We start from the raw sequence: 55,089 nt of genomic DNA, 5'->3' as shown, positions 1-55,089 counted from the left end.
CGACAACGTCGCCTTTCACCGCGTCATCGACGGCTTCATGGCGCAGACCGGCGACGTCAAGTTCGGCAACATGAAGAGCGGCTTCAATGCCGACGCTGTCGGCACCGGCGGCTCCGATCTTCCTGACCTGCCGGCCGAATTCTCCAGCACCGAGCACTACCAGCGCGGCGTGGTCGGCATGGCCCGCTCCGACGATCCGAATTCCGCCAATTCGCAATTCTTCATCATATTCGCGCCGGCACCGCCGCTCGATGGCCAGTACACCATCGTTGGCAATGTCGTCAGCGGCATGGAGTTGGTGGACCACATCAAGAAAGGCGACGAGGCGCAGAACGGGACGGTGACCGACCCCGATCGCATGATCAAGGTGCGCATCGCCGCGGACGGCAAGTAACCCCAATTGTTCAAAAGGATATTTCTGACATGGCCGAAATCAAGGACCGCGAGAACGCGCTTATCATGGACACGACCAAGGGCAAGGTCGTCATCGAATTGTTTCCAGATCTGGCGCCCGGCCATGTCGGCCGTATCAAGGAGCTGGCGCGCGAAGGCGCCTATGACGGCGTGGTCTTCCACCGCGTCATCGACGGCTTCATGGCGCAGACCGGCGACGTGAAGTTCGGCAATTCCAACAAGCCGTCTTTCGCGCCATCGCGCGCCGGCACTGGCGGTTCCGACAAACCCGATCTGAAGGCCGAGTTCTCCAACGCCAACCACGGCCGCGGCACCTGCTCGATGGCGCGCTCGCAGAACCCGAACTCGGCCAATTCGCAGTTCTTCATCTGCTTCGACGATGCCGCCTTCCTCAACCGCCAGTACACGGTATGGGGCCAGGTCATCGAAGGCATGGACAACGTCGACAAGATCAAGCGCGGCGAACCGGTGCAGGATCCTGACAAGATCGTATCGCTCAAGGTCGCGGCCGACGTGAAATGACCAGCCGGGCTGTCGCGGCCATCGCAATTATGCTCGCCGCGGCGGCCACTCCGGCGCTGGCAACGGAATCGATCGTCTGCAGCGCCGACGGCGGCGCGGCATCGATTGATGTTTTGATGGGACACACGGCCGTCATTGCGGTCGCGCGTGTGTGGCTGGATGCCGGCGGCAAGACATGGACCACGGATGGACAGCCAGGCTCAACGAAAGTCATCGTTGGACAGGCATTCGAAGACGACGAGCGCATGCTGATCGACCTCACCGACGAAGGCATCAGCTCGATCGTCGCCAAATTGCGGCTGGTCAAGGCCAGCGAGCAGTCCAGCTTCTCGATGGGCGGCACATTGAGCATAGACGGTGTCGGCGCCTGGGCGGTGACCTGCCCGGAACCTTGAGGCGGGGATCTCTTGCGCGTCGACCTTTTCGACTTCGATCTGCCGGAGGAGCGCATCGCGCTTCGCCCAGCCGAGCCGCGCGACAGTGCCAGGATGCTGGTGGTCAGGCCGGGTGAGGGGCTCGAAGACCGGACGGTGCGCGACCTGCCGGCCCTGCTCAAGGCCGGTGATGTGCTGGTCTTCAACGACACCAAGGTCATTCCGGCACAGCTGAAAGGCATCAGGCGGCGCGGCGAGGCGGCGGCGCAGGTCGAAGCCACGCTGCATATGCGGATGGCGCCCGACCGCTGGCTCGCCTTCATGCGTCCGGGCAAGCGCATCGCCGCCGGCGATCGTATCCATTTCGGTCATGACGCCAATTCCTGCCTTCTCGGCCAGCTCGACGCGACCGTGATCGAGAAGGGAGAAGGCGGCGAGGTGCTGCTCGGCTTCGACCTGTCAGGTCCGTTCCTCGACGAGGCGCTGCGTGCAGTCGGCCACATCCCGCTGCCGCCCTACATCGCCTCCAAGCGTGACGACGACGAACGCGACCGCAGCGACTATCAGACCATTTATGCGAGGGAGGAGGGCGCGGTCGCCGCGCCGACGGCAGGGCTGCATTTCACGCCGGAGCTGTTTGCGACGCTCGACGCCAAGGGCATAGAGCGCCGTTTCGTCACGCTGCATGTCGGCGCCGGCACGTTCCTGCCGGTGAAGGCGGACGACACCGCCGACCACAAGATGCACGCCGAAACCGGTTCGGTCAGCCCGGAAACCGCCGAGGCGCTGAATGCGGCGAAAGCAAAAGGAGGGCGCATTATCGCCGTCGGCACGACATCGCTGCGCTTATTGGAGAGCGCGGCTGGCGAGGACGGCAGGCTGGCCGCATGGTCAGGCCCGACAGACATCTTCATCACGCCCGGCTATCGTTTCAAGACCGCAGACTTGCTGATGACCAATTTCCATCTGCCGCGTTCGACGCTGTTCATGCTGGTTTCGGCCTTCTGCGGTTTGCAGACGATGCGGGCGGCCTATGCGCATGCCATCGAGAATCGCTACAGGTTTTATTCCTATGGAGACGCAAGTCTTCTGTTCAGGGAGGATACCGATGGACGATGACCTGGAAACCTTCGACCGGGAAGCCTTGATCGCCGAGGTCAGGAAACTGCGCGCCGGCATCCGCCAACACCGCGACGCCACCGGCCATGATCTGTGCTGGCACCATCCCGACCTCTGGTCACTTTTGCCCGAAAAGACCGACCCGGCGATTGCCGTGCCGCCGTGGCCGAAATTCATGCGCGGCTGCATCCGCTACCGGCAATCACTCGACAAGCAGGCCCCGGACGCGCCGGTATTCGACAAGGAGTTCGATGGCTAGGGAATTCAATGACTGACGCATTCACCTTCAAGGTGCTGGCGACCGACGGCAGGGCGCGGCGTGGTGCAATCACCATGCCGCGCGGGGAAATCCGCACGCCTGCCTTCATGCCGGTCGGTACCGGCGGCACGGTGAAGGCCATGTATATGGATCAGGTGCGCGGCGTCGGCTCGGACATTATCCTCGGCAACACCTACCACCTGATGCTAAGACCCGGCGCCGAGCGCGTGGCGCGGCTCGGCGGCCTGCATGAATTCGCCCGCTGGCCGCATCCAATCCTGACCGACAGCGGCGGCTTCCAGGTGATGTCGCTGTCGAAGCTGCGGAAACTGACCGAGAACGGCGTTACCTTCCGTTCGCATATCGACGGCGGCGCCTACGAGATGTCGCCAGAGCGTTCGATAGAGATCCAGGGGCTGCTCGATTCCGACATCCAGATGCAGCTCGACGAATGCACGGCTCTGCCGGCCAAGCAGAACGAGATCGAGCGTGCCATGGAGTTGTCGTTGCGCTGGGCCGAGCGTTGCAAGACGGCATTCGGCGAGCAGCCCGGCAAGGCGATGTTCGGCATTGTGCAAGGCGGCGACGTGCCGGATCTGCGGCTGCGCTCGGCGCAGGCGCTGAAGGCAATGGAGCTGAAGGGTTACGCGATCGGCGGGCTGGCTGTCGGCGAGCCGCAAGCGGTGATGCTGGAGATGCTCGACATCACTTGCCCGGAGCTGCCGGCTGACCGGCCGCGCTACCTGATGGGCGTCGGCACCCCGGACGACATTTTGAAGTCGGTTGCGCGCGGCATCGACATGTTCGACTGCGTGATGCCGACGCGGGCAGGGCGCCACGGCCTTGCCTACACACGGCGCGGCAAGGTCAATCTGCGCAACGCCCGCCATGCCGACGATCCGCGTCCGCTCGATGAGGAAAGCGACTGCCCGGCCGCACGCGACTATTCGCGGGCCTACTTGCACCATCTGGTGCGCTCGCAAGAGGCGCTTGGGGCGATGCTCCTGACCTGGAACAATCTGTCCTACTATCAAAAGCTGATGCAGGACATCCGCGCTGCAATCGAGGCCGGCACGTCCGAAGCGCGCGGCGCAGACATTGCCGACGGCTGGGCGAGGGGCGATATTCCTGCTCTTTGAATGAGCCACCGTCTGCGTGATAACGATTGACTGGTCGATTGTCCGGACGCAGAGTCCCGTCGGGGTCAAGCCATGACCGTGACGTACGACTTTGGCGGCAAGACCGCGATCGTGACAGGCGGCTCAAGGGGTATCGGCAAAGCCGTTGCCGCGCAGCTGATACAGTCCGGTGCCGATGTCTGGATATGGGATGCGGATCCCTTGCCTCTCGATGGCGCCTATTGCCAGAGTGTCGATGTGACCAAGGCACACCAGATAAAGGACGCATTGGCCGGGGTCACAGCCGATGACAGGCGGATCGATATCCTCATCAACAATGCAGGCTACCTTGGCAGCTATCGTGGATTCGAGGCCTTCGATCCGATCGAATGGCAACGGATCATCGGCGTCAACCTGATGGGTGTTTTCGAAGTCACGCACCAAGTTCTGCCGATCATGCGCAAGGCCGGGAGTGGTCGTATCGTCAATATGGGTTCGCTGGCGGGCAAGGAAGGACTGCCGAACCTCGCAGCCTATTCTGCGGCAAGTGCGGGTGTCATTGCTTTCACGAAAGCATTGTCGCGGGAGGTCAGCGACACCGACATCCGCGTCAATTGCGTCGCGCCGGGGCCGATCGATACCGAGCTCATCAGGCGCCTTGGCAACGATGTCGTGAACGACATGATCAACGCCAGTCCGCTCAGGCGCCTCGGCTCTGTGGATGAAGTCGCGGCATTGGTGCTTTGGCTATGCTCCGATGCCAGCGCGTTCAACACTGGGGCGGTGTTCGATATGTCGGGCGGCAGGGCGCGCTATTGAATGTTTTCTACTCAGGTGCTGAACGAATTCGACGCGCGCAGGCTGCAGCCTGTGATCCGGAACGTACCGTCGGGCTGCTGCTGCAGCATGTAGACCGCTTCATAATCCTTGCCGTCGGGTCCAACGATCAGCACCTGCTGGACGATCGAACCCGGAGCGGTCTCCTCGGCCTTGCCGAAGGAATAGGTCCGCGGCTTGCGCACCGGCGGGTAACCGTTGGTCACCATATTCATGAAGGTATCGACGGTCGGGAAAATCCGCTTCACGTTCGGAGCCGCGAAACTGTAAGCGATGGCGCCGTCATTGGCGATGAAGGCCCTCAACTGCCCATCGATGACCGTCTGCGCCGCTTTGACTTCGGCGTCGCCAGCAAAGGCCTGGGATGCGAAAATGAATGGAACGACTGCGAATGCGAAAAACGCGCGGCGCATGGCCTGTCTCCGTTGTCCCTGAGAAATCGCTGACTGAAGGTACATGATACCATACGCTTTGCAGTGCTTCAGGGTTTCAGCCGAGCGCAAACACTCGGCGTGGCAGTCCGTGTCCGAGCCGAGAAAGCATTGTCGGGGCGAGACAGCCTGAGCGATTGCCGATGCTTGAAAGGCGAGCGGCAGTCTGCCACAAGGGCCGCTCGATTATACCTAGAGCGTGCGATGTGAGCAGGACCAGGCAATGAAGGCATTTTTCGTGCAGATAAAATGCGATCTGGGCAAGGCCTACGACGTTGCCAGCGCCCTGGCCGATGCCGAGATCGCTTCGGAAATCTACTCGACAGCCGGAAACTACGACCTGCTCGCCAAATTCTATGTCGACGACGAGGAAGACATCGGCCACTTTGTCAACGAGAAAGTGCAGATTCTTCCCGGCATCAAGGACACGTTCACGGTAGTCACCTTTCGCGCGTTTTGATCCGCATCCGGCATCTGCCCGGACACCAGGCAAAGCCTGATCAAGGCCCTATTGGTGCTGCCTTAATTTTAGGCAAGTGCGACATACTGATCGCCGGCGCCCAACAAATCACCGATTGCGCTTGATTTTCTCCAGCCAGGCCAGTGAAATGGCGCCACAGGGGAGTATGCGATTGGCAGCGTTCGATGAAATGCTTCCGGAAGTTTCCGGGCTGAGAAAACCGTATTCGGCTTACGATCGCTGGCTGAAGGAACAGGACCCGGCCAGACTTACCGAGAAGATGCAGGACGCCGAACGCGTCTTTCGCAAGACAGGCATCACTTTCGCCGTCTACGGCGAGCAGGAAGCATCGGAGCGGCTGATACCCTTCGATATCGTTCCGCGCATCATTTCGGGCAATGAATGGCGACGGCTGACGCAAGGCATCGAGCAGCGCGTCCAGGCGCTGAACGCCTTTCTCGACGACATCTACCATCGCCAGGAGATCTTACGCGCCGGCCGGGTGCCGAAGGAGTTGATCGCCAAGAACGAGGCGTTCCTGCCCGAGATGATCGGGGTGCGGCCGCCGGCCGGCGTCTATACCCACATCATCGGCGTCGACATCGTACGCATCAGCGAGAACGAGTTCTACGTGCTGGAGGACAATGCGCGCACGCCGTCCGGCGTCTCCTACATGCTGGAGAATCGCGAGACGATGATGCAGCTCTTCCCTGAGCTGTTCCAGCAGATCAAGGTGCGGCCGGTTGAGAATTACCCGCAGCTCTTGCGCCAGTCGCTGGCGGCAGTGCGGCCGCAAAGCACCAAGGGCGCGCCGACCATTGCCGTGCTGACGCCGGGCAGCTTCAACTCGGCCTATTTCGAACATGCTTTCCTTGCCGACCAGATGGGCGTGCAGCTTGTCGAGGGGCAGGATCTGCGCGTCGTCGATGGCCATGTCGCGATGCGCACCACCGAGGGCTACAAGCAGATCGACGTGCTTTACCGTCGTGTCGACGACTCGTTCCTCGATCCGCTGACCTTCCGCCCCGACTCGGCACTTGGCGTGCCGGGCATTATGGACGTCTACCGCGCCGGCAACATCACGATCGCCAATGCGCCGGGAACCGGCATCGCCGACGACAAGGCGATCTATTCGTACATGCCCGAGATCGTCGAATTCTACACCGGCCGCAAGGCGATGCTCGGCAACATCCCGACCTGGCGCTGCTCGGAGCCGGACAGCCTGAAATACGTGCTCGAGCACATCGATGAATTGGTTATCAAGGAGGTCCACGGTTCAGGCGGTTACGGCATGCTGGTCGGTCCGGCGGCGACCAAGAAGGAATGCGAGGAGTTTTCCAAAAAGCTCGCGGCAAAACCGTCGAACTACATTGCTCAGCCGACGCTGGCGCTGTCGACCTGTCCGATCCTGACGGACAAGGGGCTGGCGCCGCGCCATGTCGATCTGCGCCCCTATGTGCTGGTTTCCGACCGTATCCAGATCGTGCCCGGCGGGCTGACCCGAGTAGCGCTCAAGGAAGGCTCGCTGGTCGTCAATTCCTCGCAAGGCGGGGGCACGAAGGATACGTGGGTGTTGGATGATTAGAGTGGAAGTAGCGAGTAGGGCATAGTGAATAGTGAATAGTGAATAGTGAATAGTGAATAGTGAATAGTGAATAGTGAATAGTGAATAGTGAATAGGTAAGGATATGGGTCGTTGATGTTGGTGAAATGCCCGAAAGTGAAGCGCGCGGCATCGTGCCCTGGAATCCGGATAGTCACCATTCACCATTCACTATTCACTATTCACCACAGGACCGCCTGACATGCTTCTCGGCCGCACCGCCAACGGGCTTTACTGGATGAACCGCTATATCGAGCGGGCGGAAAACATGGCGCGGCTGGTGGATGCCGGCTTGCGCATGGCGCTGACTCGTACCCAGAACGCTTCGGAGGAATGGAATTCGGTGCTGCTCAGCGCCGGTTCGGACGCCAGCTTCACGCAGAAATATTCCGACTACACCGCCGCCAATGTCGCCGACTATCTGCTGCGCGACACATCGAACCCGTCGAGCACGATGTCGTCTATCGAAACGGCCCGTAACAATGCCCGCATGGTGCGTACCGCTCTGACGCGTGAAACCTGGGAAAGCATCAACGAAGCCTGGATGTCGCTGAAGCGGATGCTGGCCAAGCCGATCGACGAGCGCGACCTGCCCAACGCGCTCGACGCAATCAAGCGCGAGACGGCGCTGATCCGCGGCTCGTTCTACGGCACGATGCTGCGCAACGAGATTTTCGATTTCTCGCAGCTCGGCACTTATGTCGAACGCGCCGACAACACCGCGCGTATCCTGGATGTGAAATACTACGTGCTGTTGCCGTCGATCTCCTGGGTCGGCTCGACGCTCGACAACTACCAATGGGAATCGATCCTGCGCTCGGTGTCGGCGCACCGTTCCTATCGCTGGGTCTATGATGCCGACTACAAGCCGAGCAACATCGCCGATTATCTGATCCTCAACGTCCGCATGCCGCGCTCGCTGACCTTTTGCTACCGCTTCCTGACGGAGCATCTCAAATTCCTGGGTGACGACTATGGGGAGCGCCACGCCTGCCATGCGACGGCTGCCAAGACCCAGGCCATGCTGACGGCCGGGTCGATCAAGGATATTTTCGACGCCGGCCTGCACGAATTCCTGGCCAATTTCATCCGCGACAACACCAGGCTCGGCGACGAGATCGCGCAGGATTACAGGTTCTATTGAGCATGACCCCAAAAAGCGGAGACCGGTTTTCGGAAAAGCTCATGCTCCAGGGACGAGTGCGATGCGGCTGAAGATCACCCACCTGACGGAATACCGCTACGATGCGCCGGTGCATTATCTGTTGCAGCGTTTGCGGCTGCTCCCGGTGAACGGGCGCACCCAGACGGTGCTGTCCTGGGCGCTGAGGATCGAAGGCGCACGCGAGGAAGTGCGCTTCACCGACCATTTCGGCAATGATACCCGGCTGTTGAGCGTCGAGGGCGAGCGCGACTTCATCACCGTCGAAGCAGCCGGCGAAGTGGTGACGCGCGACACCGCTGGCGTCTGCGGACCGCACCAGGGTTTCGCGCCGCTCTGGCTGTTCGGCCAGGAAACGCCGCTGACGACGATCGGAAGCGGCATTCGCGAGCTTGCTGCCTCGGTCGGCAAGGGTACCGACATCGAAAGGCTGCACCGGTTGATGGCGGTGATCGGCGAGCGCGTCGCTTATACGCCGGACACCACCAACGTGACGACGCCGGCCGAAGAGGCCTTGGCGCTCAAGACCGGCGTTTGCCAGGACCACAGCCACATCTTCGTTGCCGCGGCGCGTGCCATGGATTTTCCGGCCCGCTATATCAGCGGCTACCTGATGATGGATGCGGCCATCGAGCAGGCGGCAAGCCACGCCTGGGCCGAGGCGCATATCTCGGGCCTCGGCTGGGTCGCCTTCGATGTCGCCAACGGCATTTCTCCGGACGAGCGTTATGTGAAGGTGGCGACCGGCCGCGATTATCGCGACGCCACGCCGGTATCTGGAATTCGGCTGGGACAGGCGGAAGAACAGCTTGCGGTCACCGTCACCGTGGAGCAGTAATCCCCGGCAAGATTGTTGCCAAAGAGATTCGATGACCTATTGCGTCGGCCTGAAGATCGATCGCGGGCTCGTGTTCATGTCGGACACGCGCACCAACGCCGGCATGGATTCGATCTCGACCTTCAGGAAGATGCATGTCTGGGAAGAGCCGGGCGAGCGCGTCATCGTTTTGATGTCGGCCGGCAATCTGGCGACGACGCAGGCCGTGGTCAGCCTGCTCGACGAACGCACCAAGGCAGTGGCGGAGCGCCGTGCCACACTGCTCGAAACGCCCTCCATGTACCAGACAGTCCGGTTGGTCGGAGACACCGTCAAGGAGGTCATCGCCAGTTCGTCGCCGGCGGGCGAAAAGGCGGATTCCTACTTCAACGCCTCCTTCATCCTCGGCGGTCAGATCAAGGGCAGCGCGCCGCGCCTGTTCATGATCTATCCGGAAGGCAATTTCATCGAATCCACCGACGACACGCCGTTCTTCCAGATCGGTGAGACCAAATACGGCAAGCCGATCATTATCCGTGCGTATGAAAGGACCATGAGTTTCGCCGAGACGGTGAAGTTGCTGCTGGTGTCGTTCGACTCGACGCTGAAGTCGAACCTGTCGGTCGGCCTGCCGCTCGACCTGCTGTTCTATGAAAAGGACACTTTCAAGGTCGGCCTCAAAAAGCGAATAACCCAGGACGATCAATATTATCGTACGATCTCGGATAGCTGGTCGAACGCGCTGAAGACCGCCTTTGCCAGTCTGCCTGATTTTCCCGAATGAAAACCTTCGTTTTTCGTGCTCTTTGATCGCGGCTCGATTAGGCGCTACGGAGGCGAAGATGAATAGCAACGAATTCCGCGAATGGTCGCTGCGAGCGGCTGAATGGGGCGTCGACTACAGAAACGGCCTTCGCGAAACACCGGTGCGGCCGCTTGTCGAGCCGGGCGAAATCTTCAAAAGCATCGATGCCGCGCCGCCGGAAGACAGCGAAACGATGCAGGCAATCTTCGCCGATTTCGAACAAAAGATCTTGCCGGGCATGACGCACTGGCAGCATCCGCGTTTCTTCGCCTATTTCCCGGCTAACGCGGCACCGGTCTCCGTGGTGGCCGAGTATCTGGTTTCCGCGATGGCCGCGCAATGCATGCTCTGGCAGACCTCGCCGGCGGCAACCGAGCTCGAGACGCGTGTCGTCGACTGGATGCGGCAGGCGCTTGGTTTGCCGGAGGGATTTTCCGGCGTCATGCAGGATTCGGCTTCATCGGCGACGCTTGCCGCCGTGCTGACAATGCGCGAGCGCGCGCTCGACTGGCAAGGCAACAAGAACGGCTTGCAAGGGCAGCCGGTCGTGCGGATCTATTCTTCCGACCAGGTCCATACTTCTATCGACCGGGCGATCTGGGTGTCGGGCATCGGCGAGGCGAACCTCGTGCGCATTCCGGTCGCCGGACGCTTCCGCGCCATGCAGACGGCGGCTCTGGAAGCCGCGATCGTTACCGACCGCGAAAACGGCATGCTGCCGGCGGGCATCATCGCCAGCGTCGGCGGCACAAGTACCGGCGGCACCGACAATGTGGCGGCTGTTGCCGAGGTGGCGAAGCGGCACGGGCTCTACCTGCATGTCGATGCCGCATGGGCCGGCTCCGCCATGATCTGCCACGAGTTCCGGCATTTCTGGACCGGCGCCGAAAATGCCGATTCCATCGTCTTCAACCCGCATAAATGGTTGGGGGCACAGTTCGATTGCTCGATGCAGTTCATCCGCCAGCCGGAAGACCTGGTCCGCACGCTGGCGATCAAGCCCGAATTCCTGAAAACGCATGGCCGCGACGGGGTCATCAACTACTCCGAATGGTCGGTGCCGCTCGGACGGAGGTTCCGCGCTCTGAAACTTTGGTTCCTGCTGCGTGCGCATGGCTTGGAAAATCTGCGGAACATGATCCGCAACCATGTTGCCTGGAGCGAGAGCCTCGCCGCGCGGCTGGCTCGGGAACCGGATTTCGAGATCGTCACGGAACCGATGCTGTCGCTATTCTCATTCCGCCATCTCGCGGCTGCGGCCATCGACTCTGACGAGCACAATTTGCGGTTGGTCAGCGCGATCAACGATGACGGCCGCATTTACCTGACGCAGACCCGGGTGGACGGGCAGGTGGCGATCCGCTTTCAGGTCGGGCAGTTCGAAACGACTGCGGCGGACGTCGATACTGCTTTCTCGGTCATCACTGAGATCGCGCGGGGGCTGAGTTGATAGCCTCGTCGAGATTGCGCCGGAGCTTTTCTCGCTGCAGTCGCCCGATTTTTATTAGCCGGCCCATACCTGTTCATGGCTTTCGTTTTCAGCTATAGACGAGAAAAACGAAAATGAGAGGTTGCTAGATGTATCTGTCGCCGCGTCATTCCGAAATCATCCAGATGGCCAAGGACCATGGCCGCGTACTGGTCGAGGAGCTGGCGACGCATTTCAACGTGACGCCGCAGACGATCCGCAAGGATCTCAACGATCTCTGCGACCAGCGGCTTTTGTCCCGCATCCATGGCGGGGCATTGTTCCCCTCCGGCATCGAGAACATGGAATATGAGGCTCGGCGCAAGATCGCCGCCGAGGAGAAGGAGGCGATCGGCCGCGCAGCAGCCCGGCTGATCCCCGATAACGCGTCTCTATTCATCAATATCGGGACAACGACGGAAGCTGTCAGCAAGTCGCTGCTCGATCACAGCGGCCTGATGGTCATCACCAATAACATCAATGTTGCCAACAGGATGCGTATATATCCTTCGATCGAGGTGGTGATCGCCGGCGGTGTCGTGCGCGGTTCCGACGGCGGTGTGGTCGGCGAGGCCGCGGTCGATTTCATCAGGCAGTTCAAGGTCGATTTTGCGGTGATCGGCGCCTCGGCCATCGACCATGACGGCGCACTGCTCGACTTCGATTTTCGCGAGGTGAAGGTGGCTCAGGCGATCATCGCCAACGCCCGACATGTGATCCTGGTGTCGGACCAGACCAAATTCGAGCGCACCGCGCCCGTCCGCATCGGCCATCTGTCGCAGGTCAACACCTTTATCACCGATCGTTGCGACATCCCGTCGGTGCGTAAGATCTGCCAGGAGGCAGAAGTTCAGCTGATCGAAACGTCGCTATCCTAGAGATGCCCGTCGCGGCATCTTCCGCCTATCACATTTCGTTTGACATTCGTTATCATTTCGAAATAATTCCCGTACGGTTTCGCAAGAACCCAAAAATGCTGCAATGCGAAATCGAGGGAGGATTCTTTGAGCGCATCACCGATTCATGACATTTTCGTCATCGGTGGCGGCATCAATGGCTGCGGCATCGCCCGCGATGCCGTTGGACGTGGCTTTTCGGTTTTTCTTGCCGAGATGAACGATCTGGCCAGCGGGACCTCTTCCGGCTCGACCAAACTGATCCACGGCGGCTTGCGCTATCTCGAATTCTACGAATTCCGTCTGGTGCGCGAAGCGCTGATGGAACGCGAGGTCCTGTGGAGGAACGCGCCGCACATCATCTGGCCGATGCGCTTCGTGCTGCCATACGCCAAGGGACTGCGTCCGGCCTGGCTGATCCGGCTCGGGCTTTTCCTCTACGACCATATTGGCGGGCGCAAATTGCTGCCGCCGACGAAAACGCTGGACATGGCCAAGGATCCGGCCGGCAAGCCGCTGAAGCCGCTGTTTCGAAAGGCGTTCGAATATTCGGACGGTTGGGTCAACGATGCCCGGCTGGTTGTGTTGAACGCCCGCGACGCTGCCGAGCGCGGCGCAACCATTCGAACCCGAACAAAGGTCGTCAGCGCACGCCGCGAAGGCAATCTCTGGACGGTCAGGCTTGAAAATGTGCGGACCGGCGATACCGAGGAGGTCAAGGCGCGGCTGCTGGTCAATGCCGCCGGCCCGTGGGTCGATCAGGTGCTGTCGGCCACCGTCGGCTTGAACGACGTGCACAATGTCCGCCTCGTACAAGGCAGCCACATCGTCGTGGGCACGAAATTCGACGACCCACGCGCCTATTTCTTTCAGAACAAGGACGGGCGCATCATTTTCGCCATCCCTTACGAGGACGAGTTCACGCTCATCGGCACCACCGACCGTGACTATCCCGGCGATCCGCACAACGTCAGGATCAGTGACGCCGAGATCGGCTATCTCTGCGCTGCGGCAAGCGAATATTTCGCGCAGCCGGTCAAGCCGTCGGATATCGTCTGGACCTATTCCGCGGTGCGACCGCTCTACGACGATGGCGCCTCAAAGGCGCAGGAAGCCACCCGAGACTATGTGCTGAAGGCCGATGGAGGCGAGGGTGCCGCCCCGATCGTCAACGCCTTTGGCGGCAAGATCACGACCTACCGCCGATTGTCGGAATCGATGCTCGAGAAGATCGAGGGTTTTCTCGGCAAGCGCGGCAAACCATGGACGGCAAACGCGCCGCTGCCCGGCGGTGACTTTCCCGTCACCGGCTTCGATGCCGAGGTGGCGAAATTGAAAACGGCGTACCCCTTCCTCGACGCCCGGCTGGCCCGCCGGTTGACCCGGCTCTACGGCACCCGCGCAAGGAAGCTGCTGGGCCTCGCCAAGTCGAACGTCGATCTTGGCCGCAACTTCGGCGCCGATCTCTACGAAGCCGAGGTGCGCTACCTCGTCGAAAACGAATGGGCGATGACTGCCGAGGATGTATTGTGGCGCCGGACCAAGCGCGGCCTGCGTCTCAGCCGTGAGCAGGCGGCAGTGCTCGACGAGTTCATGCGCGGAATAAGCCGGCAGCACGTAGCGGCTGCCGAATAGGAACGGCCGACTGATGCAGAAAGCCTGGGAGGAGGCATCATGCTTGAACTGAGAAACGTGACGAAGACGGTGGGTGCGGCGGAACATATCCGCGACGTCTCGCTGACGCTTCAGCACGGCTCGCTCAACGTCCTGCTCGGGCCGACGCTCTCCGGCAAGACCAGCCTGATGCGGCTGATGGCGGGCCTCGACGTGCCGACCTCGGGCTCGGTCTGGTTCGATGGCAAGGATGTCACCGGCATGCCGGTGCAAAAGCGCAACGTCGCCATGGTCTACCAGCAATTCATCAATTATCCGGCGATGACGGTCTACGAAAACATCGCCTCACCGCTGCGGGTGGCCGGCACGGATCAGGCAACGATCGACAGGGAGGTGCGCAATGCCGCCGCCCTTCTCAAACTAACGCCCTATCTCGACCGGACGCCTCTCAGTCTGTCGGGCGGCCAGCAGCAGCGCACCGCGCTGGCCCGCGCGATCGTCAAGAATGCCAGCCTCGTGCTGCTCGACGAGCCGCTCGCCAATCTCGACTACAAGCTGCGCGAAGAATTACGCGCGGAACTGCCGAAAGTCTTCGCGGCCGCCGGTACAATCTTTGTTTATGCCACGACCGAGCCGCACGAAGCCTTGCTGCTCGGCGGCAACACGGCGACGCTTTCCGAAGGCAGCATCACCCAGTTCGGGCCGACCATCGAAGTGTTCCGCAAACCGGTTGATCTGGTGACGGCGAGAACCTTCGCCGATCCGCCGCTCAACACCATCGTGCTTGCCAAGAAGGGTCTGGATTTCCTGCTCGAGGGCGGCGTGAAATTGCCGGTGCCGGCGGAACTCTTCGGCATTGCCGATGCGATCTATACGATCGGGTTCCAGCCGCATCATTTGTCCCTCGATCGGCCCAACGCCGCCGCAGTGCCGGTGCGCGCAAAGGTGACGATCACCGAGATCACCGGATCGGAAAGCTTCGTCCATCTCGATTTTGCCGATGCGCGCTGGGTCATGCTGACCCATGGCATTCGCGACTTCGAGCCGGACGAGGAGGTCGAGGTGTTCATCGACCCGCGCCACATCATGGTCTTCGACGAGCACGGCCGCGCCGTGGCCGCGCCGAAGCTGGCGGCCTAGGAGGAAGCGATGGCGCGCATCGATGTCAATCATATCCGCCACTCCTATCTGCAGAACCCGCGCACGGATGCCGATTTCGCGCTGAAGGAAGTGCACCACACGTTCGAGGATGGCGGCGCTTATGCGCTGCTCGGCCCATCCGGCTGCGGCAAGACCACGCTGCTCAACATCATTTCGGGATTGCTGCATCCCTCGCATGGCCAGCTGCTGTTCAACGGCAGGGACGTGACCAATCTGTCGACCCAAGAGCGCAACATCGCCCAGGTCTTCCAGTTCCCGGTGATCTACGACACGATGACCGTCTACGACAATCTGGCGTTCCCGCTGCGCAATCGCGGCGTGCCGGAGCCCGACGTCGACCGCAAGGTGCGTGAGACGCTGGAGATGACCGGGCTGGCCGATATGGCCAAACGAAAGGCGCGCGGACTGACCGCCGACCAGAAGCAGAAAATCTCGCTCGGACGCGGGCTGGTGCGCTCCGACGTCAACGCCATCCTGTTCGACGAGCCTTTGACAGTCATCGACCCGCATATGAAATGGGTGCTGCGCTCGCAGTTGAAGCAGCTTCACCGCCGCTTCGGCTACACCATGGTCTATGTCACGCACGACCAGACCGAGGCGTTGACCTTCGCCGACAGGGTGGTCGTCATGTATGACGGCGAAATCGTGCAGATCGGCACACCGGCAGAGCTGTTCGAGCGCCCGCGCCACACCTTTGTCGGCTATTTCATCGGCTCGCCCGGCATGAATGTCATGCCGGTGGCGATCGACGGCAAGACAGCGAAGCTGGGCTCGCAGCAGATCGAACTGCCGGGCGTGCCCAAGGCGGGCGGCGGCGCCATCGAACTCGGCATCCGTCCCGAATATGTGCGCCTAGGCAGCCAGGGCATGGCCGTCCGGATCAGCAAGGTCGAGGACGTCGGCCGCCACAAGGTGGTCCGTGCCAATCTTGAAGGGCGCGAGATCGCCGCCGTCATCGGCGAGGACGAGACAGTTCCGGCTGATCCGAAGGTGCGGTTCGACCCGGCCGGCATCAACATCTATGCCAATTCCTGGCGCGTCGAGATGGGAGCCTGAAGTGGAAAAGACCTGGAACAACAGAGCCTGGTTCCTGGTGCTGCCGGTGCTGCTGCTGGTGGCGTTCTCGGCGGTCATACCGCTGATGACGGTCGTCAATTATTCGGTGCAGGACACTTTCGGCAATAACGTCTTCTTCTGGGCCGGCACGGAATGGTTCGAGGAACTGCTTTCCTCCAGCCGCTTCTGGCAGGCGATGATCCGCAACCTTGTCTTCTCCTTCATCATCCTGGCGATCGAAGTGCCGCTCGGCATCTTCATTGCGCTCAATATGCCGAAGAAGGGTTGGGGCGTGCCTGTTTGCCTTGTTTTGATGGCGTTGCCGCTGCTGATCCCGTGGAACGTCGTCGGCACCATCTGGCAGGTGTTCGGGCGCAACGACATTGGCCTGCTCGGCTATTACGTCAACGCGCTCGGCATCGACTATAATTATGTGCAAGACCCATACGACGCCTGGGTCACGGTCATCATCATGGACGTCTGGCATTGGACCAGCCTCGTCGTTCTGCTCTGCTATGCCGGCCTGGTCTCGATCCCGGATGCCTTTTATCAGGCGGCCAAGATCGACGGTGCCTCGCGCTGGGCGGTGTTCCGCTACATCCAGCTGCCGAAGATGAACCGCGTGCTGCTGATCGCCGTGCTGCTGCGCTTCATGGATAGCTTCATGATCTACACCGAACCGTTCGTGGTGACCGGCGGCGGACCCGGCAACTCGACGACCTTTCTTTCGATCGATCTCGTCAAGACGGCGCTCGGCCAGTTCGACCTCGGCCCGGCGGCGGCGATGTCGCTGGTCTACTTCCTTATCGTCCTGTTGTTGTCATGGGTGTTCTACACCGTGATGACCAATTACGACGCGGAGCGCTGAGATGAGCCGCACCGAAGAGAGAGCCGATAGGGTGAGCGAGACGACAGCTTCGGAAGGGCTCGCCAGCACGCTACGGCAGGACGAGATCGCACGGCTGATGCGCCGTCGCGGCGAGGAGTCGCGTTGGTGGTGGATCGTGCCGACGCTCTACATCATCGTTCTGCTTTTGCCGATCTACTGGCTCATCAATATGAGCTTCAAGACCAATGGCGAGATCGTCTCGTCGCTGACGCTCTACCCGCACGCACCGACATTGGCGAATTACCGCACCATCTTCACCGACGCGTCCTGGTATTCGGGCTACATCAACTCGATCACCTATGTGGTTATGAACATGGTGATTTCGGTGGCTGCGGCGCTGCCGGCGGCCTATGCCTTCTCACGCTACCGCTTCCTCGGCGACAAGCATCTGTTCTTCTGGCTGCTGACCAACCGCATGGCGCCGCCGGCGGTGTTCGCGCTGCCATTCTTTCAGCTTTATTCGGCCTTCGGCCTTATCGACACCCACATCGCCGTGGCTCTGGCGCATTGCCTGTTCAACGTGCCGCTGGCGGTGTGGATCCTCGAAGGCTTCATGTCGGGCGTACCCAAGGAGATCGACGAGACCGCCTATATCGACGGCTATTCGTTCCCGCGCTTCTTCATCAAGATATTCATGCCGCTGATTGCGAGCGGCATCGGCGTGGCGTGCTTCTTCTGCTTCATGTTCTCGTGGGTCGAGCTGCTGATCGCCCGCACGCTGACGACCACCGACGCCAAGCCGATCGCCGCGACCATGACCCGCACCGTTTCGGCCGCCGGCATGGATTGGGGGCTGCTCGCCGCAGCCGGCGTGCTGACGCTGATTCCCGGCGCGCTCGTCATCTGGTTTGTGCGCAACTACATCGCCAAGGGCTTTGCCCTGGGGAGGGTATGATGGAGCAGGTCGACAGAAGCCCATGGTGGTGGGCCGTGCTGTTTCTCGCCCTGGTCGTCGTGGCCTGGGTGGCACTTCAAATCGATTTCGTGGCAATAACGGTAGGCTTCAGCGATCCGGCCAATATCCGCCTGTGGGGATTTAACCTCTCGTCCAACCTCGATTTTTCGTGGATGGCCTGGACGTGGCCGACCGCGGCCTTCTTTGGAACCATCTTTCTGCTGCTTTGCGGCATGGCGGCGTGGGAATACGTCTCGCCGGGCGGCAATCCGCGCGTCGGCGTGCTGCGGTTCGAAACGACGCGTGGCGACCGCCTGTTCCTGTCGCTGCTTGGCAGCGCCTTTATCCATCTCGCTTGGCTGGGTCTAGTCGGACCCAATCTGTGGTGGGCTCTCGCTCTCTCCGTGGTCTACGCCGTCGGCGTGTTCCGCTACGTATAGAGGGGGAAACTGTTGGAACGGCGGCGTGCCGGCCGCCGATCCAGATCGCACTTTGAACTTTAACAGTGGAGGAAATACATGCGACGGCAATTCTTGACATCAACAACTGCGCTTGTCCTATTGCTCGGGGCAAGCAATGCCTATGCCGGAATGGACGAGGCCAAGGCCTTCCTCGATAAGGAAATCGGGCCCCTTTCGACGCTTTCGCGCGCCGACCAGGAAGCCGAGATGCAATGGTTCATCGATGCCGCGAAACCTTTCGCCGGCATGGATATCAAGGTGGTTTCCGAAACCATCGCCACGCATCAGTATGAATCGCAGGTGCTGGCGCCGGCCTTTACGGCCATCACCGGCATCAAGGTTACGCATGACGTCATCCAGGAAGGCGACGTCGTCGAGAAGATCCAGACCCAGATGCAGACCGGCCAGAACCTCTATGACGGCTGGGTCAACGATTCCGATCTGATCGGCACGCACTGGCGCTACCAGCAGGTGCGCAACCTGACCGACTGGATGGCAGGCGACGGCAAGGATGTCACCAACCCGAATCTCGACCTGAAGGATTTCATCGGCACTTCGTTCACCACCGCGCCCGACAAGAAACTCTACCAACTTCCCGACCAGCAGTTCGCCAACCTCTACTGGTTCCGTGACGACTGGTTCAACGACGAGAAGAACAAGGCGGACTTCAAGGCCAAATACGGCTACGACCTCGGCGTGCCGGTGAACTGGTCGGCCTATGAGGACATTGCAGCGTTCTTCACCGGGCGTGAGATCGACGGCAAGAAGGTCTACGGCCATATGGACTATGGCAAGAAGGACCCCTCGCTCGGCTGGCGGTTCACCGACGCCTGGCTGTCGATGGCCGGCAATGGCGACAAGGGCATTCCGAACGGTCTGCCCGTCGACGAATGGGGCATCAAGGTCGACGAGAATTCGCGTCCGGTCGGTTCCTGCACGGCGCGCGGCGGCGACACCAATGGTCCGGCTTCTGTCTATGCCATCCAGAAGTACCTCGATTGGCTGAAGGCCTATGCACCGGCGGAAGCCCAAGGCATGACCTTCTCCGAATCGGGGCCAGTTCCGGCGCAGGGCGCGGTTGCCCAGCAGATCTTCTGGTACACCGCCTTCACCGCCAGCATGGTCGACGCCAGCGCCAAGGCGGTGCTGAACGACGACGGCACGCCGAAGTGGCGCATGGCGCCGTCGCCGCATGGCGTCTACTGGAAGGACGGCATGAAGCTTGGCTATCAGGACGTCGGTTCCTGGACGCTGATGAAGTCGACGCCGACCGACCGCGCCAAAGCCGCCTGGCTCTACGCGCAGTTCGTCACCTCGAAGACGGTCGACGTGAAGAAGAGCCATGTCGGCCTGACCTTCATCCGCGAGAGCACGATCCACGACAAGAGCTTCACCGAACGTGCGCCAAAGCTCGGCGGCTTGATCGAGTTCTACCGCTCGCCGGCGCGCGTCCAGTGGTCGCCGACCGGCACCAACGTGCCGGACTATCCGAAGCTGGCACAGCTCTGGTGGCAGGCGATCGGCGATGCTTCGTCGGGTGCCAAGAGCGCGCAGGAAGCGATGGACTCGCTCTGCGGCGAGCAGGAAAAGGTGATGAGCCGCATCGAGAAGTCGGGCGTCCAGGGCGATATTGGCCCGAAGATGGCCGAAGAGCATGACCTCGCCTACTGGAATGCGGACGCGGTCAAGAAGGGCAATCTCGCTCCTCAGCTCAAGATCGAGAACGAGAAGGAAAAGCCGGTCACCATCAACTACGACGAGCTGGTGAAGAGCTGGCAGCAATAGGACCGTTTGATGCGGGCGTCCGCGCCCGCATCGCCATACTCAGGGGAGGCGGCATGTTGCCGTCTCCCCTGTTTGCGTGAACGGCTCCGCGCCATCTGGCGTCGAGACATCGTAGCACCTTTGAACTCGCTTCGACGGGAGAGAGAATGACCGGATATATCCTTGCAATCGACCAGGGGACGACATCGAGCCGGGCGATCCTGTTCGACGACAAGATGAAGGTCGTCGGCAGCGGGCAAAAGGAATTCACCCAATATTATCCGGCCTCCGGCTGGGTCGAGCACGATCCCGAGGAGATCTGGTCGAGTGTCGTGGAAACGGTAGAGGCTGCGCTGAAGACAGCCGGCCGCAACGCAGCGGAAGTCGCCGCGATCGGCATCACCAACCAGCGCGAAACCGTCGTCATCTGGGACAAGGAGACCGGCAAGCCGATCCACAACGCGATTGTCTGGCAGGACCGCCGCACCGCGCCGCTATGCCAGAAACTGAAGAAGCTGGGGCTGGAGAAGAAATTCACGAAAAAGACCGGCCTGCTGCTCGATCCCTATTTCTCCGGCACCAAGATCGCCTGGATGCTGGACAAGGTGAAGGGCGCCAGAAAACGCGCCGAGAAGGGCGAACTGCTGGCCGGCACCATCGACAGTTTTTTGATCTGGCGGCTGACCGGCGGCAAGATCCACGCCACTGACGCCACCAATGCCTCGCGCACGCTGGTCTACAACATCGAACAAAACGCCTGGGATGACGAGCTGCTGGCCGTTCTTGGCATACCTGCAAGAATGCTGCCGCAGGTGAAAGATTGTGCCGATGATTTTGGAATAACCGACAAAAGCCTGTTTGGTGCAGAGATCAGAATCCTCGGTGTGGCCGGCGACCAGCATGCGGCGGCAATCGGCCAGGCCTGTTTCGAGCCAGGCATGATGAAGTCGACCTACGGCACCGGTTGCTTTGCGCTGCTCAACACCGGAAGCGATCTCGTGCGTTCTAAGAACCGGCTTTTGACCACCATTGCCTACAGGCTGAACGGCAAGACCACCTATGCGCTGGAGGGCTCGATCTTTATCGCCGGCGCCGCCGTGCAATGGCTGCGGGACGGCATCAAAGTGATCGGCAAGGCCGAGCAGAGCGGCAAATTGGCGGCGGAAGCCGATCCAACGCAGAACGTCTATCTGGTGCCGGCTTTCGTCGGGCTCGGCGCACCGCACTGGGATGCCGAGGCGCGCGGCGCCATCTTCGGGCTGACCCGCAATTCGGGGCCGGCGGAATTTGCCCGCGCGGCACTGGAATCCGTTGCGTTCCAAACGCGCGATCTGCTTGACGCCATGCGCCGGGACTGGAAAGGCGCCTCGGTCAAGACCGTGCTCAGGGTCGATGGCGGCATGGTGGCGTCGGACTGGACGATGCAGCGGCTGGCCGACATTCTCGATGCGCCGGTCGACCGGCCGACAATTCTCGAGACGACAGCACTCGGTGCGGCTTGGCTGGCCGGCTCGAAGGCGGGTGTCTGGCCGAAGGCCGCGGAATTCACCAGGAGCTGGGCGCTCGAGCGCCGGTTCAAGCCGGACATGGATGCTTCGACACGTGCCGCCAAGCTGGCAGGTTGGCGCCACGCTTTGCGCAGGACGCTAAGTGCGCAATAGGCAGGGATGCCACCGGATTCGCACTAATGAAAAACCCGCGCCGTTGCGGGCGCGGGCTTGCAGCCTCTAATCTGGGACTCAGTAAGGCGACCGGCACTGCCGGCGCGGACCGTAGTTGGGCTGGTAAGTGTTGTCAGAAGCGCGATAGCTCCGATAATGATCATAGCACCACTGCACGTGGGCATCGCCACGATAGACACGATTCTGGTTGACAATCGCGCCGGTGATCAGCGCTCCGGTAGCAAACGCGGCCAGCGGGAACCAGAAGTCGCCGTGGCGGCGGTAGCCGGGACGGTAGTAGCGATAGCCGCGATGGCCACGCCAGTACATGCCGTCGTCACGCGAAAAATTGCGACGCGAGAAATCGCGATTGAAACCCCGGTGCCTCCGCCACGGCTCGTACTGGACGGTCTGGACATTCGAGGTGAGCCCCTGGGCAGGGGGCGCATAGCTGGGCTGAGCGTTGACTGGCACGATCTCCGCGGCAGCGAATGAGATCGAAAGGGTGGTCGCCAGCAGGCCCGACATGATCCTATTCATGATCTTCTCCTTGAAACGCGTGTCCCTTGTCGCGGAAAAACGGACAGGCTGCGCAAATTGTTCCGCCAAAAATCCCAAGTTGCTGATCTGCAAAGGTTCTCTCGATTCGCTGCTTGCGCTTGTCCCGCAAAGCGCGAGCTTCGGCCTTGCGCTAGAGGGAGGCAGTTCCGTCAACGCCGAAGCGCACCGCACGGCATGATGACGCCGCAGGAAAGTCCGGTTTGGGAGCCGTCTTTTTCCGGTTGACCGGCAGAGGCACTCTCCCTATGTTCCGCGCAATTTCGAGGGCGGCCTTTCTGAGCCCGCGGGAGCGCGTAGCTCAGCCGGTAGAGCAACTGACTTTTAATCAGTAGGTCATGGGTTCGAATCCCATCGCGCTCACCAAAATCAAGATGTGTCCAACCCGGAGACATAGGTAACAGATTGTACCTAAGACATGGGTGACAACCTCGTGCCGAACGCATGCAGTGGCTTTAGCCGCCCGCCCCATCGTCCATCATCGTGCCGGTGAGCGCCTCATACGCTCTGCTGCACAGCTGTGAATGCGGACAATCCTTCAAGATAAGCACTGGCACCACGGTGAGAACCGCTGCGGCAAGGATTTGCAGGCAAAGACCGACGGCGCTTACCTTCCTGCCGAACACACCGGCCAGGAAAAAGTAGAGACCCTGGGCCATGCAGGCTGCCGTCAGAATGCCCAGAAGCGTGCTGGTCGCTCTTGCGAAGGGCGTTATGTAGCCGTCGGGAAAACCCGACATGCCGAGAACCATCGACCATTGCAGCGCCAGCATGACACTCAGCGCTGACCAGACGAGGGCCGTCATACGAGTGAACAGCATCTGCTTTGGTTTGTTGCTCGGATCGGCCATCGGAATCACGTCGGGATTGCTTGCGGTGACATGCGCAAGCTCTCGGTCAGATCAGCGAGACGTTGCCGCCGGGATGGCGTTCGAGCCGTCCGGCGAGGTCGAGCTCCAGCAGCACCATGAACACTTGAGCGGGATGCAGGCCGGTGTGACGGATGATCTCGTCGACTGCTACCGGCGTCGGGCCGAGCGCCTCGACGACGCGGTCGCGGTCGTCCTCGCGCGGCGGCGGCGTTGCCGAAAAGTCGGGCGGCTCCTCAAGCGGCGATGTCCTTGGGGCCCAGGCGCCGACCAGCGGGGCGATCGCACTGGTGATATCGGCGGCCTCGGTGACAAGGGTTGCGCCGTCCTTGAGCAGGCCATTGGCGCCGGCAGCGCGCGGATCGAGCGGCGAACCGGGAACGGCGAAAACCAGCCGGCCCATCTCGCCGGCAAGCCGGGCGCTGATCAGTGAGCCGGAGCGCTGTGCGGCCTCGACCACCACCAACCCTAATGCAGCACCCGCGACAAGCCGGTTGCGGCGCGGGAAATCCTGCGCGCGCGGCTGCCAGCCAAACGGCATTTCGGAGACGATGGCGCCGCCGCGCTCGGCAATCTCGTCGCACAGGCCGGCATTTTCGGGCGGGTAGGGCAAATCGAGGCCGCCGGCGAGCACGCCGATTGTGCCAGTCGCAAGGCTGCCATGGTGCGCGGCCGTATCGATGCCGCGCGCCAGGCCGGAGACGATGCCATAGCCGTCGCGGCCGAGATCCGCCGCCAGCATCCGCGCCATCTTGATGCCGGCCAGCGATGCGTTGCGAGCGCCGACGATGGCGACCGCTGGCAAGCGGAACACCGCGCTATTGCCCCTGACCGCGAGCAGCGGCGGCGGATGATCCATGCTTTTCATCAGCGGCGGATAATCCGCTTCGCCGATGCCGACGAAGCGGGCGCCAGCCCGCCGGGCGGTCTCCAGCTCCGCCTCGGTCTCGGCAATGGACGGGATGCGGACGATTTTTTTGGCGCCACCCGAAATCATCAGCTCGGGCAGCATCGATAGCGCTGCTTCGGCCGAACCGAACCGGTTGATCAGGTCGCGAAAGGAAGCCGGGCCGACATTCGGCGTGCGGATCAGACGAAGCCAGCTCAGCCGCTGCCGGTCGCTGAGGCGCGGCCCGGCGTCGGGCTCGCTCACTCCTTGGCCCCGATCTTACCCTCGGTGCCGGCAAGCAGCCGCGCAATGTTGGCGCGGTGCTTTACGATGACGATTAGGCTCATCGCCGCGAAAAGCCCGGCAATCTGCGGCGTGCTCAGGAAATACAGCGCCATGGGCACCACGACTGCTGCCGTCAGTGCCGCAAGCGAGGAGAAGCGGAACAGGAAGGCCACCGCCAGCCAGACGACGGCGAAGATCAGCGCCGCCTGCCAGGCAAGGCCGATCAGCACGCCAAGGTAAGTGGCGACACCCTTGCCCCCCTTGAAGCCGAGCCAGACCGGAAAGAGATGACCTAAAAACGCGCCGAAGCCGGCCCAAAGTCCGAACTCGGGCGCAAAGCGGCCTGCGATCAGCACCGCCGCGGTGCCTTTAAGGGCGTCGAGCAGAAGCGTGGCCGCGGCCAAGCTCTTGTTGCCGGTGCGCAGCACATTGGTGGCGCCGATGTTGCCGGAGCCGATGTTGCGCACGTCGCCGAGGCCGGCGGCACGGGTGATCAGCAGGCCAAACGGGATCGAGCCGAGAAGATAGCCGAACACCAATGCCAAGACGGGACTGTAAGCCATTGTTTCCCCGAACTTTCCTTGGCTGAGCGGATTTTAAGCCGTGACACCTGTTTTCGTCCTAGGCCGAAAACACTGTGCGGCCCGCCACCATCGTTTGCAAGACCTTGCCTTGCAGTCGTGCGCCTTCGAAACAGGTGTTTTTCGAGCGTGAGCGGATGCCGCTCTCGCTGACGACCCATGGCTCGTCCAGATCGACGAGCGAAAGGTCGGCCAATGCCCCCGGTTTCAGCGTGCCGCCGGGCAGGCCGAACAATCTTGCCGGCGCGGTCGACAGTGTCTCGACCAGCCGGAGCAGCGTCACGTCGCCATTGTGATAGAGCCGCAGCGCTGCGCCTAGCAGCGTTTCCAGGCCGATGGCGCCGGCCGCGGCATCGGCAAAGGGAAGGCGCTTGGTGTCGACGTCCTGCGGGTCGTGCGAGGAGACGATGAGATCGATGGTGCCGTCCTTGATCGCTTCGATCATCGCCAGCCGGTCTTCCTCGGCGCGCAGCGGCGGCGTCAGCCGGAAGAAGGTGCGGTACTCGCCGACATCATTCTCGTTGAGCGACAGATTGTGGATCGACACGCCTGATGTGACATTGGCGCCATCGGCTTTCGCGCGTGCTACCGCGCTTGCCGCCATAGCCGTCGAAATCTTGGCAGCGTGATAGGCGCCGCCGGTCAGGCGAGCCAACGCGAGATCGCGCTCCAAGGGGATCGATTCGGCTTCGCGCGGAATGCCGGCAAGGCCAAGCCAGCTTGCGTAAAGGCCTTCGTTCATCACGCCGGCCGAAGCGAGGTCGGCGTCTTGGGTTTCATGCGCGATGACGCCACCGAAATCGCGCGCATAGGTCAGCGCGCGGCGCATCACCAGCGCGCTGGCAATAGAATGCCGGCCATCGGTGAAGGCGACCGCGCCGGCCTCGCGCAGCAGGCCGAATTCGGTCATCTCGCGGCCTTCCAGCCCCTTGGTGATCGCTGCTGCCGGCAAGATGTTGACGATGGCGGTGTCCTTGGCGGTGCGCAGCACGAACTCGACCAGTGCGACATTGTCGATCACCGGGTCGGTATCGGGCATCATGACGATTGAGGTGACGCCGCCGGCCGCCGCAGCGATGCTCGCCGAAGCAATGGTCTCCCGGTGTTCGCCGCCGGGTTCGCCGATGAAGACGCGCGCGTCGATCAATCCGGGGATGATAGTCTTGCCGGCGCAGTCGATGATGGTGGCGCCGTCGGGCGCGCCCTGGTTCAAGGCCGCCTTGCCGGCGGCAACGATTTTGCGGCCTTCAACGATGACGGTGCCGACCTCATCGATGCCGCGCGACGGGTCGACGATGTGGGCCCGGCGGAAGACCGTAATGCTCATTAGGCGCGGCCCTCGTGATTTCGACGGGGGTCGAGCAGCGCTTCCATAACCGCCATGCGCACGGCGACGCCCATCTCAACCTGTTCCTGGATAACGCTTTGCGGGCCGTCGGCGATCTCGGAGGCGATCTCGACGCCGCGGTTCATCGGGCCGGGATGCATGACCAGCGCACCGTCCTTGGCCGCCTTCAGCTTCTCCGCGTCGAGGCCGAAATAGCGGAAATATTCGCGCACCGACGGTACGAAAGCGCCTTCCATGCGTTCGCGCTGCAGGCGCAGCATCATTACCACGTCGGCGTCCTTCAGACCCTCGGCCATGGAACGTGTGACGATGACGCCCATCTTCTCGATGCCGGCGGGCAAAAGCGTCGAAGGGGCGACGACCCTGACCTGGGCACCAAGCGCGTTGAGCAGGATGATGTTGGAGCGGGCCACGCGCGAATGCAGGATGTCGCCGCAGATCGCCACGATCAGCTTCGACAACGGACCCTTGACGCGGCGGATGGTCAGTGCGTCGAGCAGCGCCTGGGTAGGGTGCTCATGGGCGCCGTCGCCGGCATTGACCACCGAACAGCCAACTTTTTGGGCAAGAAGTGCTGCCGCGCCGGCCGATTGATGGCGGATGATCAATATGTCGGGACGCATGGCATTCAGCGTCATCGCCGTATCGATCAGCGTCTCGCCCTTTTTCACCGACGAACTCGCTACGGACATGTTCATGACGTCGGCGCCGAGCCGTTTGCCGGCCAGCTCGAATGACGATTGCGTACGGGTCGAGGCTTCGTAGAAGAGATTGATCTGGGTGCGGCCGCGCAGCGTCGATGTCTTCTTGTCCGACTGCCGCGAGATGGCAACGGCCCTGTCCGCCCGGTCGAGCAGAAGCTCGATGTCGGCAGGGGAAAGATCGCGGATGCCCAGAAGATGGCGGTGGGGATAAAGCGGCAGGGACGATGCGTCGGTCATCTCAAGTCGCTGCTATAGGGGGGAGGCTCCGCGGCTGCAAGCACCGGCTTGGGATTGGATTGGTTCTCCCCGGTATTTTCGTCGCGCGCCGCTGGCCATAGGCTATAAACCGCCTTGGCTTTGGATTCGCAGCCTTCAGGTGATAAGGACGAAGCGTGACCGACGACGTGACCAACCAGCCGCCGCCGCTGGCCGGCGGCAACGCCTGGCGGGGCGATCCGTTGCTGATCCAGCTTGCCGAGCGCTTTTCCGATCCGGTGCGCAAGGACCTCGACGGGCTTGGCCGGTTCGTTCTGACCCATGAGGCGCAGGAACTGGCCCGTCTTGCCAATGTCGAGATGCCGAAGCTCAGGACCCATGACCGCCAGGGCCGGCGCATCGACCAGGTCGAGTTCCATCCCGCCTATCACGCGCTCATGCGCCGCTCTGTTGCCAACGGGCTGCATTCGTCGGTCTGGGAGAATGGCGACGCCGAGATCGGCCGGCGCCACCAGGTGCGCGCTGCACGCTTTTACCTCACGGCTGAGCTCGAGACCGGACATCTCTGCCCGATCACCATGACCAGCGCTTCGCTGGCAGCGCTGATGGCCAGCCCGAAGCTGTTTCGCGAATGGGCGCCTCGGGTGACGACGCGCAAATACGATCAAAGCCAGAAGCCTCCGGTCGAAAAAGCCGGGCTGACGCTCGGCATGGGCATGACCGAGAAGCAAGGCGGCACCGATGTCCGTGCCAACGTCACCAGGGCCGAGCGCGCCGGCAGCGGGTTTTATCGCCTGACCGGCCACAAATGGTTCATGTCGGCGCCGATGTCGGATGCCTTCCTGGTGCTCGGACAGGTGCCGGAGGGACTGTCGTGCTTTCTCGTTCCCCGCCTGCTCGGCGACGGATCCGGCAACGGCTTCCGTTTTCAACGGCTGAAGGACAAGCTCGGCAACCGATCCAATGCCTCGTCGGAGGTGGAATTCGTCAATGCCATCGGCGAGATGGTCGGCGAGCCCGGCGCGGGCGTGAAGACGATCATGGACATGGTGACCCTGACGCGGCTCGACTGTGCCGTCGCCTCATCGGCGATCATGCGGGCCGGACTGGCCGAGGCCGTCCACCACACGCGCCACCGCAAGGTGTTCGGAACCAATCTGGTCGAGCAGCCGCTGATGCAGCGGGTGCTGGCCGATATGGCGCTCGACGTTGCCGCCGCTACTGCGCTGTCGTTCCGGCTGGCGCGCTCCTTCGACGAGGCGGCCGGCGACCGCGGCGAGGCGGCCTTCGCGCGCGCCATGACGCCGGTCGTCAAATACTGGGTCTGCAAGATTGCGCCGCCGCTGCTCTATGAAGCGATGGAGTGCCTCGGCGGCAATGGCTATGTCGAGGAGGGGCCGCTCGCCCGCTACTATCGCGAAGCTCCGGTCAACGCGATATGGGAGGGATCCGGCAACGTCATGGCGCTCGACGTGCTACGTGTGCTGGGGCGTGCACCCGGCCTGTTCGATGACGTGCTGGCCGGCATCGACCGCGATCTCGGCGCCGGCGGACGCGGCACCGTCGGCGTGCTCAAAGCGGCAATGCAGGTCGCTGCAACCGACGAGGGCTCGGCGCGGCTCTTGACCGAGCAATTGGCATTGTCGGCGGCGGCGGCAGAGCTTCGCAGGTTGGGGGCAGGGCGGATCGCCGACGCCTTCGTCGAAACGCGCCTCGCCGGCCAGTGGCGCAATACCTATGGCATGATCGATTCCCGCCATGATGCGCGCATGATCATCGATACGCTCTACCCGCCGATCAACTAAGGGCCGTCGCCCAATTCGCTGCCGCTCTCGCGACCCTGTGGATGGCCGTTAACCTTAACGAATGGTTTCCATTGCGGCGGCCGGTGGCAAAGCCCAGTGTTATGGTTAAGGCAAGGATTGTTCAGCTTGAGCGGCTTTGCCCTGCGAAGCAGGAGCGTCATGCGGCATATTCTGAGCTCTTTTCTGGCATTGCATTGGGCGGCCGTTTTCGCCCTGCTGGCGTTCATTTGCATCGACGGGAATCGAGGCGTGGCGACGGCCCTTGGCGTACTGGGCGTTCCCGTCCAGAACACTCGATTTGCCGATCTCGAAAACGCCGTCGTCGTGGCGCCGCTCGCCGTGGCACTGCTTGTCGTCGCGGTGCTGTTCTGCTGGGCCTTTGTTGAAGCACTGACCAGCGACACGACCAACCCGGATCCCGCCGACAGCGTCATGCGAATCGCCTTCATTTCCGCCTTAGGCGTGCTGTCGCTGATCGTCATCGGCGGCGCCGCGCAAGGCATCAATGGGCTGTTCATGATTGTCGCGGTGCAATTGGCGGCACTTCTGGCGTCCTATGTCGCGGTGCTCGCGGAGCGGCGGTCGACCGTTGCCGCGGCAGCTCCAGGGACCGGCGAAATCCGAGCGGCCGCGCATGTCATGGCCAAGGCAGCGGCGCATAATTCCTCGCTTGCCCGCATTTCCGGCCGGCTGGATTCGAGGGATGACCGCTGATGCGCACCTTGTTCGCGCTGTGGGCGGCTCCGCTCCTCTTGTTTTGGGGCTGGTTCTTTCTGTCGCTCAACGACATCAATTTCGGCTATGTCATGCTGAGCCGCCAATTACACGATCTCGTCTTCCAGCTCTATGGACAGATGCTGGGCGTCGATCCGGCGCTCATTCCGGGCATGGTGGCGAAAGCTTGCGTATTCGACGGCGTGCTGCTGGTGGCGTTCTGGGCATTTCGCCGCCGCAAGACGATTGGTGGCTGGATCACGGCGATGCGCAACCGCTATTTCGACCAGGCATCGACGCCGAGCGCCTGAAGCCGGTCGAGAACGCCCTGGAGGATGAAAGCGGCCGCCGCTGAATCGATCTTGCCGGCGCGTTTCTTGCGGGAAAAATCCATCTCGATCAGTGTTCGCTCGGCCGCCACCGTCGACAGCCTTTCGTCCCAAAAGACGAACGGCAGATCGGTCAATCCAGCCATGTTGCGGACGAAAGCGCGGGATTTTTGGGCGCGCGGGCCTTCCGAGCCGTCCATGTTGATGGGGAGGCCGATTGCCACGGCGCCGGCATTCTCCTTCTGCAATAGGGCGAGCAGCACTGCGGCATCGAGCGAGAATTTCCTGCGCATGATGACGGGGCGCGGGTGCGCGAACGACAAGCCGCGGTCCGAAACCGCCACGCCGATCGTTTTGTCGCCAAGGTCGAGACCGGCCAGGGTCTTGCCGCCGCCCAGCCGGGCCGGCAACTCCTCGATGGTGATGATGCCCAACGGCTTTTCCTTTGACCGCGACGCCGCACGTCCTATACGCGCAAAGCGTGCGCGGCACTTTAATTTCGCCGTCGGCGTTCTATCCTCTACCGAAGCAAAAATCGAGGAAAGCATTGATGAAACTGACCTGGTACGGACATTCGGCATTCAGAATCGAAATCGAAGGCGCGAAAATCCTCATCGACCCCTATCTGGTCGGCAATCCGTCATGGGCGGGCGGCTGGGAAGGGCCGGCCGAAGGGATCACGCACGTGTTGCTCACCCATGGCCACAGTGACCACATCAGCGGCGCCGTCGAAGTGCTCAAGAAGAGCGGCGCGATGCTGGTCGCCAATTTCGAGATTTGCATGTACCTGGTCGGCAAGGGTGTCGGTGACAAGCAGATCAATCCCGGCAATATCGGCGGCACCGTCGATTGCGGCGGCTTCACCACCACCTTCGTTCAGGCTCTGCATTCATCGTCCTTTCCGGGCGAGGGTGGCCAGAATACCTATCTCGGCAATCCGGGCGGGCTCGTCCTGCACTTTCCCGAGGACAAGACGCTTTATCATATGGGCGACACCGACATTTTTTCCGACATGGCGCTGATCAACGAGTTGCACGAACCGAAGATCGGCATCGTGCCGATCGGCGACCGCTTCACCATGGGTGGCGCGGTAGCAGCCCTTGCCTGCCAGCGTTTCTTCAAGTTCGAGACGGTCGTTCCCGCTCACTTCGGCACATTTCCGATGATCGATCAGACTGCCGACAAATTCGTGGCCGGGCTGGATGGATCGGGTGTGAAAGTTGCGTTGCCGAAGATCGGCGAGACGATTACGCTGTAAAGAAAGCCGGTCCGGAACGATACGATGCGCTTGAGAAATTCTCTTTGCATTTCAATGCTGGTTGCCGCGTCGCCGACGCTGGCCGCGGAAAATTTCATCGAGGGCGTCTATCTGCAATCGGAGGACCTCTGCGCGCAGGCCAAAAAGGATACGCTGCAGACGGTGATCGAGGGCGGCAATATCGTGCTGTCGGCAAATGGCCTGGAAAGCATCGAATATAATTGTGAATTCCTGCAGATCACCAAAGCGACACGCTCACCGAGCTGGGCGGTGACCGCTATATGCCAGGAGCCGGGCTACGTCTTTCCCGATGTTCTCTCACTGACACAGATGAGCCCGAAGCAGATCGACCTGGTATCGGTTCGGCCTGCCGCCGACGAAGGCGAGCAGAGCGGCAACGGCGGCAGTTATTTCCTCTGCGACGGCGTGGCGATGCCATAGGGCAGTTGAAGGCACGATGCATGTTGCGTGGCACGCGCCGCGCCGCTATAGCGCTGGTTTTCCCGAGGCACAAACATGTCCGTTGATATAAAAACTGTGAAGCGCGTCGCGCATCTTGCCCGTATTGCGGTGAGCGAGGAGGATGCAGAGCGCATGACCGGCGAATTGAACGCCATTTTGGGCTTTGTCGAGCAGTTGAACGAGGTCGATGTTTCCGGCGTCGAGCCGATGACCTCGGTCACGCCGATGGCAATGAAAAAGCGCCAGGACGTCGTCACCGACGGCGGCAAGGCAGCCGACATCGTCGCCAATGCACCGGCGACCGAAGAAAATTTCTTCCTTGTGCCGAAGGTCGTGGAGTAGCAGGCCGATGGCAATCGACATCGCGGCTGAGACGCCGCTGCAGGACGATGTGCGTGGGCTGGTCGAGGAGCTCAACGCCACATTGCTGGAGCTGACGCCGCCGGAGCATTGCTACCATTTGACGGTCGAGCAGATGGCGGACCGCGACACGACCGTCTTCATCGCCCGCGACAACGGCCTTGCCATCGGTTGCGGCGCACTGAAGCGCCACGATGCTGTCGTCGGCGAGGTCAAGCGCATGTATACGCGACCTTCGCATCGCGGCCGCAAGATCGGCGCGAAGATTGTCGAGCGTATCGAGGCGCTGGCGCGCCAAGAAGGGCTTAAGCGTCTGGTTCTGGAGACGGGCGACCGTCATCCCGCCGCCTGGACCGTCTACGAACGCGCCGGTTTTTCGCGTTGCGGGCCGGTGCTGAATTATCCCGATTCCGAGTGGTCGGTGTTTTACGAAAAGAGCCTTGCCTGATGAGCGACCTTACCCAGCTGACGATTTCGCAGGCCCGCACCAAATTGCGCTCCAGGGAGATCACAGCCACCGAAATCACCGAGGCTTATCTATCGGCGGTCGAGCGAGCCAATCCGGCGCTCAATGCCTACGTCGTGGTCACCGACGACAAGGCGCGCGACATGGCCAAGACCTCCGACGCGAAACTGGCCAAGGGCGAGGGCGGGTCGCTCGAGGGTATCCCGCTCGGCATCAAGGATTTGTTCGGCACCGAAGGCGTCCACACCCAGGCCTGCAGCCATGTGCTGGACGGCTTCAAACCGCGCTACGAATCGACGGTCACCGCCAATCTGTGGGCGGATGGTGCCGTCATGCTCGGCAAGCTCAACATGGACGAGTTCGCCATGGGCTCGTCCAACGAGACCTCGCATTACGGGCCGGTCATCAATCCGTGGCGGCGTTCGCGCTTCGACACGGTGGTAATGCCGACGACACATCAGGGCGAGGGCGGTTTCGTTTCGGCCGGTGGCACCAGGACCGCGCGCACGTTGGACAATGCCCAACTGGTGCCGGGCGGTTCGTCCGGGGGCTCGGCGTCAGCCGTCTCGGCCTTCCTGTGCGCCGGCGCTACCGCGACCGACACCGGCGGCTCGATCCGCCAGCCCGCCGCCTTCACCGGCACGGTCGGCATCAAGCCGACCTACGGCCGCTGCTCGCGCTGGGGGATCGTAGCTTTCGCCTCGTCGCTCGACCAGGCCGGGCCGATCGCGCGCGACGTCCGCGATGCCGCGATCCTGTTGAAGTCGATGGCTTCGGTCGACCCGAAGGACACGACCTCCGTCGACCTGCCGGTGCCGGATTACGAGGCGGCGATCGGCCGCCCGATCAAAGGCATGAAGGTCGGCATCCCAAAGGAATATCGTGTCGATGACATGCCCGCGGAGATCGAGGCGCTGTGGCAGAAAGGCATTGCCTGGCTGCGGGATGCCGGCGCCGAGATCGTCGATATCTCGCTGCCGCACACAAAATACGCGCTGCCGGCCTATTACATCGTGGCGCCGGCCGAAGCCTCGTCCAACCTCGCCCGTTACGACGGCGTCCGCTATGGCTTGCGCGTGCCCGGCAAGGACATTGTCGACATGTATGAAAAGACCCGCGCCGCCGGCTTCGGGCGGGAGGTCAAGCGCCGCATCATGATAGGCACCTATGTGCTTTCCGCCGGCTATTACGATGCCTACTATCTGCAGGCGCAGAAAGTTCGAACCCTGATCAAGCGTGACTTCGAAAATGTATTTGCAGCAGGCGTCGACGTCATCCTGACGCCGGCAACGCCTTCCGCTGCCTTCGGCATCGCCGACGAGGACATGGCCGCCGACCCGGTCAAGATGTATCTCAATGACATTTTTACGGTGACGGTGAACATGGCCGGCTTGCCAGGCATAGCGGTTCCAGCCGGGCTCGACGCCAAGGGGCTGCCGCTCGGCCTGCAGCTGATCGGCCGGCCTTTCGACGAGGAGACGCTGTTCCAGACCGCCCACGTTATCGAACAGGCGGCCGGCACATTTCAGCCGGAAAAATGGTGGTAGGATCGTTTCTCATCTGAGGGGTGAGGGATGTTCTTCTATGTCTCCAAGGTTCTGTGGCTCTTCGTCCAGCCGCTTAATCTCGCGATCATCCTGCTGCTGGCTGGATTGCTTGCGGCATTGGTCGGGCGCAAGAGGCTGTTTGCCACCGGCAGCGTGCTGGCATTCCTTGTCCTTGGACTCTCGGCGTGGACCTCGCTCGGCGCAGTGATGCTTAATCCGCTCGAGGAGCGTTTCCCTAGGCCAGCCCTGCCGGAACGAGTTGACGGAATCATTGTGCTCGGCGGCGGTATGGAGAGCGCCATCAACTTCGTCCGCAGCGGCTATGAACTCAACGCCAGTGGCGATCGAATGGTCGAGGCAGCGGTGCTGGCACTGCGTTTTCCGACAGCTAAGGTCGTCATTTCAGGTGGCCCCATTGCAATGGTCCGCGAAGACGAGGGCGATGCGGCGACAGCTCCACGCCTGTTCACTGCGCTCGGCGTGACGGCCGATCGGCTGGTCCTTGAGGGCAAATCACGCAACACCTACGAGAATGCGGTCTTCACCAAGCAACTGATCACGCCAAAACCGGGCGAGACCTGGCTGCTGGTGACCTCGGCCTTCCACATGCCGCGCGCCAAGGCGCTGTTCGACAAAGCCGGCTTTCCGACGGTTCCGTGGCCGGTCGACTACCGCACCTCCGGCAAGGAAGGCATCGGCCTGTTCCGCACGGATGCCAACGAAGCACTGCAGACCACAACCATCGCGACCCGTGAATGGATCGGGCTGATTGCCTACTGGCTGTCAGGCCGGATAGACCGGCCTTTTCCGGCGCCGGATGTTGGGCCGGGCGGCTGACCGAGCACTGCTTGTCGCGCCGCGGAGAAAAACTGCCGGCGCACCAGCACCGCCAGGAGCAGCAGCGTCGACAGGACGAACACCGTGGGATCGACGAACCAGCCGAGATAGCCGATCGAGAAGAACACGCCGCGCAGGCCCGAATTGAAATGCTTTCCGGCCAACATGTTCATGCGCGCGGCACGCCACACCGCCGTTTCGGTGACCGGATTGCGCGACGCCTCGCCATGTGGAATCGGCACGGCGCCGATCAGGATCGAGCAATAGTTGAACAGCCGGTAAGCCCAGCCGAACTTGAAGAAGGAAAAAGCCAGGATCAGCACCAGCCCGAACACCTTCGTCTGGAAGGCCGCGCGTGAAGACGTGGCGCCAAACGGTAGGTCGGTCAACACGGTCAGAACCTGATCGGAGGCGCCGAGCAGGGCAAAACAGCCGCCGATCGCAATCAGCGAACTCGAGGCAAAGAAGGCGGTTCCCTGCTGCAGGCCGCTCATGATGGCGGTGTCGACGATGCGGATCTCGCGCTCGGCCATGGTCCGCATCCAGGCCTCGCGCTGCGCGTTCATCGCCCTCGTCAGCGACATGCGGCTGACCAGCATTCCGTCGGCGGCGAGCGTATGCAGCACCCACGCGGTAAGGAAGAACCCCAGCGCCGCAAGGTCGGCCGTCGATAGGTGAAAGGAATCGCTCATGCGTTGCTTTTACCACAGGCGGCAGTAACGCTTCGATGGCCGAAGCTGGAATGTCGCTGCCGGAGCAAACAAGGTCGGCAGGCGCAGCGCCGCAATCTTCAAAACAGCGGAAAACATCATGGGAATTCCTATATGTAGACCTCAACAGGGTCCCAGGAGAAAACGCCCACGTGTTCCTTTCGGTTTTCGACTTGTTCAAGATCGGCATCGGCCCATCGAGTTCGCACACGATGGGGCCGATGACGGCCGCGCGGCGGTTTCTCGACGAGATTGCGGGAGACGACTGGCCGCGCCCGGCCGGCGCCAAGGTCGACCGGATCGCTGCCAGCCTGCATGGCTCGCTCGCCTATACCGGCATCGGCCATGGCTCCGATCGTGCCGTGGTGCTCGGCCTCGCCGGCCAGACGCCGCAGACGGTGGATCCCGACCTAGCAGACGGCATCGTCGCTGGCATCGCCGCCGAGAAGCGGATTTCGCCGCCCGGCCATCCGTCCTACCGTTTCGACCCGGCAACGGATCTGGTGCTGGATCGCAAGACGCCGCTGCCGGGTCACGCCAATGGCATGGCGTTTTCTGCCCATGATGCCGGCGACCGGTTGCTGCTGAGGCGCGTCTACTATTCGATCGGCGGCGGCTTCGTAGTGTCCGAGGAAGAACTGCAGCGGATGAAGGCGAGGGGCTCGGCGACAACCGAAGGCAAGAAGGTTCCGTATCCGTTCAGGAACGCCGTCGAAATGCTGTCCATGGCAGCGAAAAGCGGGCTTTCCATTGCCGAGATGAAGCGCGTCAACGAGGAGACACAGATGTCGCGCGGGGAGCTCGACGCCGGCCTCGACGGCATCTGGAGCGCCATGAAGGGCTGCATCGAGCGCGGCCTGTCGCAAGACGGCATCATGCCGGGCGGACTCAAGGTGCGCCGCCGTGCCCGGATGCTGCACGACAAGCTGCAGGAGCAATGGCAGCAGAACCGGCCTAACCCGCTGCTCGCCAACGACTGGCTGTCGATCTATGCGATGGCGGTCAATGAGGAGAACGCTGCCGGCGGCCGTGTCGTCACCGCGCCAACCAATGGGGCGGCCGGCACTCTGCCCGCAGTGCTGCGCTACTGGTTGCATTTCCATCCCGAAGCCGACCAGCCCAGCATCCGCGATTTCCTGCTGACGGCGGCGGCCGTCGGCGGCATCATCAAAACCAATGCTTCGATCTCGGGGGCGGAAGTCGGCTGCCAGGGCGAGGTCGGTTCGGCTTCGGCAATGGCTGCGGCGGGATTGTGCGCCGTCATGGGCGGCACGCCCGAGCAGGTCGAGAATGCTGCCGAGATCGCGCTGGAACATCATCTCGGCATGACCTGCGATCCGGTCGGCGGCCTGGTGCAGGTGCCGTGTATCGAGCGCAACGCGCTTGGTGCCGTCAAGGCGGTGACCGCCGCTTCGCTGGCCATCAAGGGCGACGGCGTTCATTTCGTGCCGCTCGATGCCGCGATCGAGACGATGCGCCAGACCGGCCTCGACATGAACGAAAAGTACAAGGAAACCAGCCTTGGCGGATTGGCCGTCAATGTCGTGGAGTGCTGAGCGCCAATCTGGCGGCATGGACCACCACTGTGGAGAAGTCGATCAGGCCGTTGACGCGTTCGCGTGCTGGACTAAACCTTAAACGATGTCTCTCAATCTCATAAAGCTTTGCGTCGGCTGTGACAGCGTCGAGGATCTGGAAGAGTGGATTGCCTTCCGTCTCGACGAGCGGCGCCGCGCCGGCGAACCGGCCGAGCACTACCACACCACCCGCATGGTGCCGACGCGTGGCGCCGAGATTACCGACGGCGGCTCGCTCTACTGGGTGATCAAGGGCAATGTCCAATGCCGCCAGCTGATCACCGAAATCCGGCCCTTCACCGATGACGAGGGCATCGGCCGTTGCCATCTGATCCTCGATCCCGAGGTCGTGCGCACTGACTGGCAACCGCGCCGTGCATTCCAGGGGTGGCGCTACCTGAAGCCGGCGGACGCGCCGGCCGATCTCGGCAAGGGCAAAGCCGGGCTGATCGAGATGCCGCCGAAGCTCAGGCGTGAGCTTGCCGATCTCGGCCTGCTCTGACGCCGAGAAACGCAAACGCCAAGACCACCAGCCGAAGCGCTGTCCGCAGGTGCCATCATCACAGGTCCTCCAGGTCGCCTCATCTGGGCTTGCAAGCCGGGGAACAACGCCACATCTTGAATGTCATGAGCGACAAGAAGCAGCCCGTGCCTGCAAGGGCCAATCCTGCGCCGGTCGAGTCTCAATCGAGCACCGGCGAGATCGACGCGTTTCTCCGTCAGGCAAGGACGCTCGCTGCATCCGCCACCGGTTCAGGCAGGCTGATCCTGTCCCTCGACGCGACAATGAGCCGCCAGCCGACCTGGGATCTCGCCTGTGCGCTGCAGGCCGAGATGTTCGACGCCGTCGGCAAGGCCGGGGCGCTCAAGGTTCAACTTGTCTATTTTCGCGGCCTTGGCGAGTGCCGCTCATCCGCATTCGTCACCGATACCGCAGCTCTGAAACAGCTGATGACGCGCATCAACTGCCGCAGCGGCCATACCCAGATCGGCAAGGTGCTCGCCCACGCGCTGAAACAGACGGCGGCGGCCAAGGTCAACGCGCTGGTCTATATCGGCGACGCGATGGAAGAAAACATAGATGATCTGGCTGAAAAGGCCGGCAGCCTCGGTCTGCACGGCGTTCCTGTCTTCGTCTTTCAGGAGGGCCATGATGCCGCTGCGGAAAAGGCGTTCAAGGAAATTGCGCGGCTGTCGAAAGGGGCCTGGTTCCGGTTCGATCGGCGGGCTGCCGCGACGTTGGCCGGCCTGCTTTCGTCTGTCGCCGTGTTTGCGACCGGCGGGCTGAAGGCACTGGAGGCCCGGGGCAGGCCGGAGGACCGACTGATGATCGAGCATATGCGGGGCGGCGGAAACTGATGGGCGCGATTATCGCTTTCGTAGCATTGCTTCTGGTGTTTCTCGGCATGCTCACCATCTTCCTGCGCGCCGATCCGGCGAAGCTTGCAGGCGGCATGAGGACGCTTGGACCTGTGCTGCTCGGGCTGGTCGGCGTCGCCGTGCTGCTGGTCGGGCGCGAGGGCATCGGGGGCTTGATCCTGTCGGCTGCGCTCGCCTGGTACGGCTCCATGCGCATGAATCGGCCGGCCGCCAAACTGGCGGCAGGCAAGCGTTCGACAGTTCGTACGGCGGCGCTTGAGATGGAACTCGATCACGATACCGGCGGCCTCGAAGGCCTTGTGCTGGCCGGGCGCCATGAAGGCAAGATGCTTGGCTCGATGGGGCTTGCCGAATTGCAGCAACTCTATCGCGAACTCTCCGGCGATCCGGAGAGCCGCCAATTGCTAGAGACGTATCTTGACGGCCGATTTCCCATCTGGCGCAAAGACGCTGATGCGAATGGTGGCGAAGGGCTGGGTGTTGCGCCAGGTTCTGGCGCCATGACTAAGGAGGAGGCCTACAAGATCCTTGGTCTTGAAGCGGGGGCTGCCGCGGCGGATGTCCGCAAGGCGCACCGCCGCCTGATGCAGCGCCTGCACCCCGATATCGGTGGCACGTCTTTCCTGGCGGCGCGGATCAATGAAGCCAAGGACGTCTTGCTCTCCAATCACAACTAGTCTCCTTCGACGCAAGAACTTCGGGACAGATATCGTTTCGCGCCGCTTACTGCTGGACGGCGTAGCACTCGATCTTCTTCTTTTTCAAAGCGTTGCAGGCTTTCCAGGCAGCCGTCTTCGAACCGAAACCACCGAACCGGGCGCGGTAGTAGGTGACACCGTCCTTGTCGAAGGCGACGGTGAAACCGGAGGCATCGGTCAGAGCGGAGGGCGCCTGCTTCGTCGCCTTGTCGAGGAAAGCCTTCGCTTCGGCCTGTTTTGGCGAAGAGGCGACCTGTATTGCCCAGCCGGATGGCACCGACGCCGTGCTGACCGGATCGACCTCTGCCGCCGGTTCGGCATAGGCTGCGGCGACCCGGGCTGTCGCCACGTCGTCCACCGTCGACACAGCCGTCGTCTTGACCCTCTTGGCCTGAACGACCGGAGCGGTCTCTTCGACGACGGGCGCATTTTCCTCGACAAGAGAGGCAACGGCATCGTCGTCCGGCTTGCTGTCCGGTGTCGGCGCGTCATGCTTCGGTAGAAGCACCTTGGCCAAAGCTGAAATCGGATTGCCGCCGCCGGCCTTGGCAATCAGCAGCCCGCCCCCGCGCGACGACGCCTGCGGCATGTAGGCATTGATCAACCCGGCCATCTGGCTGTCGCGGCTGCCTCCGGACCTGCCGCCCATGACCACCGCTACGATGCGCCGATCGCCATCCGAGACCGAGGAGACCAGATTGTAACCGGAGGCGCGGGTGTAACCGGTCTTGATGCCGTCGACGCCCTTGATGCGTCCGAGCAGACGATTGTGGCCGTTGATGCGCTGCCGCCCGTAAAGAAAGGAGCGCTGCGAGAAATAGCCGTAATATTGCGGGAAATGCTCTCTCAGGGCGATGCCGAGCATCGCCATGTCGCGCGCGGTCGTGAACTGGCCGGGATCAGGCAAGCCGTTGGCGTTGCGGAAAACGGTTCCCCTCATGCCCAGCGCCCGCGCCTTGGCGGTCATCATGCGGGCGAAATTGGCTTCGTTGCCGCCGAGCGTCTCGCCAAGCGCCGTTGCGGAATCGTTTGCCGATTTGGTCACCATCGACAGGATCGCGGTCTCGACCGTGACCGAGCCGCCCCGCTTGACGCCGAGCTTCGTCGGCGGTTCGGCAGCGGCATTGGCCGAGAACACGACCGGGGAATTCTTGCTGATCCTGCCCTTCGCCAACGCCTCGAACGTCAGATAGAGCGTCATCATCTTGGTAAGCGAAGCCGGATAGCGCCGGCCATCGGCATCCGACGAATAAAGCACCTTGCCGGTCTTGGCATCGATGACGATGGCCGCCGACTTGGCCGCCATGGATGAAGCCGCGTCCGCGACGACGAAGCTCATCGCCATGGCGAGGATCATGATCGTTTTGAAGGGGGACACGGATTTGGAAACGAAGCCCGACAACGCCTTACGCACTGATAGTTCCTTTGAATTTCCGTTGCCTTGGAGGCGGCAAAGGGTCCTGCCTCACCTCCGGCCACGCTAACGCAGGCAGCGTTACCAATCCGTTTATGGTAACCGCCGCGTTCACCATTTTCTGTGGGATTGAGCTTCTCTTTATTCGAATCTTAGCGAATGCCGGCAGCTCACGATCCGCATTGCCGCGGGAATCTTGACTTTTGTGCACTGCACAATATATTTACACGCATTGCACAACGCGGCCCGGACAAGCCGCGTCTATCGTCCAAGGCAACCGTTCAAGGGAATGCGTGAAATGACCCAGACCTATGAAGATTTCAGCAAATACGGCAAGGAATTTGCGGACACCGGATTGAAGAGCTTCGCCTCGCTGTCCAAGGGGGCGCAGGCTATCGCCGCCGAGGCCGGTGAGTACACCAAGAAAAGCTTCGAAGCCGGTAGCGCCGCTGTCGAGAAGCTCTTTTCCGCCAAGTCGCTGGACAAGGCGATCGATATCCAGTCCGACTATGCCAAGCAGTCCTATGAGAGCTTCGTCACCGAGGCCACCAAGCTTGGCGATCTCTATGCCGAACTCGCCAAGGAAGCTTACAAGCCGTTCGAATCGATCGTCGCCAAGGCGAAGTAAATTCGACGAACATTCCGAGCCGGCCCTTGGGCTTGCAAAGACAGACCCGGTCGCGAACGCGCGGCCGGGTTTTTTCATGCCAGCTCGAAATCGGGGGCCTGCGGTCTTCACGATTTGAAAAATCGGTCAAGTTTGGCCACCTAGCCATATTGTCAGCTAAACAGAAGGGCTTAAAATCGTCCATCGAACACCTACATGTCGAGCATGCATGAGGATTCGAAAGAGGCAGGACTACGTGACTATAGGTTTGACTGCCACGAGCTACGTGGTGCGAATGCAGAACGGCAGCAACGGCAATGAGGCCGGTCGCGGCACGGCCGTCATCACGCGCACAAAAACCAAGACCAAGAAGCCCAGTCTGTATCGGGTCCTCATTCTTAACGACGACTACACACCCATGGAATTCGTGGTCCACGTGCTGGAGCGCTTTTTCCAGAAGGACCGCGAAGCCGCCACACGCATAATGCTTCATGTTCACAATCATGGGGTGGGCGAGTGCGGGGTCTATACATTCGAGGTGGCCGAGACCAAAGTGTCTCAGGTCATGGATTTCGCCCGACAGAATCAGCATCCGCTGCAATGCGTGATGGAGAAGAAGTGAGGTAACATGCCGGCTTTCTCCCAAGGCCTGGAAAAGGCGCTTCACCAAGCGCTGACGCTCGCCAATGAGCGGCACCATGAATATGCAACCCTTGAACATTTGCTGCTCGCCCTGATCGACGACACCGAGGCGGCCGCTGTCATGCGTGCCTGCAACGTCGATCTCGACGAGTTGAAGCATACGGTCCTCACCTATATCGACACCGAGCTCGACAACCTCGTCACCGGCTACGATGAAGATTCCAAGCCGACTGCCGGTTTCCAGCGCGTCATCCAGCGCGCGGTGATCCATGTGCAGTCGTCAGGCCGCGAGGAAGTGTCCGGCGCCAACGTGCTCGTCGCCATCTTCGCCGAGCGCGAAAGCCACGCCGCTTACTTCCTGCAGGAACAGCAGATGACCCGCTACGACGCGGTCAACTACATCTCGCATGGCATCGCCAAGCGCCCCGGCGCTTCCGAGACGCGGACGCCGCGCGGCGCCGACGACGAGCAAGGCAGCCAGAGCGGAGCCGAGCCGCAAGAGGAAGGCGGCAAGAAGAAGCAGCAGCAGGACGCGCTGACTGCCTATTGCGTCAACCTGAACAACAAGGCCAAGGCCGGCAAGATCGATCCATTGATCGGTCGCGAGAGCGAGATCAACCGGACCATCCAGGTGCTGTGCCGCCGCTCCAAGAACAACCCGCTCTATGTCGGTGATCCTGGCGTCGGCAAGACGGCAATCGCCGAAGGCCTCGCCAAGCGCATCGTCGAGGGCGACGTTCCCGAAGTGCTGCACAATGCCACCATCTTCGCGCTCGACATGGGCACGTTGCTGGCCGGCACCCGCTATCGCGGCGATTTCGAGGAGCGGCTGAAGCAGGTCGTCAAGGAGCTCGAGGATTATCCCGGCGCCGTGCTGTTCATCGACGAAATCCACACCGTGATCGGGGCAGGGGCCACCTCCGGCGGGGCCATGGATGCGTCGAACCTGTTGAAGCCGGCGCTGTCTTCGGGCGCGATCCGCTGCATCGGCTCGACCACCTACAAGGAGTTCCGCCAGTTCTTCGAGAAGGACCGCGCGCTGGTGCGGCGCTTCCAGAAGATCGACGTCAACGAGCCGACTGTCGAGGACGCCATCGAGATCATGAAGGGCCTCAAGCCCTATTTCGAGGAGTTCCACAAGGTCCGCTACACGAGCGAGGCGATCAAGGCTTCAGTCGAGCTCTCGGCGCGTTACATCAACGACCGCAAGCTGCCGGACAAGGCGATCGACGTCATCGACGAGACCGGCGCCTCGCAGATGCTCGTGCCGGAAGCCAAGCGCAAGAAGACCATCGGTATCAAGGAGATCGAAGCGACGATCGCCACGATGGCGCGTATCCCGCCGAAGACGGTTTCCGCCGACGACGAGAAGGTGCTGCAAGGCCTCGACATCGAGTTGAAGCGCGTCGTCTACGGCCAGGACACCGCGATCACCGCGCTGACTTCGGCCATCAAGCTGGCGCGGGCCGGCCTGCGGGAACCGGAAAAGCCGATCGGCTCGTACCTGTTCTCGGGTCCGACCGGTGTCGGCAAGACGGAAGTGGCCAAGCAACTCGCCGCGTCGCTCGGCGTGGAGCTGATCCGCTTCGACATGTCGGAGTATATGGAACGCCACACCGTTTCGCGGCTGATCGGTGCCCCTCCCGGCTATGTCGGGTTCGACCAGGGCGGCCTTCTGACCGACGGCGTCGACCAGCATCCGCATTGCGTGCTGTTGCTGGACGAAGTCGAGAAGGCGCATCCGGACCTGTTCAACATCCTGTTGCAGGTCATGGACCACGGCAAGCTGACCGACCATAACGGCAAGCAGATCGACTTCCGCAATGTCATCCTGATCATGACCACCAATGCGGGCGCGTCCGATGCGCAGCGCGCGGCCATCGGTTTCGGTTCGACCAAGCGCGAAGGCGACGATGTCGAAGCGATCAACCGGCTGTTCACGCCGGAGTTCCGCAACCGTCTCGATGCGATCATTCCGTTCGGCTCGCTGCCGGTGCCGGTCATCCATCAGGTGGTGCAGAAGTTCGTCATGCAGCTGGAAGCGCAGCTTTCCGAGCGCGGCGTGACATTCGACCTGTCGCAGGAGGCGATCGCATGGCTGGCCGACAAGGGCTATGACGAGCGCATGGGCGCCCGGCCGCTTGGCCGTGTCATCCAGGAGCACATCAAGAAGCCGCTGGCCGACGAGGTGCTGTTCGGCAAGCTCAAGAAGGGCGGCACGGTACGTGTCACCGTCGAGAAGAAGGAAACCGGCGAGACCGGCCTGAAGCTCGAATCGCTCGCCGACGAGGCGCCGGTGAAGCCGAAGAAGGAAGAGCCGGACGACGTGCCGAAGGCCAAGAAGGCCGTGGCGAAGAAGCCCGCCGCGAAAAAGGCGGTGGCGCCGAAGCCGGAGCCGAAAGGCAAGGATGGTGGCAAGCGCAGCCTTGTGCCGCAACTGCCGCGTAAGAACTGACGAATCCACAAGTCAAAAAAAGCCCCGGCACCGGGGCTTTTTTTATGACACCTTCCGGTTAACCGCCCGGCGCCCGCCAGAGCGGTTGCACCGGTTCAGCTTGCCAGCGCCATCCGTATCTTGCCGGCGTTTTCGGCCAGGACTTCAGGCTTTTCCATCTGTCCGCTGTGCGGTTTCAGGGGAATGCCCTCGAAGCGCGGAATGACATGGACGTGAAGGTGAAAGATAGTCTGCCCCGAAGCTGGTTCGTTGAACTGCATAACCGTGACGCCATCGGCATCGAAGGCCTTCTTTACGGCCCGCGCAACTTTCTGGACGTGAGCGAAGAGCGGGCCAAGCACCGCCGGATCCGCGTCAAGCAAGTTGCGCGACGGCGCTTTCGGCACCACCAGCGTGTGACCCTGTCCTTGCGGCATCACATCCATGAAGACAATGACCGCGTCATCCTCGTAGACGCGGTGCGAAGGGATTTCTCCGCGCAGGATTTTGGCGAAGATGTTGCTGCTGTCATAGGTTGCTTCGGCCATGGCGCGCGCTCCGGTTCTTGGCTCGCTGTCTCGTGTAGCGAAGCTGTTCCGGGCGGGCAAGACGATCGGTCGACATCGGCCGTGCCGGCCCGCTCGGCTGAGCGATTGGGGCTCGCTACTCTACTCCGCCATGTCCTTGCGGAACGGGGTGTGCTCTTCCAGATATTCGCTCATCCGCTCGACTTCGCGCCGCTCGCGCTGGAGGTAGTCGGCCACTGCATTGCGCAGACCTGGATGGGCGATGTAGTGCGCCGAATGCATCGTCACGGGCCGGTAGCCGCGCGCCAGCTTGTGCTCGCCCTGCGCACCGGCTTCAACCACCTTCAGCTTGCGCGAGATGGCGAAATCGATCGCCTGATGGTAGCAGACCTCGAAATGCAGGAACGGGTGGTCCTCGATGCAGCCCCAATTGCGGCCGTAGAGCGCGTCTGAACCGATGAAGTTGATGGCACCTGCAATGTAGCGCCCGCTGCGTTTGGCCATGACCAGCAGGATGTCGTCGGCCATGCGTTCGCCGATCAGTGAGAAGAAATCGCGGTTGAGGTAGGGCCGGCCCCATTTCCTGCTGCCGGTATCCATGTAGAACGCGAAAAAGTCGTCCCAGGCCTTTTCGGTCAGATCCTTGCCGGTCAGCCAGTCGATCGAGATGCCGTCGGCGAGGGCCTCGCGCCGCTCTTTCTTCATTGCCTTGCGCTTGCGCGAGGCTAACGTTGTGAGAAAATCGTTGTAGCTCGAAAAGCCTTCGTTGAAGAAGTGAAACTGCTGGTCGGTGCGATGCAGGAAGCCGGCCGCCGCCAATACCTGGACGTCGTCCTCCGGCGCGAAAGTAACATGCGCGGAAGACACGCCGAGCTTATCCGTCACCGCCTTCAGGCCGGTCGCAAGACCGGCCTTGACGGTGGGGATGTCCTCGCCCCTGCCGACCAGCAGGCGAGGGCCGGTGACGGGTGTGAACGGCACCGCGCATTGCAGCTTCGGATAGTAGCGCCCGCCGGCGCGTTCGAACGCGTCCGACCAGCCATGGTCGAAGACATATTCGCCCTGGCTGTGCGACTTCAGATAGCAGGGGACCGCTCCGAGCAACATGCCTCGCGCGGTTTCCAGCCTGAGGTGATGGCCTTGCCAGCCTGTGCGCCGAACAGCGCAGCCGGAATCTTCCAGCGCGCTCAAAAAAGCGAATGAGACAAGCGGGTTGTAGCCGTATTCTGCATCGCCGCGTGTAGTGCCGCCGAGGCTGTCCCATTCAGCGCTGGTAAAAGCGCCGATGCCCGCGGCGATGCGGATCGACAGCTCCGCATTCGCCGTTTGTCTTTCACAGTCGTCCCCTTGATCCATGAGGCTTACTTAAGCTCGCTGCGGACCCATACAAGCCCGCTCAGGCAAGCCGTACCAGATCGGGCTCGAATCCTTCGAACGTCATCTGGTCGGCATATTTGAAGGTCAGGTCGACGGCAGGCTGGTCGTGCACGGTCCAGGTGATCACCGGCATACCGAGTCTCTCTCGCACGAAGGAGACGAACCGGTTCGGCAGGTCGCCGGCAGCGTAGGAGGTGAAGGCGATGTCATGCGCCAGCATGGCGAAATGCGCCTCGATCAGGTGGTTGTCGTTGCCGTAGGCGGTCAACCCGCCGGGTATGCCGGGTGCATATTTCGGGAACTCGCGGATCAGCCAATGGTCGAACGACATGATCGCGGTCTTGCCCTTGTAATGCTTGAGCATCTTGCCGACGCTTTCGACCAGGCCTTCGTCATGCCCGGCAGCACCTTTCAGTTCGACAACCATCGGCACACGGCCGTCGACCAGATCAAGCGCCTGCTGCAGCGTCGGCAAATGGTCGGCGGTGCCGCCGACCTTCAGCGCCGTGATCTCTGCAGCCGTACGCTGCCAGACGAAGCCGTCCTCGCCGGTCAGCCGCCGCAGATCGCCATCGTGGATGATGACGGGGACGCCGTCGGATGACAGGTGCACATCGCATTCGATCGCGTAGCCGCGCTCGGCCGCCGCAGCGAAGGCGGAAAGGGTGTTCTCCCAGCGCGTCTTGTTCATGTCGTGGAGGCCGCGATGGGCGACGGGCCGGGCGGTCAGCCAGGAAAGATCGGTCATGGTTGCAGTCCCGGTCATTCGACTTCGAAGATCGCTTCGATTTCCACTGCGGCATTAAGCGGCAGGGAGGCGGTGCCGACGGCGGAGCGAGCGTGCTTGCCACGATCGCCGAGCACGGCGGCGAGAAAATCCGAGGCGCCGTTGGCAACCAGATGCTGTTCGACAAAATCCGGTGCCGAGGCGACGAAGACGGTGATCTTCACCAAGCGACGGATTTTCTCGAGATCGCCAAGTGCCGCCTGAGCCTGGGCCAATATGTTGATCGCACAGTATTTTGCGGCTTCCTTGCCGGTCGCGGTGTCGACATCGCGGCCAAGCAGTCCGCTCGCCTGGAGCTTGCCCTCCTTGAGCGGCAACTGCCCGGCGGTGAACAGCAGATTGCCGGTCCGGCAATAGGGCACGTAATTGGCGGCGGGCGCGGCGGCGGCCGGCAGCGTCACGCCGAGATCGCTTAGCCGCTTTTCGATTGTTTCGCTCATGCTATTTCCCTATTGCTTGAAGGTGCCGCGCAGGCCGGGCCGAAATTGCTATTTTTGCCTCGCTTCCGCCACGACTTTTTTTAAGCTGGACCATCTTTCCATGCGGCTTGCCACTAGCCGCGATGATCGGAGCACCCCATGCGCGCAACGCGCCTTGCATTCAACGCCGTTCTCTTGACAGCGGCTTCCTGGGCGGCTCCCGCTTTTGCCGTGCCTGCGCTGCAGGCGCATCGTGCTGTTTACGACATTTCACTCGACAAGGCCTCAGACCGTTCCGGCATCACCGGCATCACCGGCCGCATGGTCTATGAGTTCAACGGCTCGCCTTGCGAGGGCTATACGGTAAAGTTCCGTTTGGTGACCCAGATCGTAACCAGCGACAACACCAGGCTGACCGACCAGCAGATGACCACCTTCGAGGATGCCGAGGGCAAGACCTTCTCCTTCGTCAACAAGTCCTTTGTCGACCAGAACCTCGACAAGGAGGTCAAGGGTACCGCAACGAAGGAAGCCAACGGTCTCAAGGTCGATATCGACAAGCCCGAGAAGAACAGCCTGGAACTCGCGCCGACCCAGTTCCCGACCCAGCAAATGGTCGAAATGATCGGCAAGGCGGAAAAGGGCGAGCGTTTCTATGAAACCAACCTGTTCGACGGCTCTGAGGATGCCAACAAGGTGGTGACCACCACCGTCGTCGTCGGCAAGCAAGCCGATGCCGACAATGCCGATCCGGAAGCGCCGGCGCTGGCCAAGCTCGCCACCGACAAATACTGGCCGGTCGACATCGCCTATTTCGATGATGCCGACAAAGGCGGCGAGGAGGTGCCGGAATACCGGATCAGCTTCAAGCTGCACAAGAACGGCATCACGCGCGATCTCGTCATGGACTATGGCGAATTCTCGATGACCGGCAAATTGGTCAATCTGTCGCTGTTCGATCAGCCTAAGACCTGCCCGTCTAAATAAGCTCGAGTGAACGGCAAGCCGCCGGCCGCTATCCGGGATAGTAGCGCTTAATCTTGCGGGGCAAGTCGCATCGACTTGAGCATGCCGCAATTGCCTATCAACGTCTTATGACGGTATGCGCCGCGGGGGAGCAGGTTGAGCAGGATCAACGTTTTTGTGGCGCCGCGGCCCAATGCGACGCTGATCAACGCTATGACATTCGTCAACCGGATTGTCATGCTGCACGGCATTCCGGGGTTTCGCGACCTGTTGCCATTCAACCGTCTGGCTGGTTTGCGCGGCATCGCCAATGTCCGCCACATCGATTTTCCAGAGGATGACCGGCAAAGGCTGAAGGCTTGTTGCGGCGCGGGCAAGGCGACGTTCATCACGCCCAACCATCCCGAATTCTTTACCGACTGGATGATCGACAAGGAGGTCGTCTCGCGGGTAAGCCCGCTGGCGGCATCCTGGGCCACGCACGGCGTCGTCAACGGGCTTGGCCGGCTGATGCAGAAATTCTGGTTGGCCAACAATCTGATCGCGCAAATCCCGGGCAACAGCGCGGCCGCCAAGGAACATTCGGTGGTCTGGGCGCTGACGGGGCACGGCGTGCTCCTGCATCCCGAAGGCGGTGTCGGCTGGCATGCCAACATCATTGCCCCGCTGCTGCCGGGCGCGGTCGAAATGGGGTTCGAGGCGTTGAAGCGCGGCCGCCTGACGGATCCGGATTTCAAGGTTTGGATCGCGCCCGTGATCTGGAAGCTTGCTTTCACGGGGAATGTCGAGGCAGCGCTGGCAAAGGAATGCGCCTATGTCGAGCACAGCCTGAAAATCGAACGCCGTGCCGCCGATTCGCTGCCGGAGCGCATCCATCATATCTATGCGACGTTGCTGTCTCGCGATGAGGCTGCATATGGCCTGCGGTCCGATGAGCGGGCTTCGTATGACGCACGTCAAAAGGACCTGCTGACCGAACTCGGCCGTCGCCTTGCCGAACTTGTCTCGGTCGACGCCGGCACGCTCGACAATGCCGACCTTTTGCGCCGTTCGCGGCGCTGGCTGCGGGAAAGCACGGATGGCAGCGGAAGCCAGAAGCAGGTCCGAACGCTGGCAGATGCGATCCAGCGCGTGCAGCGTGTCGGGCGGTGGGCCTCAGCCAACCCGCGCATCACGCAGGAGGAGATCGCCGAACATTTGAAGCGGATCCGCAACGATTATTGCAAGGGTACGCTGCGCGATACGATCAACCGTTTCGTGCCGCAGCCGGCAGGCCCACGCCGCGCCTATGTCCGGGTACCGGAGCCGCTAGGCTTGCACGCCTATCAAGGCTCCGTCGAGGAGGCACTCGCCGAACTGCACGACCGGATGCAGGAGACCGTCACCAAGACGATGACGCAACTCAAGGCTGGCGGCGGCTTCATTTTCTATGCCAATCCCTTCTATCATCGTTAGCGGTGTGTTGGTCGGCGCAAGATGAAGGAGTGCGGCAAGCCTGTGGCGGTCTATGTCGATGCGGCGATCTGGAAATGGGTCGGCCACCGCTGGTGTCATCTGCTGGCAGACGACACCGACGAGCTGCATCGCTTTGCCGGGCAGCTCGGCATCAAGCGCGCGTCCTACCAAGGACCGCCGAAGACATCGGCACCGCACTATGACATAACCGGGTTCGAGCGCGACCGCGCAGTGCGGTTAGGCGCCATCGAGTGCAGCCGCGAGGAGATCGTCGCCGTTTTCCGGCGTGTGCGGGTGCCGAAGGGGAAGATGCGGGGATGACACTGGTGCGCTGATCGCCGCGCGCTGAACCACAAGATGCCACAACGCTTGCGTTTGTCGCGCTTCCCCTCTATATGCGCGCTCATTCCACACACGGACTTTGGTGTCTGCCCGGGAGAAATCCGGCTGAAACCTCCGGTGGCGTTCGAGGACAAAGTCCAAAAATGCCTGTGTCCGTGGAGGCTAACCGGAAAGGAAATAAGAATGGCTCTGCCTGATTTCAGCATGCGCCAGCTATTGGAAGCTGGCATTCACTTCGGCCACCAGACCCACCGCTGGAACCCGAAAATGGCGCCCTATATCTACGGCGCCCGCAACAACATACACATCATCGACCTCTCGCAGACGGTGCCTTTGCTGCACCAGGCGCTGAAGCAGGTTTCCGACACTGTTGCCAAGGGCGGCCGCGTGCTGTTCGTCGGCACCAAGCGCCAGGCCTCCGACATCGTCGCCGATGCCGCGCAGCGCTCGGCCCAGTACTATGTCAACTCGCGTTGGCTCGGCGGCATGCTGACCAACTGGAAGACGATCTCGAATTCCATCCAGCGCCTGCGCAAGCTCGACGAAATGCTGGCCGGCGAGGCTCAGGGCCTGACCAAGAAAGAGCGCCTCAACCTCGACCGCGAGCGTGAGAAGCTCGACAAGGCGCTGGGCGGCATCAAGGATATGGGTTCGACGCCCGATTTGATGTTCGTGATCGACACCAACAAGGAAGCGATCGCCATTCTCGAGGCCAAGCGTCTCGGCATCCCGGTCGTTGCCATCATCGATTCCAACTGCGACCCGGACAAGATCGACTTCCCGATCCCCGGCAATGACGACGCGGCCCGCGCCATCCAGCTGTATTGCGATTTGATCGCCAAGGCAGCTATCGACGGCATCGCCCGTCAGCAGGGCGCGCTCGGTGTCGATATCGGCGCATCGGTCGAGGCTCCGGTCGAGCCGGCGCTCGATCAGACCCCGGCCGCCGAGAGCCCGGCAGCCCAGACCCCGGAAGCATAGTAGCGAAGGCCGGCTGCGGCCTTCATCTTTCCAATATGTTGGCGCGGTAAGCGCTACCAGCACCAGGCGCATCATCGAAAATCGATGGTGCGTCAGTGCATTTAGACAAAGAGGCGACAATGAGCATTTCGGCTGCACAGGTCAAAGAACTCCGCGACTTGACCGGCGCGGGCATGATGGACTGCAAGGCGGCGTTGAACGAGACCAACGGCAATATGGAAGAAGCCATCGACTGGCTGCGCAAGAAGGGCATTTCCAAGGCCGACAAGAAGGCTGGCCGTACCGCTGCCGAAGGCCTGATCGGCGTAGATTCCGGCGTCCGCGAGGCAGCGATCGTCGAGGTCAATTCCGAGACGGACTTCGTTGCCCGCAATGCTGCGTTCCAGGAGATCGTCGCCAATGTCGCGAAGGTCGCGCTTGCCTATGGCGGCAAGACCGAGGCCGTTGCCGCCGCTCCCTATCCGGGATCGGGCAAATCGGTCGCCGAGACCATCAAGGACGCTGTCGGCACCATCGGTGAGAATCTGGGCTTCCGCCGCTCGGCCAAGCTCACGGTCGAGCACGGCGCTGTCGCAACCTACGTTCACAATGCGGTCGCCGACGGCCTTGGCAAGCTCGGCGTGCTGGTGGCCATCGAGACGACAGGCAACGCGCATGCCGCCAACGCCTTCGCCCGTCAGGTTGCCATGCATGTCGCTGCCACCAATCCGATGGCCCTGACCACCGAAGAGCTCGATCCGGCCGCAGTGGAACGCGAGAAGGCGATCTTCGCCGACCAGGCGCGCCAGTCCGGCAAGCCGGAAGCGATCATCGAGAAGATGGTCGAAGGCCGTTTGCGCAAGTTCTATGAAGAGGTCGTGCTGCTCAAGCAGGCTTTCGTGCTCAATCCCGACATTACCGTCGAGAAGGCGCTGAAGGATGCCGAGAGCGAAATTGGCGCGCCAGCCAAAATCGCTGCCTATCTGCGCTTCGCGCTCGGTGAGGGTATCGAGAAGGAAGAGACCGATTTCGCGGCGGAAGTCGCGGCAGCGGTCAAGAAGTAACTATTCGTTTGAAAGGCTTTTTTCGGCCGGGTATCCGCGAGGATGCCCAGCCGATTTCTTGCACGGTGTCGATGAAGGCGCGGAGCTTCGGGGCCATCGCGGCGCGGCGCGGGAAATAGAGGAACAGTCCCGGTTCCTCGATCGATGCCTCGCCAAGGACTTCGACCAGCCGGCCTGCCTCGATGTCAGGCTTGACAAGCGGCTCGAACAGATAGGCGAGGCCGATACCGGCAAGCGCCATTTCCCTTGCCGACAGCGGATCGCTGACGACCACGCTGCCGCGTGTCTCGACGCTGATATCCTTGCCCTGATCGGATAGATCCCAGTGATAGAGCGCACGTGATCGCAACAGCCGATAGCCGATGCAGTTGTGCGCGGCGAGATCGGCCAACGCCCATGGCCGCCCGCGCCGGCCGACATAGGCCGGCGAGGCAACGATGATGCTGCGGAAAGGCCCTGTCAGTCGCACCGTCACCATATCCTCGGCGATCATCTCGCCCAGCCGGATGCCGGCGTCGAAACCCTCGCCGACGATATCGCTCAGACGTTCGTCGGTGACGATCTCCACCGTCACGTCAGGGTAACGTTCCGCCATCGCCGTCAGGAGGGGCATGAGCGCCAGAGGCAGCGCCAAACGCGGCGCGTTGATCCTGAGCAGTCCGCTTGCCCGGCCTTTGACAGAGCGGATACGTTCGATCCGGTCGGCAATGTCTTCCAGCGCCGGCTCCGCCGCAGCGACAAGCGCGGTGCCAGCCTCGGTCAGCGAGACGCTGCGCGTGGTGCGGGCAAACAACGGCTGGCCGATTCGCTCCTCTACCAGCCGAACCGCATGGCTAACCGCTGACGGGCTCATGCCGAGCTCGGCGGCTGCCGGCGCGAAGCCGCCACGCCGCGCGACGGCAACGATTACAGGTAGGTGGCTAAGCAGATCGCGGTCCATTCATGCATGATATCGCATAGTCCATTCGGATAATGCAATCTTATCGGCGGGGAAAGGAGGGCGCATCTTTGGCTGCATCACACGGCAATCGCCGAGCAGCCAAGGAGACGTCTAATGACCGACCTCGATTCCGAACGAACCCGTAATCTCGAGACCGTGCGTAAATTCTTTGATCTGATGCACCGCAACGACATTGAGGCATGGGGCGACCTTTGGGCTGAAGATGGCCGTATACTTGTCTTCTACCCACAGGCAGGATTTGGAAACAGCATCGATGGTAAGGCCGCGATCCTGGCGGCCTTCCGAGTCCTCTTCGGTAATTTCGAATCCTTCGATTCGCAGCTGACAGCCATCTATCCGGCAGCGGATTCGGACGCGATCGTCGTTGAGTACAAGAACCGCGCGGTGCTGATCGGCGGCACTGAATACACCAACAGCAATATCGCGATTTTCCACTTCAAGAGCGGTCTGATCAGCGCCTACCACGACTATTTCGATCCGCGCCGCTTCCAGGTGGTGGTCGATGCTCTGGCCAAGGCCTGACTGCGTATCCCAGGCAAGACCTCAATCCCGCTTTTCAAACTGCAGGAGAAATCCATGACCATGTCCTACTACACGCTCGGCAACAGCGGGCTGCGTGTCACCCGCCTGGCGCTCGGCACCATGACGTTCGGCACGGAATGGGGCTGGGGCGCGGAGAAGGAAACCGCGCGCGCCTTGGTTGATGCCTATATCAAAGCCGGTGGCAATTTCTTCGATACCGCCGATCTCTATACCGGTGGCACGGCCGAAACCTGGCTCGGCGAATTCATCGCCGAGCGCGGGCTGCGCGACAAGGCGGTGATCAGTACCAAATTCACCTACAACGCCGAACCGGGCAACCCGAACGCCGGGGGCAACGGCCGCAAGAACATCCTGCGGGCGATAGACGGTTCGCTGAAGCGGCTCGGCACCGACTACATCGACCTCTACATCCTCCATACCTGGGACAGGCTGACGCCGCCGGAGGAGGTGATGCGGACGCTGGACGATCTGGTGCGCGCCGGAAAGATCCGGCATGTCGGTCTGTCCGACGTGCCGGCCTGGTACGCAAGCCGGGCGCAGGCCGTCGCCGAGCATCGCGGCTATGAACCGGTTTCGGCGCTTCAGCTCGAATATTCGCTGGCCGAGCGCAACATCGAGCACGAGTTCGTGCCGTTCGGCACGCGCTATGGCGCCGGAATCATGGTCTGGAGTCCATTGGCCAGCGGCCTGCTCAGCGGAAAATACCGTTTCGATACAATCGTCGAGGATGGTGGCCGGCTGGAGACAATGCGTGGTTCGACCAATCCCGGTTTCCAGAAATTCACCGATCGCAACTGGCAAATCGTCGCCGAACTGGAGAGGGTTGCCGGCCAGCTCGGCCGCAGCATGGCCCAGGTCGCCCTGAACTGGACGGCAAACAGGCCAGGCATTGCGTCCGTCATCGTCGGCGCCACCAGGCTTGACCAGCTCAAGGACAATCTCGGCGCGCTTGATTTCGACATTCCCGAAGATCTTCGGGCACGGCTCGATGCGGTGAGCCGGCCGGTCACGCCCTTTCCGTATTCGTTCTTCGGCCCTGAAATACAAGGCGGCCTGACCGGTGGGCAGGCGGTTGGCGGTAAGCCGGCAAGCTATCTGCCGGATCTGCTCATGCGAGGCACTTTTGCCGGCGTGAGCTGACGGCTATCCAGGTCCACGATCTCAACTTCCGGCTCGGGCGCCGCGGGGCAGCGGGGCGCCCTTCGTGTATCG

61 protein-coding genes and 1 tRNA gene (1 of these 62 cut by a window edge) are annotated in these 55,089 nt (G+C 61.8%); 47 read left to right on the top strand and 15 right to left on the bottom strand.

Going from position 1 to position 55,089, the window contains the following annotated elements; all coding sequences use genetic code 11:
- From NKI08_RS00575 to NKI08_RS00545, 7 genes are all read left to right on the top strand, one after another.
- Positions 1-394: the 3' portion of a peptidylprolyl isomerase gene (locus NKI08_RS00575; RefSeq protein ID WP_352766653.1), read on the top strand. Its footprint begins 197 nt before the window's first position; the window shows 394 of its 591 coding nt (coding positions 198-591); the start codon falls outside the window, past its left edge; it ends in the stop codon at positions 392-394.
- A 29-nt stretch (positions 395-423) separates the two neighbouring features.
- On the top strand, positions 424-936 hold the full coding sequence (locus tag NKI08_RS00570) for a peptidylprolyl isomerase (RefSeq protein ID WP_254817363.1): 513 nt from the start codon (positions 424-426) through the stop codon (positions 934-936).
- The gene (locus tag NKI08_RS00565) at positions 933-1,331 is read left to right on the top strand and encodes a hypothetical protein (protein ID WP_352766651.1); all 399 of its coding nucleotides are present in this window, start codon (positions 933-935) and stop codon (positions 1,329-1,331) included. Before NKI08_RS00570 ends, NKI08_RS00565 begins: the two co-directional genes overlap by 4 nt.
- A 12-nt stretch (positions 1,332-1,343) precedes the next feature.
- The gene (gene queA / locus NKI08_RS00560; RefSeq protein ID WP_352766650.1) at positions 1,344-2,429 is read left to right on the top strand and encodes a tRNA preQ1(34) S-adenosylmethionine ribosyltransferase-isomerase QueA; all 1,086 of its coding nucleotides are present in this window, start codon (positions 1,344-1,346) and stop codon (positions 2,427-2,429) included.
- The gene (locus NKI08_RS00555; protein WP_352471691.1) at positions 2,419-2,688 is read left to right on the top strand and encodes a hypothetical protein; all 270 of its coding nucleotides are present in this window, start codon (positions 2,419-2,421) and stop codon (positions 2,686-2,688) included. The genes queA and NKI08_RS00555 overlap by 11 nt, the downstream gene beginning before the upstream one ends.
- An 8-nt stretch (positions 2,689-2,696) precedes the next feature.
- On the top strand, positions 2,697-3,827 hold the full coding sequence (gene tgt, locus NKI08_RS00550; protein ID WP_352766648.1) for a tRNA guanosine(34) transglycosylase Tgt: 1,131 nt from the start codon (positions 2,697-2,699) through the stop codon (positions 3,825-3,827).
- A gap of 72 nt (positions 3,828-3,899) precedes the next feature.
- Positions 3,900-4,625 (top strand): SDR family NAD(P)-dependent oxidoreductase, encoded by a 726-nt coding sequence (locus NKI08_RS00545; RefSeq protein WP_352766646.1) that lies wholly within the window; start codon positions 3,900-3,902, stop codon positions 4,623-4,625.
- Between the two features lie 11 nt (positions 4,626-4,636).
- On the opposite strand, the gene NKI08_RS00540 is transcribed toward NKI08_RS00545, so the two are convergent.
- Entirely contained in the window at positions 4,637-5,056 is a 420-nt protein-coding gene (locus NKI08_RS00540; RefSeq protein ID WP_352766644.1) for a DUF4864 domain-containing protein, read from the bottom strand.
- 241 nt (positions 5,057-5,297) lie between these two features.
- On the opposite strand from NKI08_RS00540, the gene NKI08_RS00535 reads away from it, so the two are divergent.
- The 15 genes from NKI08_RS00535 to glpK all read left to right on the top strand — a co-directional run bounded on the left by NKI08_RS00535 (position 5,298) and on the right by glpK (position 21,786).
- The gene (locus NKI08_RS00535) at positions 5,298-5,534 is read left to right on the top strand and encodes an Lrp/AsnC ligand binding domain-containing protein (protein ID WP_023674883.1); all 237 of its coding nucleotides are present in this window, start codon (positions 5,298-5,300) and stop codon (positions 5,532-5,534) included.
- Between the two features lie 172 nt (positions 5,535-5,706).
- On the top strand, positions 5,707-7,119 hold the full coding sequence (locus NKI08_RS00530) for a circularly permuted type 2 ATP-grasp protein (protein WP_023674884.1): 1,413 nt from the start codon (positions 5,707-5,709) through the stop codon (positions 7,117-7,119).
- 220 nt (positions 7,120-7,339) lie between these two features.
- Positions 7,340-8,281 (top strand): alpha-E domain-containing protein, encoded by a 942-nt coding sequence (locus tag NKI08_RS00525; protein WP_023674885.1) that lies wholly within the window; start codon positions 7,340-7,342, stop codon positions 8,279-8,281.
- A 61-nt stretch (positions 8,282-8,342) separates the two neighbouring features.
- The gene (locus tag NKI08_RS00520; RefSeq protein ID WP_352502506.1) at positions 8,343-9,137 is read left to right on the top strand and encodes a transglutaminase family protein; all 795 of its coding nucleotides are present in this window, start codon (positions 8,343-8,345) and stop codon (positions 9,135-9,137) included.
- A gap of 31 nt (positions 9,138-9,168) precedes the next feature.
- A complete protein-coding gene (locus tag NKI08_RS00515; RefSeq protein WP_254817354.1) occupies positions 9,169-9,900 on the top strand; it encodes a proteasome-type protease in 732 nt (243 codons plus the stop codon).
- A 58-nt stretch (positions 9,901-9,958) separates the two neighbouring features.
- On the top strand, positions 9,959-11,371 hold the full coding sequence (locus NKI08_RS00510; RefSeq protein WP_352766641.1) for a pyridoxal phosphate-dependent decarboxylase family protein: 1,413 nt from the start codon (positions 9,959-9,961) through the stop codon (positions 11,369-11,371).
- A gap of 128 nt (positions 11,372-11,499) precedes the next feature.
- The gene (locus NKI08_RS00505; RefSeq protein ID WP_023674889.1) at positions 11,500-12,267 is read left to right on the top strand and encodes a DeoR/GlpR family DNA-binding transcription regulator; all 768 of its coding nucleotides are present in this window, start codon (positions 11,500-11,502) and stop codon (positions 12,265-12,267) included.
- A gap of 126 nt (positions 12,268-12,393) precedes the next feature.
- Complete coding sequence (gene glpD / locus NKI08_RS00500) at positions 12,394-13,920, top strand: glycerol-3-phosphate dehydrogenase (RefSeq protein ID WP_352766639.1); 1,527 nt, start codon at positions 12,394-12,396, stop codon at positions 13,918-13,920.
- Positions 13,921-13,959: 39 nt separating this feature from the next.
- On the top strand, positions 13,960-15,039 hold the full coding sequence (locus NKI08_RS00495) for an ABC transporter ATP-binding protein (protein WP_352540586.1): 1,080 nt from the start codon (positions 13,960-13,962) through the stop codon (positions 15,037-15,039).
- Between the two features lie 9 nt (positions 15,040-15,048).
- Complete coding sequence (locus NKI08_RS00490; protein WP_352540585.1) at positions 15,049-16,116, top strand: ABC transporter ATP-binding protein; 1,068 nt, start codon at positions 15,049-15,051, stop codon at positions 16,114-16,116.
- Between the two features lies 1 nt (position 16,117).
- Positions 16,118-16,984, top strand: a complete 867-nt coding sequence (locus tag NKI08_RS00485; protein WP_023674893.1) for a carbohydrate ABC transporter permease — start codon at positions 16,118-16,120, stop codon at positions 16,982-16,984.
- Between the two features lies 1 nt (position 16,985).
- Positions 16,986-17,900 carry a carbohydrate ABC transporter permease gene (locus tag NKI08_RS00480; RefSeq protein ID WP_352448784.1) on the top strand — a complete coding sequence of 305 codons (915 nt, stop codon included), beginning with the start codon at positions 16,986-16,988 and terminating at the stop codon, positions 17,898-17,900.
- Between the two features lie 173 nt (positions 17,901-18,073).
- A complete protein-coding gene (locus NKI08_RS00475) occupies positions 18,074-18,340 on the top strand; it encodes a DUF2160 domain-containing protein (RefSeq protein WP_031211283.1) in 267 nt (88 codons plus the stop codon).
- 78 nt (positions 18,341-18,418) lie between these two features.
- Positions 18,419-20,146 carry an ABC transporter substrate-binding protein gene (locus NKI08_RS00470; RefSeq protein WP_352766636.1) on the top strand — a complete coding sequence of 576 codons (1,728 nt, stop codon included), beginning with the start codon at positions 18,419-18,421 and terminating at the stop codon, positions 20,144-20,146.
- Positions 20,147-20,292: 146 nt separating this feature from the next.
- Positions 20,293-21,786 carry a glycerol kinase GlpK gene (glpK, locus tag NKI08_RS00465; protein ID WP_352766634.1) on the top strand — a complete coding sequence of 498 codons (1,494 nt, stop codon included), beginning with the start codon at positions 20,293-20,295 and terminating at the stop codon, positions 21,784-21,786.
- Between the two features lie 78 nt (positions 21,787-21,864).
- Here glpK and NKI08_RS00460 read toward each other — a convergent pair whose 3' ends face one another.
- Positions 21,865-22,326 carry a BA14K family protein gene (locus NKI08_RS00460; RefSeq protein ID WP_352766632.1) on the bottom strand — a complete coding sequence of 154 codons (462 nt, stop codon included), beginning with the start codon at positions 22,324-22,326 and terminating at the stop codon, positions 21,865-21,867.
- Here NKI08_RS00460 and NKI08_RS00455 point away from each other — a divergent pair.
- Together NKI08_RS00455 and NKI08_RS00450 are read left to right on the top strand one after the other, a co-directional pair.
- The gene (locus tag NKI08_RS00455; protein WP_352766630.1) at positions 22,325-22,525 is read left to right on the top strand and encodes a hypothetical protein; all 201 of its coding nucleotides are present in this window, start codon (positions 22,325-22,327) and stop codon (positions 22,523-22,525) included. The two genes, NKI08_RS00460 and NKI08_RS00455, sit on opposite strands and share 2 nt — an antisense overlap.
- 109 nt (positions 22,526-22,634) lie before the next feature.
- Positions 22,635-22,710: transfer RNA gene (locus NKI08_RS00450), tRNA-Lys, on the top strand.
- Between the two features lie 89 nt (positions 22,711-22,799).
- Here the strand turns inward: NKI08_RS00450 and NKI08_RS00445 are convergent.
- From NKI08_RS00445 to NKI08_RS00425, 5 genes are read right to left on the bottom strand one after another with little or no spacing between them, the layout of a single operon-like run.
- The gene (locus NKI08_RS00445) at positions 22,800-23,195 is read right to left on the bottom strand and encodes a hypothetical protein (RefSeq protein WP_352766628.1); all 396 of its coding nucleotides are present in this window, start codon (positions 23,193-23,195) and stop codon (positions 22,800-22,802) included.
- 46 nt (positions 23,196-23,241) lie between these two features.
- Entirely contained in the window at positions 23,242-24,366 is a 1,125-nt protein-coding gene (gene dprA / locus NKI08_RS00440) for a DNA-processing protein DprA (RefSeq protein WP_352766626.1), read from the bottom strand.
- Positions 24,363-24,950: a glycerol-3-phosphate 1-O-acyltransferase PlsY gene (plsY, locus tag NKI08_RS00435; protein WP_352682860.1), complete on the bottom strand. Its 588-nt coding sequence runs from the start codon at positions 24,948-24,950 to the stop codon at positions 24,363-24,365. Before plsY ends, dprA begins: the two co-directional genes overlap by 4 nt.
- A gap of 58 nt (positions 24,951-25,008) precedes the next feature.
- On the bottom strand, positions 25,009-26,295 hold the full coding sequence (locus NKI08_RS00430) for a dihydroorotase (RefSeq protein WP_352540579.1): 1,287 nt from the start codon (positions 26,293-26,295) through the stop codon (positions 25,009-25,011).
- On the bottom strand, positions 26,295-27,257 hold the full coding sequence (locus NKI08_RS00425) for an aspartate carbamoyltransferase catalytic subunit (RefSeq protein WP_352448791.1): 963 nt from the start codon (positions 27,255-27,257) through the stop codon (positions 26,295-26,297). Before NKI08_RS00425 ends, NKI08_RS00430 begins: the two co-directional genes overlap by 1 nt.
- A 155-nt stretch (positions 27,258-27,412) precedes the next feature.
- Between NKI08_RS00425 and NKI08_RS00420 the strand changes: the two genes are divergently transcribed.
- From NKI08_RS00420 to NKI08_RS00410, 3 genes are all read left to right on the top strand, one after another.
- The gene (locus NKI08_RS00420) at positions 27,413-29,041 is read left to right on the top strand and encodes a DNA alkylation response protein (RefSeq protein WP_352471675.1); all 1,629 of its coding nucleotides are present in this window, start codon (positions 27,413-27,415) and stop codon (positions 29,039-29,041) included.
- 159 nt (positions 29,042-29,200) lie between these two features.
- A complete protein-coding gene (locus NKI08_RS00415; RefSeq protein WP_352471674.1) occupies positions 29,201-29,755 on the top strand; it encodes a hypothetical protein in 555 nt (184 codons plus the stop codon).
- Entirely contained in the window at positions 29,755-30,066 is a 312-nt protein-coding gene (locus NKI08_RS00410) for a DUF6105 family protein (RefSeq protein WP_352471672.1), read from the top strand. The genes NKI08_RS00415 and NKI08_RS00410 overlap by 1 nt, the downstream gene beginning before the upstream one ends.
- Here NKI08_RS00410 and ruvX read toward each other — a convergent pair.
- Positions 30,033-30,518, bottom strand: coding sequence for a Holliday junction resolvase RuvX (gene ruvX, locus NKI08_RS00405; RefSeq protein ID WP_352471671.1), 486 nt, complete (start codon positions 30,516-30,518; stop codon positions 30,033-30,035). The two genes, NKI08_RS00410 and ruvX, sit on opposite strands and share 34 nt — an antisense overlap.
- A gap of 116 nt (positions 30,519-30,634) precedes the next feature.
- Here ruvX and NKI08_RS00400 point away from each other — a divergent pair, with 116 nt between their 5' ends.
- The 6 genes from NKI08_RS00400 to NKI08_RS00375 all read left to right on the top strand — a co-directional run bounded on the left by NKI08_RS00400 (position 30,635) and on the right by NKI08_RS00375 (position 35,014).
- Positions 30,635-31,342: a metal-dependent hydrolase gene (locus tag NKI08_RS00400; RefSeq protein WP_352471670.1), complete on the top strand. Its 708-nt coding sequence runs from the start codon at positions 30,635-30,637 to the stop codon at positions 31,340-31,342.
- A gap of 24 nt (positions 31,343-31,366) precedes the next feature.
- Positions 31,367-31,783, top strand: a complete 417-nt coding sequence (locus tag NKI08_RS00395; protein ID WP_352471669.1) for a hypothetical protein — start codon at positions 31,367-31,369, stop codon at positions 31,781-31,783.
- Positions 31,784-31,858: 75 nt separating this feature from the next.
- Positions 31,859-32,146, top strand: coding sequence for an Asp-tRNA(Asn)/Glu-tRNA(Gln) amidotransferase subunit GatC (gatC, locus tag NKI08_RS00390; RefSeq protein ID WP_023674910.1), 288 nt, complete (start codon positions 31,859-31,861; stop codon positions 32,144-32,146).
- A gap of 7 nt (positions 32,147-32,153) precedes the next feature.
- Complete coding sequence (locus NKI08_RS00385) at positions 32,154-32,612, top strand: GNAT family N-acetyltransferase (protein WP_352471668.1); 459 nt, start codon at positions 32,154-32,156, stop codon at positions 32,610-32,612.
- Entirely contained in the window at positions 32,612-34,177 is a 1,566-nt protein-coding gene (locus NKI08_RS00380; protein WP_352766621.1) for an amidase, read from the top strand. Before NKI08_RS00385 ends, NKI08_RS00380 begins: the two co-directional genes overlap by 1 nt.
- Positions 34,178-34,204: 27 nt before the next feature.
- The gene (locus NKI08_RS00375) at positions 34,205-35,014 is read left to right on the top strand and encodes a YdcF family protein (RefSeq protein ID WP_352766619.1); all 810 of its coding nucleotides are present in this window, start codon (positions 34,205-34,207) and stop codon (positions 35,012-35,014) included.
- Here the strand turns inward: NKI08_RS00375 and NKI08_RS00370 are convergent.
- On the bottom strand, positions 34,951-35,706 hold the full coding sequence (locus tag NKI08_RS00370) for a DUF599 domain-containing protein (RefSeq protein WP_352540576.1): 756 nt from the start codon (positions 35,704-35,706) through the stop codon (positions 34,951-34,953). The genes NKI08_RS00375 and NKI08_RS00370 overlap by 64 nt on opposite strands.
- 170 nt (positions 35,707-35,876) lie before the next feature.
- Between NKI08_RS00370 and NKI08_RS00365 the strand changes: the two genes are divergently transcribed.
- From NKI08_RS00365 to NKI08_RS00350, 4 genes are all read left to right on the top strand, one after another.
- Positions 35,877-37,280 carry an L-serine ammonia-lyase gene (locus tag NKI08_RS00365; protein ID WP_352471665.1) on the top strand — a complete coding sequence of 468 codons (1,404 nt, stop codon included), beginning with the start codon at positions 35,877-35,879 and terminating at the stop codon, positions 37,278-37,280.
- A gap of 85 nt (positions 37,281-37,365) precedes the next feature.
- Positions 37,366-37,803 (top strand): DUF1489 family protein, encoded by a 438-nt coding sequence (locus NKI08_RS00360; RefSeq protein ID WP_352466463.1) that lies wholly within the window; start codon positions 37,366-37,368, stop codon positions 37,801-37,803.
- 125 nt (positions 37,804-37,928) lie between these two features.
- Positions 37,929-38,660 carry a vWA domain-containing protein gene (locus tag NKI08_RS00355; protein WP_352471664.1) on the top strand — a complete coding sequence of 244 codons (732 nt, stop codon included), beginning with the start codon at positions 37,929-37,931 and terminating at the stop codon, positions 38,658-38,660.
- Positions 38,660-39,358 (top strand): DnaJ domain-containing protein, encoded by a 699-nt coding sequence (locus NKI08_RS00350; RefSeq protein ID WP_352448805.1) that lies wholly within the window; start codon positions 38,660-38,662, stop codon positions 39,356-39,358. Before NKI08_RS00355 ends, NKI08_RS00350 begins: the two co-directional genes overlap by 1 nt.
- 46 nt (positions 39,359-39,404) lie before the next feature.
- On the opposite strand, the gene NKI08_RS00345 is transcribed toward NKI08_RS00350, so the two are convergent.
- Positions 39,405-40,793, bottom strand: a complete 1,389-nt coding sequence (locus NKI08_RS00345; protein WP_352682819.1) for an SPOR domain-containing protein — start codon at positions 40,791-40,793, stop codon at positions 39,405-39,407.
- A gap of 298 nt (positions 40,794-41,091) precedes the next feature.
- Here NKI08_RS00345 and NKI08_RS00340 point away from each other — a divergent pair, with 298 nt between their 5' ends.
- From NKI08_RS00340 to clpA, 3 genes are all read left to right on the top strand, one after another.
- The gene (locus NKI08_RS00340) at positions 41,092-41,421 is read left to right on the top strand and encodes a phasin family protein (RefSeq protein ID WP_352471661.1); all 330 of its coding nucleotides are present in this window, start codon (positions 41,092-41,094) and stop codon (positions 41,419-41,421) included.
- Positions 41,422-41,695: 274 nt separating this feature from the next.
- Positions 41,696-42,022, top strand: coding sequence for an ATP-dependent Clp protease adapter ClpS (gene clpS / locus NKI08_RS00335; protein ID WP_023717744.1), 327 nt, complete (start codon positions 41,696-41,698; stop codon positions 42,020-42,022).
- A gap of 6 nt (positions 42,023-42,028) precedes the next feature.
- On the top strand, positions 42,029-44,497 hold the full coding sequence (gene clpA / locus NKI08_RS00330; RefSeq protein ID WP_352613749.1) for an ATP-dependent Clp protease ATP-binding subunit ClpA: 2,469 nt from the start codon (positions 42,029-42,031) through the stop codon (positions 44,495-44,497).
- A 95-nt stretch (positions 44,498-44,592) separates the two neighbouring features.
- On the opposite strand, the gene NKI08_RS00325 is transcribed toward clpA, so the two are convergent.
- From NKI08_RS00325 to NKI08_RS00310, 4 genes are all read right to left on the bottom strand, one after another.
- On the bottom strand, positions 44,593-45,024 hold the full coding sequence (locus NKI08_RS00325; RefSeq protein WP_352502384.1) for an HIT family protein: 432 nt from the start codon (positions 45,022-45,024) through the stop codon (positions 44,593-44,595).
- A gap of 120 nt (positions 45,025-45,144) precedes the next feature.
- Positions 45,145-46,359: a GNAT family N-acetyltransferase gene (locus NKI08_RS00320; protein ID WP_352766614.1), complete on the bottom strand. Its 1,215-nt coding sequence runs from the start codon at positions 46,357-46,359 to the stop codon at positions 45,145-45,147.
- 40 nt (positions 46,360-46,399) lie between these two features.
- Positions 46,400-47,128, bottom strand: a complete 729-nt coding sequence (locus NKI08_RS00315) for a glycerophosphodiester phosphodiesterase (RefSeq protein ID WP_023674925.1) — start codon at positions 47,126-47,128, stop codon at positions 46,400-46,402.
- Positions 47,129-47,142: 14 nt separating this feature from the next.
- Positions 47,143-47,607, bottom strand: a complete 465-nt coding sequence (locus tag NKI08_RS00310; protein WP_352448812.1) for a RidA family protein — start codon at positions 47,605-47,607, stop codon at positions 47,143-47,145.
- 138 nt (positions 47,608-47,745) lie between these two features.
- Between NKI08_RS00310 and NKI08_RS00305 the strand changes: the two genes are divergently transcribed.
- From NKI08_RS00305 to tsf, 5 genes are all read left to right on the top strand, one after another.
- Entirely contained in the window at positions 47,746-48,573 is an 828-nt protein-coding gene (locus tag NKI08_RS00305; RefSeq protein WP_023674927.1) for a cell envelope integrity EipB family protein, read from the top strand.
- Positions 48,574-48,708: 135 nt separating this feature from the next.
- On the top strand, positions 48,709-50,007 hold the full coding sequence (locus NKI08_RS00300) for a lysophospholipid acyltransferase family protein (protein ID WP_352766612.1): 1,299 nt from the start codon (positions 48,709-48,711) through the stop codon (positions 50,005-50,007).
- Positions 50,008-50,049: 42 nt separating this feature from the next.
- Positions 50,050-50,328 (top strand): DUF4031 domain-containing protein, encoded by a 279-nt coding sequence (locus NKI08_RS00295; protein WP_352682960.1) that lies wholly within the window; start codon positions 50,050-50,052, stop codon positions 50,326-50,328.
- Between the two features lie 204 nt (positions 50,329-50,532).
- Positions 50,533-51,330, top strand: a complete 798-nt coding sequence (rpsB, locus tag NKI08_RS00290; protein ID WP_031211288.1) for a 30S ribosomal protein S2 — start codon at positions 50,533-50,535, stop codon at positions 51,328-51,330.
- 119 nt (positions 51,331-51,449) lie between these two features.
- On the top strand, positions 51,450-52,373 hold the full coding sequence (gene tsf / locus NKI08_RS00285) for a translation elongation factor Ts (protein WP_352471655.1): 924 nt from the start codon (positions 51,450-51,452) through the stop codon (positions 52,371-52,373).
- On the opposite strand, the gene NKI08_RS00280 is transcribed toward tsf, so the two are convergent.
- Complete coding sequence (locus NKI08_RS00280; RefSeq protein WP_352766610.1) at positions 52,363-53,313, bottom strand: LysR family transcriptional regulator; 951 nt, start codon at positions 53,311-53,313, stop codon at positions 52,363-52,365. The genes tsf and NKI08_RS00280 overlap by 11 nt on opposite strands.
- A gap of 114 nt (positions 53,314-53,427) precedes the next feature.
- On the opposite strand from NKI08_RS00280, the gene NKI08_RS00275 reads away from it, so the two are divergent.
- A complete protein-coding gene (locus tag NKI08_RS00275) occupies positions 53,428-53,856 on the top strand; it encodes a nuclear transport factor 2 family protein (protein ID WP_352766609.1) in 429 nt (142 codons plus the stop codon).
- Between the two features lie 54 nt (positions 53,857-53,910).
- A complete protein-coding gene (locus NKI08_RS00270; protein WP_352766607.1) occupies positions 53,911-55,017 on the top strand; it encodes an aldo/keto reductase in 1,107 nt (368 codons plus the stop codon).
- Positions 55,018-55,089 lie beyond the last annotated feature (72 nt).

Source organism: Mesorhizobium sp. M0768 (assembly GCF_040320195.1).
Classification (GTDB): Bacteria; Pseudomonadota; Alphaproteobacteria; order Rhizobiales; family Rhizobiaceae; genus Mesorhizobium.
This window is presented reverse-complemented; position numbering and strand designations above follow the sequence as displayed.

Coding starts and splice junctions, on each gene's coding strand:
- NKI08_RS00570 (WP_254817363.1), top strand. CDS start 424: ATGGCCGAAATCAAGGACCGCGAGAACGCGCTTATCATGGACACGACC.
- NKI08_RS00565 (WP_352766651.1), top strand. CDS start 933: ATGACCAGCCGGGCTGTCGCGGCCATCGCAATTATGCTCGCCGCGGCG.
- NKI08_RS00555 (WP_352471691.1), top strand. CDS start 2,419: ATGGACGATGACCTGGAAACCTTCGACCGGGAAGCCTTGATCGCCGAG.
- tgt (WP_352766648.1), top strand. CDS start 2,697: ATGACTGACGCATTCACCTTCAAGGTGCTGGCGACCGACGGCAGGGCG.
- NKI08_RS00545 (WP_352766646.1), top strand. CDS start 3,900: ATGACCGTGACGTACGACTTTGGCGGCAAGACCGCGATCGTGACAGGC.
- NKI08_RS00540 (WP_352766644.1), bottom strand. CDS start 5,056: ATGCGCCGCGCGTTTTTCGCATTCGCAGTCGTTCCATTCATTTTCGCA.
- NKI08_RS00535 (WP_023674883.1), top strand. CDS start 5,298: ATGAAGGCATTTTTCGTGCAGATAAAATGCGATCTGGGCAAGGCCTAC.
- NKI08_RS00525 (WP_023674885.1), top strand. CDS start 7,340: ATGCTTCTCGGCCGCACCGCCAACGGGCTTTACTGGATGAACCGCTAT.
- NKI08_RS00520 (WP_352502506.1), top strand. CDS start 8,343: ATGCGGCTGAAGATCACCCACCTGACGGAATACCGCTACGATGCGCCG.
- NKI08_RS00515 (WP_254817354.1), top strand. CDS start 9,169: ATGACCTATTGCGTCGGCCTGAAGATCGATCGCGGGCTCGTGTTCATG.
- NKI08_RS00510 (WP_352766641.1), top strand. CDS start 9,959: ATGAATAGCAACGAATTCCGCGAATGGTCGCTGCGAGCGGCTGAATGG.
- NKI08_RS00505 (WP_023674889.1), top strand. CDS start 11,500: ATGTATCTGTCGCCGCGTCATTCCGAAATCATCCAGATGGCCAAGGAC.
- NKI08_RS00495 (WP_352540586.1), top strand. CDS start 13,960: ATGCTTGAACTGAGAAACGTGACGAAGACGGTGGGTGCGGCGGAACAT.
- NKI08_RS00490 (WP_352540585.1), top strand. CDS start 15,049: ATGGCGCGCATCGATGTCAATCATATCCGCCACTCCTATCTGCAGAAC.
- NKI08_RS00480 (WP_352448784.1), top strand. CDS start 16,986: ATGAGCCGCACCGAAGAGAGAGCCGATAGGGTGAGCGAGACGACAGCT.
- NKI08_RS00475 (WP_031211283.1), top strand. CDS start 18,074: ATGGCCTGGACGTGGCCGACCGCGGCCTTCTTTGGAACCATCTTTCTG.
- NKI08_RS00470 (WP_352766636.1), top strand. CDS start 18,419: ATGCGACGGCAATTCTTGACATCAACAACTGCGCTTGTCCTATTGCTC.
- glpK (WP_352766634.1), top strand. CDS start 20,293: ATGACCGGATATATCCTTGCAATCGACCAGGGGACGACATCGAGCCGG.
- NKI08_RS00455 (WP_352766630.1), top strand. CDS start 22,325: ATGATCTTCTCCTTGAAACGCGTGTCCCTTGTCGCGGAAAAACGGACA.
- NKI08_RS00460 (WP_352766632.1), bottom strand. CDS start 22,326: ATGAATAGGATCATGTCGGGCCTGCTGGCGACCACCCTTTCGATCTCA.
- NKI08_RS00445 (WP_352766628.1), bottom strand. CDS start 23,195: ATGGCCGATCCGAGCAACAAACCAAAGCAGATGCTGTTCACTCGTATG.
- plsY (WP_352682860.1), bottom strand. CDS start 24,950: ATGGCTTACAGTCCCGTCTTGGCATTGGTGTTCGGCTATCTTCTCGGC.
- NKI08_RS00430 (WP_352540579.1), bottom strand. CDS start 26,295: ATGAGCATTACGGTCTTCCGCCGGGCCCACATCGTCGACCCGTCGCGC.
- NKI08_RS00425 (WP_352448791.1), bottom strand. CDS start 27,257: ATGACCGACGCATCGTCCCTGCCGCTTTATCCCCACCGCCATCTTCTG.
- NKI08_RS00415 (WP_352471674.1), top strand. CDS start 29,201: ATGCGGCATATTCTGAGCTCTTTTCTGGCATTGCATTGGGCGGCCGTT.
- NKI08_RS00410 (WP_352471672.1), top strand. CDS start 29,755: ATGCGCACCTTGTTCGCGCTGTGGGCGGCTCCGCTCCTCTTGTTTTGG.
- NKI08_RS00400 (WP_352471670.1), top strand. CDS start 30,635: ATGAAACTGACCTGGTACGGACATTCGGCATTCAGAATCGAAATCGAA.
- NKI08_RS00395 (WP_352471669.1), top strand. CDS start 31,367: ATGCGCTTGAGAAATTCTCTTTGCATTTCAATGCTGGTTGCCGCGTCG.
- gatC (WP_023674910.1), top strand. CDS start 31,859: ATGTCCGTTGATATAAAAACTGTGAAGCGCGTCGCGCATCTTGCCCGT.
- NKI08_RS00385 (WP_352471668.1), top strand. CDS start 32,154: ATGGCAATCGACATCGCGGCTGAGACGCCGCTGCAGGACGATGTGCGT.
- NKI08_RS00380 (WP_352766621.1), top strand. CDS start 32,612: ATGAGCGACCTTACCCAGCTGACGATTTCGCAGGCCCGCACCAAATTG.
- NKI08_RS00375 (WP_352766619.1), top strand. CDS start 34,205: ATGTTCTTCTATGTCTCCAAGGTTCTGTGGCTCTTCGTCCAGCCGCTT.
- NKI08_RS00370 (WP_352540576.1), bottom strand. CDS start 35,706: ATGAGCGATTCCTTTCACCTATCGACGGCCGACCTTGCGGCGCTGGGG.
- NKI08_RS00360 (WP_352466463.1), top strand. CDS start 37,366: ATGTCTCTCAATCTCATAAAGCTTTGCGTCGGCTGTGACAGCGTCGAG.
- NKI08_RS00355 (WP_352471664.1), top strand. CDS start 37,929: ATGAGCGACAAGAAGCAGCCCGTGCCTGCAAGGGCCAATCCTGCGCCG.
- NKI08_RS00350 (WP_352448805.1), top strand. CDS start 38,660: ATGGGCGCGATTATCGCTTTCGTAGCATTGCTTCTGGTGTTTCTCGGC.
- NKI08_RS00340 (WP_352471661.1), top strand. CDS start 41,092: ATGACCCAGACCTATGAAGATTTCAGCAAATACGGCAAGGAATTTGCG.
- clpS (WP_023717744.1), top strand. CDS start 41,696: ATGCAGAACGGCAGCAACGGCAATGAGGCCGGTCGCGGCACGGCCGTC.
- clpA (WP_352613749.1), top strand. CDS start 42,029: ATGCCGGCTTTCTCCCAAGGCCTGGAAAAGGCGCTTCACCAAGCGCTG.
- NKI08_RS00325 (WP_352502384.1), bottom strand. CDS start 45,024: ATGGCCGAAGCAACCTATGACAGCAGCAACATCTTCGCCAAAATCCTG.
- NKI08_RS00320 (WP_352766614.1), bottom strand. CDS start 46,359: ATGGATCAAGGGGACGACTGTGAAAGACAAACGGCGAATGCGGAGCTG.
- NKI08_RS00315 (WP_023674925.1), bottom strand. CDS start 47,128: ATGACCGATCTTTCCTGGCTGACCGCCCGGCCCGTCGCCCATCGCGGC.
- NKI08_RS00310 (WP_352448812.1), bottom strand. CDS start 47,607: ATGAGCGAAACAATCGAAAAGCGGCTAAGCGATCTCGGCGTGACGCTG.
- NKI08_RS00305 (WP_023674927.1), top strand. CDS start 47,746: ATGCGCGCAACGCGCCTTGCATTCAACGCCGTTCTCTTGACAGCGGCT.
- rpsB (WP_031211288.1), top strand. CDS start 50,533: ATGGCTCTGCCTGATTTCAGCATGCGCCAGCTATTGGAAGCTGGCATT.
- tsf (WP_352471655.1), top strand. CDS start 51,450: ATGAGCATTTCGGCTGCACAGGTCAAAGAACTCCGCGACTTGACCGGC.
- NKI08_RS00280 (WP_352766610.1), bottom strand. CDS start 53,313: ATGGACCGCGATCTGCTTAGCCACCTACCTGTAATCGTTGCCGTCGCG.
- NKI08_RS00275 (WP_352766609.1), top strand. CDS start 53,428: ATGACCGACCTCGATTCCGAACGAACCCGTAATCTCGAGACCGTGCGT.
- NKI08_RS00270 (WP_352766607.1), top strand. CDS start 53,911: ATGACCATGTCCTACTACACGCTCGGCAACAGCGGGCTGCGTGTCACC.